A 43,831-nucleotide genomic window follows, 5' to 3' on the forward strand; every position below is an offset into this window, starting at 1 on the left:
GTATCCCGCCGCTTCTGCAATATGCTTAGCCGGAGTGGTATGGCGGAGAACTTCGATGCGCTGACTGGTGAAGGCCTACGTGACAGGGCATTCACATGGACATCGAGTGTGTTCCTGGTTCTGGGGCACGAGTACACAATCTAACTCCAATATTGCACGTCCCTGGCTGCTGTTTTAAACAGCTTTCCGGGGAGGTGCTTTTCCCGTTTCCTCGAAAAATTTTATTTGCAAACAACTAATTGAAAGCGTTACCATGAAATGATTAGATTCTTCTATAGGCTACCTGTCCATGCTAGAATGCAGGTAGATGTAGTTATAGCGAGAGGGGAAACCGTTTATGAACATCCAATGGATCAGGCAGCTAAATAAACGCATATTCTCTGGTTCCTACCGCAGTATACGGACCAAGCTGCTCTTCTGTTTTCTCATCGTGACTCTGATTCCACTGCTCTCGCTTGGTGCGTTGTCCTATTACCAATCCGCCAAAATTATCAATTCCCAGTTTGGCAAATATGGTGAAAATGCTGTAGCGCAGTTGGAACAACAAACGAGCTCATCTTTAGGCCGAATGAAACAAATGAGTGAAACGATCTATTCGTATTTGCTTGATCCCGCCCATACAGATCTAAGGAATCAAGCACCTATAAGCTATAGCGAAATCATTGAGAAGAATGACTTTGAAGCACTACTGAAATCGCTGTGGACGGACCAAACTGCAGGAATCTATATCATTACGCCCTCAGGCTATTATTATGGAGAGAACAATTTGGACGTTGCCAAGCTGAGAAATATGCCAGAATGGAAGACAAAACCGGCTTCTTATAAAGGACTATACTGGCTAGGCTTTTATATGCAAAATCACGCAATGAGCAGTTCAGGCGATTCGAATCTTCCCGTTCTTGGGCTCGCTGTTCCGATTCATAATTCCAACGGAACGCAAAACGGCAGCACCATACTCATAGAGGAGAATGCGCAGGAACTGATCCATATGTTCAAGCTGTTTGAGACAGATACGAAGTCGCATCTGACCATTAAAGCTTCGGACGGAAGAATTATATATGAAAGCGCACCCGATTTCACGAAGAAGGATAGTGATATTACATGGATTCGGACGCTTGCCGTGAACCAGTGGACCATAGAAGCGAGATTACCTGCCAAAGCCTTCTACCTGTCCTCGGGCATTATTCGGTCGAATACCATTGTCGTGGCCGTTATTTCATGTCTGCTTGCCTTTGGATTCGCCTATCTGTTCTCGTCGAGGTTTACAGCTCGTATTCGCACGCTAAAGGATTCGATGCAGAAAGTCAGCTTCGGTAAGTTGGATACACGAATGCCGATCGAAGGCAGAGATGAGCTAGGTAGCCTTGATATGAGTTTTAACCGGATGGTAAGTGGCGTTCAATCGCTTGTACAAGAAGTGGAACAGAGCGAAAGACTCAAGAAGGAAGCAGAACTGAAGGCTTTCCATTATCAGATTAACCCCCACCTGCTGTTCAATACGTTGAACTCCATTCAGTGGAAGGCCCGTCTGGAAGGGGCTGATGATATCCGTCAGATGTTATATCACTTAACGATGGTGCTGGAAGGAAATCTGGATATATCGCAGGAACTGATCACGGTGGGCAGAGAACTACGCATGATTGAGCATTTCCTGAAAATTCAGGAGATCAGGTACGGAAATGTGTTCAGCTATGAGCTGAATTGCGAGGACTCACTAAAGCAGTATCTGATCCCGCGTATGACTCTACAACCGCTGTTTGAAAATATATTTTTCCACGGCTTCACGGATGGAATAGGTGTAATCATGCTCGATGTCACCGTGGAAGAAAATGAACTTCTGCTGACTCTCCGGGATAATGGAGCAGGTATGACAGAAGAAAAACGGGAGCGTTTGCTTGTTCCAGATCAGAAACGTCGTGGTCGCGGAGGATTAGGCGTCCAGAACGCAGACCAGAAATTCAAACTGCATTTCGGCTCGCAGTACGGACTTACAGTATTTTCGACTAAGGGTGAAGGTACAGCGATTGTCATTCATTGGCCCAAAGAGGAGGAGCGTCCGGATGGATACAGCAAAGAGAATTAAGGTGCTGATTGCAGATGATGAGAGCATTGTACGGAAAGGCCTACGTTCGACCGTAGCTTGGGAGAAATTTGGAATGGAAGTTATAGCTGACGCGCCCAATGGACAAAAAGCCTGGGAAGCCTTTCTGGAGCATCGGCCTGAAATTGTAATAACAGATATTGTAATGCCAGAGATGGATGGCATCGAGCTGTCTCGCAAGATAAAGGAGATGGCGGTGAAGACCAAAATAATTCTGCTCAGTTGTCACCGCGACTTTGAATACGCACAGCAGGGAATTCAACTTGGGGCATCCGGATATCTTTTAAAGACCGCTTTTGAGGACGAAGAACTTGAAGACATGTTAAAGAAGTTCCAGCATGAACTATCTGTCTCCGCTCCCCCCTCTCTAAAAGATGAAGAACGTATGGAAACACTGCTCTTTGCATGGCTGAACGGACATAGCTGTAAATTTCCAGAGGAGCTGGAGAAGCTGCATGGCGGTCAATCTCATGTTAATGGTCAGCCATTGTTGATATATCTGATTCGAACGGCAGAATGCGGAGCATCTTGGACCGAGCTGCTACAGGAAGCTGAGAAAAATGACCGCAGCATGCGCGAGGGTACGATCATTCCTTATGGAGAAGAATACTACTATTGGATCGTTCCTGATACGCTGCGAGGGTCTGCAGACAGCCTGCTGGTAGAGAGTAAGAGCAAATGCAGTCAGTTGAAGTGGACTCGTAAAGAATCCTTGGTCCACAGCGATGATCTGAAGCAGGCTTTCCAAAACCTTCATAAAGAAGCTGAGCTAGAGAAGCTGTATGGGATATCCGTAAATCATTGGCCAGATCCGATCTGGAAAGCCGTGAATCTACTGTATGCTAATCCCGCAGCTGACTGGTCAGCCAGCGAACTGGCGGAAGAGGTTGGACTGAGCCGCAGTCATTTCTCTATTCTCTTTAAGAAGGCTGTCGGTGATAGCTTCATTGCCTTCCAATATAAACGGAAACTACGCCTTGCTTATGGTTTATTGCGGGATACACATCTAACTATGCAGGAAATTGCGGAGCGAACAGGACTAGGAGATAGCAAATATTTTAGCAAATGGTTCAAACGCTGTACGGGTCAGACACCGAGTCATTACCGTTCCCAACAAAAAGACGAAGGGTCCCGAACAGATTGACACCCGCTTCAATAATTCGAACAAAATCACAACAACATTCGAATAGATACACGTTTTGAACCGCTTTCATTCGCGTTACGATGAAAGCGGTTCAATTATTATAAACCTCACTGACAGGGAGCTGACAATATGAAAAAAAGAATTTCACACATTGTCCTTGCAACGACGCTGATGGTATCTATACTGTCTGCATGCAGCGGTAACGCTGGAACAGCCAATCCGGAGAACGGCGGTTCGGATCAGACGAAGACGCTTCGTTTTGCAACCTGGGATACGGGAGACGCGCTCAAAATTGAGCAGGATATCGCCAAGAAGTTTGAAGCAGAACATCCCGGTACAAAGGTGCAGGTTGAGGCCTATGCGGACGGATTTGACCAGAAGCTTGCCGCAGGCTTTGGAGCGGGCAACCCGCCAGACGTCATGTACATGTGGGACTTCCCTACTTACCATCAATCTCTTGAACCACTGGATAGCTTCGCAGAAAAAGATAAAGACCTGAAGATAGATGATTTTTACAAAGGATTGTTCAACTACGGAAAAATTGACGATAAGCTATACGGCATTCCGGCAGGCTTCACGACTCGTGTCGTCTATTATAACAAAAAGCTCTTTGATGCTGCGGGTGTCCCTTATCCTAAAGACGGATGGGAATGGAGCGATTTCCAGGATATCGCTAAAAAGCTGACGGATCCATCTAAGAAGCAGTACGGTTTCGGTGCCCGTGCCGAGAATGATACGTATGACTTGCAGGGCTTTGTCTGGAGCAACGGTGGCTCCTTTATTTCCCCGGATGGTAAAACCATCGAAGGCTACATGAACAGTAAAGAAACCGCTGAAGCTATCCAAATGTTTGGTGATATGGTGAAGGACGGCACCGCCGTGCTCACAGGTGGTAAAGGCCAGCAAAGCGGTGATGATATCTTTAAAGGCGGTAAGATCGCCATGTGGGAAAGCGGAATCTGGCCGCTCGAATCATTCAAACAAGCGGGAGTTGATGTAGGCACGGTCGAAATTCCTGCTTTTCCAGGCAAACCGGTTAAAGGTGTACTTGCAGAATCTGCCTTGTCTATTGCCAAAGACTCCAAGAACAAAGATCTGGCATGGGAATTCGTTAAATTTTATGTTTCTAATGAATCGATCAAAATGCGTGTTGCTGACCTGCCAGTACGACAAAGTGTTGTAAACGAACTCAAGAAGGATCAAGATCCGCTCTACAAACCTTATTACACCATGCTTGAGCGTTCGGACAATACACCTGCATTTCTACTCAATCCGAAGTGGAATGAAGTGAACCGACAGCTGTCGGCTGCAGTGGAAGCAGTTATGCACGGCAGCAATGCCCAAGAGGCGCTGAATCAGGCGGTTAAGGACAGCGAACGATATTTGAAATAACACTTGTAGAAAGAAGGTTAGGAGATGGCTCAGACCTACCTGCAGAATACATCAGAACCGACAGCTACCCTTAAGGCCTTGAAAAAACGTAGATGGGGTGGGCTTGCACCCTACCTCTTTATCTTCCCTTGGATATTTGGATTTGTTTTCTTCACTTTAGGCCCCCTGCTGTTCTCATTGGTCATTTCATTTTTTGATTGGCCAATCGTCGGTAAGGTAACTTTTATAGGGCTAGACAACTATGTAGAGATGTTTTCGAATGATCCACTTTTTTGGAAATCTTTATTTGTCACACTTAAATTTGCAGCCCTCTTCGTTCCGCTCAATATTGTAGTTGCACTCGGACTTGCCATGCTGCTCAACCAAAGGGTTAAAGGAAGCGCCATTTTCCGTACGGCATTTTATCTCCCCTCTGTAATTTCAGGTGTTGCGCTTGCTATGATCTGGTCCTGGGTATACAGCGGAGACTATGGAATTCTGAACTACTTCTTGTCTGTCCTGGGCATTCAGGGACCCGATTGGCTGAATGATACAAACTGGTCGCTTGTTGCAATGGTCGTTGCCAGCCTCTGGGGACAAGGATCGATGATGCTTATTTTCCTAGCTGGACTTAAAGGCATTCCTAAGGACTTGTACGAATCGGCATCAATCGACGGAGCAGGTAAAATCCGAAAGTTCTTGAGTGTAACCATTCCGATGATTACGCCAACAATTCTATTCAATCTCATCACATCAATTATTGCAGCATTTCAGCAGTTAACTCTCGCCCTGCTACTTACGGGAGGCGGGCCAATGAAATCAACCTATTTCTACGCGATGTACATGTATGAGAACGCTTTCAAATACTTTAAGATGGGTTACTCTGCCGCCAACGCCTGGTTTATGTTTCTGATCGTGCTTACCTTGACATTTCTGGTATTCAAATCTTCGGAAGCCTGGGTGTTCTATGAAGGTGAAATGAAAAAGCAGCCGCAGAAGAAACTTAAGGCCAGTACAAGGGGGCGGTCCTGATGAAAAAAATAGTTGCATACACGTTGCTGATTGGGTTCTCACTGCTGTTCATCGCCCCACTGTTCTGGGCGGTAACCACGGCACTGAAATCACCGCAGGAGCTCTATCTGTTTCCTCCCAAATGGATTCCATCCGTCTGGAAATTCAGTAACTTCGCAGAAGCATGGAATATCCAGCCCTTTAATTTATTTTTGAAAAACACGCTGATCGTTACGGTTTTATCCACCCTGGGTCAGCTGATATCCTGTACGCTCGTCGCTTACGGCTTCGCCAGATTCCAGTTCAAGGGTCGTGATTTCCTGTTTCTTGTCGTTCTGGCTACCATGATGATCCCTTGGGAAGTAACGATGATTCCGCAGTATATGGAGTTTAACTATTTGGGTTGGATTAACACACTCAAACCGCTGATTATTCCATCGTGGTTCGGCTCTGCCTATTATATCTTTTTGTTGCGGCAGTTCATTATGACCCTCCCTCGGGAGCTGGATGAAGCAGCGACAATTGACGGCGCTAGTAAAATGACGATTCTACTGCGAATCATCGTACCGCTAATGGGACCTTCGCTGATCCTGGTCTCCGTATTCCAGTTCATGAGTTGTTGGAATGACTATCTGGGGCCTCTCATTTTCCTAAATGATCAGACGAAATATACGTTAACGCTAGGCCTATCTCAATTTAAGGGCATGTACGGTGTTGATATGCAATCCATCATGGCCATCACCTGCTTAATTTCGATTCCGCCACTTGCGATTTTCTTCTTCGCCCAGCGTTACATTGTCGGCGGAATTGCCACGACAGGTATTAAAGGATAGGACACACAGATAGAGGAAAGGAATGACGATCATGACTGTTATGAACATTGAGCGCGACTGGGATAACCTTAGCGTGCTGGAGAGAAACCGTGCGAAGAGTCGCTCCTATTTTATTCCTCATTCCAATAAAGAAAGTGCTCTGAGCTATGACAGAGGAAGCTCTCCATGGTTCAAATCGCTGAACGGTATTTGGAAGTTCCAATTTGCTGAGGGGCCAGATCTGGCCACCCCGGATTTTTATCAAAATGAATATGACACCTCAGGTTGGGATGATATTCGTGTCCCTGGCCACTGGCAGTTGCAAGGCTACGGAAATCCGCATTACACGGATCTCGAGTACCCAATCCCTGTTGATCCTCCTCATGTACCTAATGATAATCCAACGGGCAGCTATATAAGGGAATTTACGCTGCCAGACCATTGGGACGGAAGAGTTGTTTCACTTAAGTTCGACGGTGTAGATAGCGCCTTTCATGTATGGCTGAATGGTTCATTTGTCGGCTACAGCCAAGGCAGCCGCCTGACATCAGAGTTCGATCTGACCCCTTTCCTACAGGCAGGAATTAACCGATTGGCGGTCCGGGTATACCAGTGGTCTGACGGTAGTTATTTGGAGGACCAGGATATGTGGTGGATGAGTGGCATTTTCCGGGATGTCTATCTGGTTTCCGAGCCTTCAGCATCCCGTATTACAGATTATCGAATTGTAACGGAGCTAGATACAGAGTTTACCAATGCGGTACTGTCGGTCCGCTTAGATCTGGATGGAGAAGAAGTTCAGGGCAAGGTACAGTTGCAACTGCTGAATAACGTTGGCGAGCAGATCCTGTCTGCTGAGAAGAATCTAAACCATCCTGCAAGTGTCGAGTTCAATCTGCCTGTGGCGAAGCCTTTTTTATGGAATGCTGAATCTCCTTATTTATATCATCTAATCATTTCAGTGGTTGATTCGAAGAATCAGGTTATAGAAACGATTGCCCAGCGAGTTGGGTTCCGCCGTGTGGAAGTCAAGGATGGACAGTTCTTGGTGAATGGAGTACCGATCCTTCTCAAAGGAGTAAACCGGCATGACCATCATCCAGATACGGGACGAACCGTCACGGTAACCACCATGTTCGAAGATATTCAAATGATGAAGCAGCACAATATCAATGCGGTGCGGACAGCACATTATCCGAACGACCCGCGGTTCTATGATCTGTGTGATGAGTATGGGTTATACGTTATGGAAGAGACGGACCTGGAGACGCACGGCTTTGAGCCGCTGGGTAATATTTCACGGCTTAGCGATGACCCCGCTTGGAAGGATGCTTATGTTGACCGCATCCGCCGTATGGTGGAGCGCGACAAGAATCACCCTTCCGTGATTTTCTGGTCACTTGGCAATGAATCGGGCTTCGGCTGCAATTTCCGTGCGATGTCTGAGTGGTGCAAAGCCAATGATTCCACACGTCTTATCCATTATGAAGAAGACCGTGAAGCGGAAGTATGTGATGTGGTGAGCACGATGTATTCTTCGGTGGAGAAAATGGAAGGATTCGGCCAGCTAACCGATCATCCGAAACCGCATATTCTATGCGAATTTGCCCATGCGATGGGTAATGGACCCGGAGGGTTACGGACGTATTTTGACACCTTTGATGCTTATCGACGTCTTCAAGGCGGCTTTGTCTGGGAATGGATCGATCATGGGCTCAGCAGGAAATCAATCGATGGCAAGGCTGACTACGCTTACGGTGGAGATTATGGAGATGTACCGAATAACAGTAATTTTGTTATTGACGGACTGGTTCGCCCAGACCGCACCCCCTCTCCGGGACTCATTGAATATAAGAAAATCATCGAACCTGTAAGGGTCGAAATGATAGACGCAGGAAAGATTCGCGTAACGAACCGGTATGACTTTGTGACTTTAGATCACCTGCAGGTTCATTACAGTATCACGGCTGATGGAAGAACCGTTAACAGCGGTGTACTTGTACTTCCGCAGATTGGTCCGGGTGATAGCGCAAACGTATTGATTCCACATTTGAATTTAACAGATCAACAGTCGATTCATCTTGAGCCGGGTACGGAGATGTGGCTGAATGTCGGATTTACGCTGGCAGCAGACTGTGCTTGGGCGGAACAGGGGCATGAGGTGGCTTGGGCGCAGTTTGCACTGCCGAATCATTCCACCTCAGCCGTATCTCCCTCATCCCTGCTGTCTGTAGAGCAGAAGTTGTCAGTTACCGAAGAAGGGCGAGAGCTAATCCTTACGAATGACAGTTTCCGTATTTCTTTTAATCGTCTACGTGCAGGGGTCACCTCACTTCACCTGAACGGAAAGGAACTCATTCAACATAGACCACGACTGAATTTCTGGCGTGCTCCCATTGATAACGATATGTATGTGCTCCCGGATTGGCGCAAGGCACACCTCGATCGACTGACCGAGCGGATAGATCACTTCCGCTGGGATCGATTGAATGAAACATCTGTGCGTATGACTTGGACTTCACGCATAGCACCTCCTGTCTACGATTGGGGCTTCCGCTGTGAAACGTCCTATACGGTTACTGCAAGCGGACTAATCATTATAGATGTGAAGGGAATGCCGGAAGGAACACCACCTGCTATGCTCCCGAAAATCGGTCTTCAGATGAAAGTTCCCGGTGATATAGATCGTGTGAAATGGTATGGCCGTGGGCCGGGAGAGAGCTATTCGGATAGCCGGGAGGCCGGACGCTTCGGCGTATATCAGAGCAGTGTAGATGGATTGTTCACGTCGTATATTTATCCCCAAGAGAATGGAAATCGGACAGATGTAAGATGGGTTTCGATTGTCGATGGAGCAGGAATCGGTCTGCTGGCGGCAGGAGCGCCAACGCTTGATTTCAGTGCTAGACGTTACACGGATGGTGATCTGGAGAAGGCGCAGCATATGAGCGATTTGGCACCTCGTGATTTCATTACTCTGAATCTGGATTACCGACAGAACGGACTGGGAAGTAATAGCTGCGGCCCAGCACAGTCGCCTGAGAATACAGTTAAACCGGAAGCGTTCCGGTTCCGCATCTTGCTTCAGGCGTATATGGCGGAGGATAGCTCTCCTGAAAGGCTGAGCCGCCGAATGAGTACAGAAGCGATGCAATATGAAATGGAGGAAGATAAAGATGCTTAATACACAGGACGTTTTGAATTTATCTGGCAAGGTAGCCGTCGTTACTGGTGGGGCATCAGGCATTGGGCTGGCCACCGCTGAGCTTCTGGCGAGCTTCGGGGCACATGCTGTCTTGATTGATATTAATGAGGCTGCGGGTAACGAGGCAGTCGCCAGTATCCGTGAACAGGGAGGTCAGGCCAGCTTTTACTGCTGCAACGTGACCTCTGCCGCAGATTGTGAACGCACAGCTTCAGAGATCAAATCGACTCTTGGAGGAATTCATGTCCTGTTCAATAACGCAGGGGTTATTCGCCGCAAAACGGTTACCGAGCTGGATGAAAGAGACTGGGATCTTGTACTAGATGTCTCACTCAAAGGTGTCTTTCTCCTTTCTAAATATGTAATTCCCATTATGGAGTCTAGCGGCGGAGGCAGCATCATTAACACAGGCTCAGGTTGGGGACTGAAAGGTGGAGACCGCGCAGCAGCTTATTGCGCAGCAAAGGCAGGCGTTGTCAATCTGACACGTGCCATGGCTATCGACCATGGAGCGGCGAACATTCGAGTCAACTGTGTATCACCAGGGGATACGGATACACCTCTCCTGCGTGACGAAGCGAAGCAGCTGCAGCAGGATGAGTCAGCATTTCTGGTTGCCTCTGCAGGAGGCAGACCGCTGGAGCGTCTAGGTACACCGCGTGATATCGCGAATGCAGTATTGTTCCTAGCGAGTGACTTATCCTCATGGGTAACAGGCAGTGTTCTCGTTGTTGACGGAGGCGGAATCGCTTAGGACGATAAGAATTACCTTTTTCCCAACATATGAACGGAGGCGTTAATTGTGGCTGACAACAAAACATATGCCCATCCCTATATCCCAAATACCGTTCCGGAGGTCCGGGACGCGATGCTGAAAGAGATTGGTTTAACGTCTATGGAGCAACTCCACGACGCAATCCCTGACAGCCTGAAGCTGAAGCGGGAGATGGACTTTCCGCCAGCCATGAACGAGTATGAACTGCGCCGACATATTGACGGACTACTAGCAAAGAACAAGCACAGTGGAGATTATCTTAATTTTCTGGGTGCAGGATGCTGGCAGCACTTCATTCCAGCTGTATGCGACGAGATTAATCAGCGTTCTGAATTCGTGACGGCCTATGCCGGTGAGCCTTACGAAGATCATGGTCGGTTCCAGGCCCTATTCGAGTATCAGAGCCTGCTTGCCGAGCTCGTGGACATGGATGTCGTGAATGTACCAACCTTTGACTGGGCTCAGGCAGCTTCAACCGCGATTCGGATGGCGGGGCGTATTACAGGGCGCAAAATCGTGCTGCTCCCGCGTTCCGTAGACCCGGATAAGGCGGCAATTATTCGTAATTACTGTACTCCAGTCATGGATATTCAGTATGTTGACATCGATCAGGTAACAGGACGAATGGATCTGAATGATCTGCGCAGCAAATTAAGTGACGATACGGCGGCAGTATACTTTGAAAATCCAGGTTATCTTGGAATCATTGAGGATCAGGGTGCCGAGATATCTGAACTGGCTCATAAGATTAATGCCATTTCTATTGTAGGTGTTGATCCCATATCACTTGGAGTTCTGGAGCCTCCGGGCCATTACGGGGCCGATATCATTTGCGGAGATTTACAGCCGCTGGGTATGCATATGAACTTTGGCGGTGGGCAGGCTGGCTTCATTGCAACACGTGATGAGGAAAAATACGTCATGGAATACCCTTCCCGGCTATTTGGCATCGTGCCAACCGAAGTGGAAGGCGAATACGGCTTCGGAGACGTTGCCTATGAACGTACATCATTCGCTCTTCGGGAAAAAGGTAAGGAATCGGTAGGGACCCAGACCGCATTATGGGGCATTACAGCAGGAGTATATCTGGCCCTCCTCGGTCCTGCTGGGATGCAGGAGGTTGGTAGCACTATTATCCAGAAATCGCATTACGCTGCGAAACAGATATCACGAATTCCAGGTGTGTCACTCCGCTTCGAAAATGGCACCTTTTTCAAAGAGTTTGTTGTTGATTTTAATGGTACAGGTCTAACCGTTGAGGGAATTAACCAGAGATTAATGGAGTCAGGAATTTTCGGTGGTAAGAATCTGTCATTATCCTACCCATCATGGGGTCAATGTGCACTGTACTGCGTCACGGAAACGCATACCCAGGCCGATTTGGACCGACTCGTCGATACTCTTCGTTCCATTGTCAGCACATCATAACGATCATATAGAGGAGGACTGAATGCCATGAAACGGATTCGCAGAGATCATAAGGTCCGTAATTTTCACCAAGCTAAATGGGATGAGCCCGTTATCTTTGAACTTCACCGGCCCGGAGAGCGGGGTGTCGTCCCACCGGGAACGGAAGCGGCTGTAGCTGCTGAAGTGGGCTCCGCAGAAGACAACATACCGGCATCCATGTGGCGGCGCACTGTTCCCGCTTTGCCTGAAATCGGGCAGGCTAAGGTACTGCGGCATTATCTGAGATTATCCCAGGAAACGTTGGGATCGGATATGAACGTGGAGATTGGTCAGGGAACCTGCACGATGAAATATATTCCACGGATCAACGAAATGCTTATCCGCAATCCACGTATGACCGAGCTACATCCGCTGCAGGATGTGGATTCTGTTCAGGGGATGCTGGAGATATTCCACAATCTTGATTTGGCAATGCGAGAGATTTCCGGTATGGATGCGTTCTCCTTTCAGCCAAGTAGCGGAACCCAAGCACTTCTGGCTATGGCCTCCATCGTTCGCGCCTATCATGATTCGCGCGGTGAAGGTGAACAACGTGATGAGATCATTACAACGATCTTCTCTCATCCTTCACAAGCTGCTACAGCTGCCGTGAAGGGATATAAGATTATTACGTTGCATCCAGACGAGGATGGATTCCCGGACCTTGAGAAGCTGAAGAACGTTGTCTCCGAGCGGACTGCCGGATTTGTTGTGGCTAACCCAGAGGACACAGGCATATACAACCATCGTATCCGCGAATTTACGGATGTGGTGCACGAAGCTGGTGGTGTCTGCTACTATGATCAGGCTAACGCCAATGGCCTGCTCGGGATTACACGAGCGAAGGAAGCGGGTTTTGATATGTGCTTTTTCAATCTTCACAAAACCTTTGCTGCGCCTCATATGTGCGGCGGTCCTGCTACGGGCGCTCTCGGTGTGACGGAAGAATTGAAGAATTTCATGCCTGGCCCTTTGGTGGATAAGGAAGATGACGGACGTTATATTTTGAGAGATCAAACGGAAGTCAGCATCGGTAAAGTACGGAGTTTTCACGGTGTAGCCCAAACTGTACTCCGCTCCTACGCCTGGATTATGAGCCTCGGACCGGACGGTCTGAAAGATGTCGCCCAGGTGGCGGTGCTGAATAACAACTATCTATATCATAAAATTGTTCAAATACGCGGAGCGAGTGCCCCGTATGTCCAAGGACGCCGTTTGGAACAGGTCCGCTACAGCTGGAAACAGCTCACGGATGAGACCGGTGTGACGACGGAGGATATTACGCGCAGAATGTGTGATTTTGGCTTGCATTACTGGACCTCTCATCACCCGTATATTGTTCCACAGCCGTTCACACTGGAGCCAACGGAATCCTATTCCAAGGAAGATCTCGACGAATATATCCATGCGCTGGAGCATATCTCGAATGAAGCCTATACTCAGCCAGATATCGTCAAATCAGCTCCGCATAACAGCACGGTGCATGGCAATGACGAATCCTCTTTGGACGACCCGAAACAATGGTGTATTACCTGGCGTGCATATTTAAAAAAAACACAGCCAGAGCTTCAGTAAATTAGCATGTATGTTGTAGCTACTGTTATTGTTCATATAGAGGAGTATTAATATTACTCGTTTTATAAATAGACAGAAAAAGTAAAGGCCCTCAACACGTGTTGAGGGCCTTTTTAATATGATTCTATAGCTTTCAGTGGAGTTAAAATAACGATTTTATCCCGTCCCCTCTTCCCCATTTACACCGATTTCCTATTCACTGAGCATGGACTGTGTGAATCCGATCCACTCCCGGGTTGCAAAGGATAAATATCGATCCTTCCGCCAGATCATGCCGAGCTGCCATGGAATCACAGGTTCTATCACGGGTATAATGCGCACACGCATATGATCCACCTCACGGCAGATCGTTTCTGGCAGCAATGCCACGCCCAGATTGGCCGCTACCATCGCACTGAGCAGGTCCCACTGGGAGCTTTCATACACCACCCGAGGCTGGAACCCCGCATGCTGACAGGCGGCGATAATCCGGTCATGCAGCGCAAAATCTTCCCGAAACAGCACAAATGCATCATGCTCCAGCTCGCGAAGCGCGACAGACTCTTTGCTCGCAAGCGGGTGTGAAGGATGTACGATCAGATTCAGTTTCTCTTCCACAAAAACAAAGTGGTCCACAAGTTCATCCACAGTAGGCAGAACGGCGACACCAATATCCAGTGCACCACTAATCACATCGGCCTCTACTTTTTTGGCACCGTCCTCGAAGAGCTGAATGGTTACCTGTGGGTAAGCTTTATGAAATTCACCGATAATCATCGGAAAAAAGCTTGAACCTATCATCGGTGGCAAACCAATCCGAAGGTGTCCTTTCTTCAGATTCATCAGGTCGTCCAGCTCGGACGATAAGCTGCGAAATGACTTTTCAATCTCCAGCGCCTGCCGAAAAAAGACATGCCCTGCATCCGTTAACGCTACCTTCTTGCCATAACGATCCAGCAGCGTTACGCCCAATTCGTCTTCCAAGCTTTTGACGGTTTTGCTAATCGTCGGTTGTGTAATGAACAGCACTTCGGCCGCTTTGGTGAAGCTTTGCTGCCGAGCAACTTCCAAAAAATATTGCAAATGGCGGATATCCATCGTCTGATCCCCATCTCTCATAGATAAATGGAATGGTAAACATTCTTAATATGCATTTTACTCATGAAAGAATGCGATGTAAAATTTGTGATATCAAGTGAATCATTTTCATAAACAACTCAAAATCATCACGTTCATTATACAAGGAGGGATTGAAGTGAAGAAATGGGGCCTTGGCATTTTGCAAGTTGCGCTCTTGATGGCCTTTTCACTGCTCATGGACCAGTTGGCCCGTGCTCTCCATCTACCTGTACCAGGTTCCATACTCGGTATGATCGTGCTGTTCATTTTGCTTCAGACCCGGGTCGTGAAGCTGCGCTGGATCGAAATTGGAGCTGCCTGGCTGCTCGGTGAGTTACTGCTATTTTTCATCCCGTCAGCCGTTGGCATTATGAACTACATGCCCATGCTGGAGCAAGACGGACTGCAAATTCTGTTTATTGTTCTGCTTAGCACGTTTCTGGTCATGGCCTGCACAGGCCTTGTTGCCACCCGAATCGCCAAACGAAAGGAGCGTCACACCGGATGATTGGATTCCTCTGTCTCTTGTTAACCGTCGGTATTTACTTGGTCGCCAAACGCATGTATCGCAACCTGCCCAAAGTTTATCTGTCTCCGCTGCTGATTACGCCGCTTCTTGTCGTTGGTGTGCTGCTCGCAACAGGCACGGATTACGCAGCTTACAGCAGTGGCGGTAAATGGCTAAGTCTGCTGCTTCAACCGGCAACGGTGGCCTTTGCCATACCGCTCTATACGTTCTTCCATGTACTCAAAAAACATATTTCCGAGATCGTCTTCAGCGTTATGACGGGCTCCGTCGTGGCGGTCCTCTCTTCTGCCCTGCTCGCCAAGTGGTTGCGCCTGGACTCCGGACTCATTCATAGTCTGATCCCGAGATCGATCACTACCCCTATCGCGATGAATGTATCGGCGACTATTGGAGGCATTCCGGCGGTTACGGCGGTTTTTGTCATCATGACCGGTCTGCTGGGGGCAATTATGGGACCATCCATTGTGAAAATGCTGCGTATTGATGGCGAGATTGCGCGTGGAACACTGCTTGGAACCGGTGCCCACGGAACAGGCACATCCAAGGCTTTTGAGCTCAGTTCACTGACAGGAACCATCTCCAGTATCTCCATGGTACTGGCCGCATTGTTCACATTAGCGGTTGCACCCGTGCTATCTAAACTTATTTTCCCATAATAGATGGAATTAACCCTATTTCTTGAAATATTATTGTTGTATTAAAGCCCTTTCTTCCTTACAATAAGGACAGGTTTTAATTGTGAATATTGCGGGGGAGATGCGATGAAAAGAACCGGAATGAAGAGATCTCTGGACCGCCTTGGACGAATTGTCCTTCCCAAAGAAATGCGGGATACGATGGAAATCCATATCGGCGATCCGCTCGAGTTTTTCATTGAAGGGAAAGAGTTGATTTTGAGAAAGTATAAATCAACATTGTGTGTGTTTTGCGGTGATGTGGATACGGAAATGTATTTCAAAGAGCAATTCATCTGCCGGACTTGTGCAATTCAATTAAAACACCCGGATGACACTCCCGATTGGTTCGTTCCTCAGAACAAACAGGCTCCTGCACCCGTGGAGCGTCCTGCTACCGAATCCGCCACAGTCTCGTCTCCCACTTGGGTAGAAGGGGCTACAGCTGCCAACCAAGAGTATCCGGACCTGCGGCCGAAGACGGCACGCATGCTGCAACAGATGAAGGAAATTGTTGAACAGAATCCCGGTTTGGCTCAACAGCAAATTGCGGAAAAGCTTGGCATTAGCCAAGGACGCGTCTCCCAACTTAAAAAACTACTATAATAGGAATTTATTCGATTATTTATAATCAGGAGACCTTCCGTTTCAAGAAGTCCCGTTGCAAGAGAACCCTTTGAACTCCGTGGGTTCTTCTTTTTTTTGAGATAAACCACAAAAAAGACGACTACCGCTTAATCACAGTGGTCATCTTTTTCAATATTCTTAACTCCAGCGTTTAACTCTTAGACCTGCACGAGATCCATATCCATTTCTTCTGCTTCCAATTTACGCATCCCCATAATAAGAACGATAATGTTGGCAACCAGCAACACCGCCGGGAAAGGAACAGCTGCGTATTGTCCGTAAATTAGATGACTCCCCACAGCCCCAATCAGAATGAACGTCAATACTCCTGAAGCCAGAATACGAGTACGAGGAATCAACAGACCTACCGCACTGAGCAGCTCTACTACCCCAATGAGATACATCGTCCATGTAGGATAGGAGAACCCTTCGAAAGTCTGTACCATCATCTCTGCTCCACTAACCTTGTTAAAACCTGCCATTACAAACATACCTGCAAGCACAACCAACACAATATATCCTAAAATTCTTATGCCTTTGTTCATATGTATAATCCTCCTGAAAATGAATGTCCATATTCATCTGTTGTATAAAAAGCAATCTATGTAAAAGTTACAACGTAACTCTATTTTTAAAATGGGCAGTTTGTACTGCAAAATTGGTATGTGCTGATATTATACATATTAATAATCATTAACTTACTTTTATGAAGTGAGTATATAATAATAACATTATTTATTCAAGTAATTTTTTGACGAATAGTGTATAATACATACAAAAGGTATGTTACAGTACATTTTGTAGTAACATGTTTGACTTCATTGTCCCTTACTTTGGTCAGAGCGGCAGAAAGCCACGCACTTTTATATATACGAATATACGAAGAAATCCATCAATACTTGAATCGAGGTGAACACGTTGAAGCTGAGAAAAGTAAAATCACCAAGTCCCTGTCTCATTACTCAGGCCATGGATATCATCGGTAAGAAATGGGTACTGCTCATCATGTACCAACTGTTATCCGGACCCAAACGATTCACAGAGCTGGAAGCAGAAATGGCGATTAGCGGTCGGTTATTGTCCGAACGTCTGAAGGAGATGGAAATGGAAGGTATCGTAACCCGGCATATGTATCCTGAAATTCCTCCCCGCGTTGAGTATGAATTGACGCCCAAAGGCAGAGCCATCGAACCCGTCATCAATCAGATTTACAACTGGTCCTCAGACTGGTTGAAACAGCAGCAGTCTACTAAGTAGCCAGATTCTGATTCATGTACAACACAAAGACGCCTGAATTGAACTGATCTTTGGATCAGTCCAGATTCAGGCGTCTTTTTAACGCGTTTATATTTCTTGTTTAAGTTATAAAAAGGATTAATGCGAGAGGTGTTTGGATGGCTGAAGCTGTACCGGTAATCCCGAATCTGCCGAAACCAACGCCGCCGTTGTAATTTCCTGTGTACGGCAGGCATCCGCATAATCGGACAATATCCGTGAACGATCTCCCGTACGAAGGGCGTGAATGAACGCTTCATTTTCCCGCTCATAAGGGTTATGCCCTGCGGGAATCTCCAGACCTGCCATCGCATGAGGGGCAGCACTTGGCAGAAGAAGACGTTCAGGTGTCCAGTCCCATAATCCGGCATCCGTGTAGAACTGGAGCCCTGCGCCGCCTTCACCATCTGGCAGCAGGCAAGTGTTGGCAATGCTCGCGATTGCCCCACTTTCTAGCTTAAGTGTTACATTCGCCACATCAGCTACCGTGACATGCTCATGCTTTTCATGCATACTGCGTTGGGCCGCTACAGCGTATACCTCTGTCACTTCACCAGCACAATACCGCAGCAAATCCACGATATGGGTCGTCTGTTCCACAAACTGTCCCCCGGAGCCTTCCTGGCGACGCCACCAAGCGACTCCCGGCATTCCGCCCATCCAGCGTCCAAGCGCCATGCCGACGGTCTGCTCTTTCATCGCTTCTTTCAGTACCTGTGCAGCCTCCTGATAACGGAAATGATAACCTACCGATGTCAACAATCCGGATTTCTGTACCTGATCCAACACCTGACGAGGAATATCCATGCCTGTACTCAGCGGTTTTTCCACCAGGAACGGGATACCCCGTCGAATCAATTCAGCTTCAATCGATCCATGAGACATCGGAGGAATACAGATATAGACTGCGTCCAGCTTTTCACCATCCAGCATATGTTCAAGTTCACCGTAGCCAACAGCATCATAGACGGAAGCCATAGCCTCTGCCTTCTCCAACGTTGTTCCGCAGACAGCTGCTACACGAACACCTTCCATTCGTGCCAGAATATCTGCATGTACCTTGCTGAACCAACCTGTTCCAATGATTCCGATCTGTAAAGTCATAGATGTAAACCCCTCTCCTTGTTACACGCTTACATGTTCCATTCGACCCCCAGATGCGAAATCCTGCATTACATTTTACCCGATGCTTCCAAGAGCAACTGATCCAGTTCATTCGCAAACCGTATCGCTTGTTCCTCCCGCCAATCCAGGTGTTCAGCCATATACTGAATAACCACTGCCTTATACTGGCGGACTTCATCAATGCGGAAAAACAGGTCTCCGGTGCGTCTCACAAAAAAGTCTGCCGGTGTCACAGCCATCTCTTCGTCAATGGAATAACGCAGCATTAGCAGCAGCTCCTGTGACATACCATGCAGGTCGGCCTTTGTCCGCGGATCAGGCATCCGCTCGTACAGTGCGTCCACATTGGAACCATACACTCTGGCTAATCGTTCCGCAGTAGATCTGTCGAGTCCAAGTGCTACTCCATCCTTAATCTTGCGTTCAGCATACGCACCAAATGCGGCGGAACCGCCAACATGGCCTCCAGAAATCGGCATCTTTTTCGTAATACATGGTCCAGCCGATCTCCCCGTCTCCTGCTCCAATTGGCGAGCAGTCAGATCAACAACCATCTCTGCCATCTTGCGGTACCCGGTTAATTTACCCCCGGCAATCGTGATCAACCCCGAAGGGGCTACCCACACTTCATCCTTGCGCGAAATTTCGGAAGGCCCTTTACCCTCCTCATGGATCAAGGGACGTACTCCAGCCCAACCGGACTCCACGTCCTCAGCTCGAATCCGAACGTCCGGGAACATGCCGTTGACGGCATCGATGACATAATCCCGGTCTGCCTCAGAGATTAACGGATGTGCGGGATCATCTTCGAAGACGGTATCCGTGGTTCCCACATAGGTTTTCCCATCCCGCGGGACAGCAAAGACCATTCGTCCATCCGGTGTATCAAAATATACAGCCTGCCTTAACGGGAAACGCGTACCGTCGAATACCAAATGAATACCTTTCGTCATCTGCAACGTTTTGCCTTGGCGGGACCCATCGATCTTGCGCAGCTCATCCACCCATGGACCGGAAGCATTAATCACCTTGGTTGCCCGCAAATCATAAGATTGACCGCTGATCTGGTCCACAGCCTGAATTCCGGTAATGACCCCATTCTCCTTCAGGAATGCTGCTGCCTTCACATAGTTCACTGCCTGTGCGCCGCGCCGCACCGCTTCCTTCATCACTTCAATGGTAAGCCGTGCATCGTCCGTTCGGTATTCCACATAACGTCCACCACCCAGCAGTCCTTCCTTCCGCAGCAAAGGCTCACTGTCTGAGACGGCACCGGCATTTAACATTTGGCGTCGTTCACTACGCTTCACTCCGGCAAGCCGGTCGTACACCATCAGACCAATGGATGTGCTGAAGCGGCCAAAGGTACCCGCCGTATAGATGGGGAGAAGCATCGGTTCGGGTGTCGTCACATGTGGCCCATTCTCGTACACCACCGCTCGCTCCCGTCCCACCTCAGCCACCATTTTCACTTCAAACTGCTTCAGATACCGTAGACCGCCATGCACCAGTTTGGTCGAACGACTGGATGTGCCTGCCGCAAAATCCTGCATTTCCACCAGTGCTGTCTTCAATCCGCGGGAAGCTGCATCCAGCGCAATCCCGGCTCCTGTGATTCCCCCACCAATAATCAATATGTCAAAATGTGCATTCGCCATCCGATCCAGATATTCGGTTCGTTTTTCCGCTGAGAACGATGTTGTCATCCCGATTCCTCCCATTGATTACCTTTGTTTTACCCACAAAAGCACAAAAAAAAGACCACGTCATTCGCTTCAGCAATTGCTGAGCGGTACGTGGTCTCTCCCGATCTCCAGACATCATTTTTTTAACTTGTGACTTAATCCTATCACACATTTAAGGCGGCGTGAAGGCCTGAAATGACACATTATTCAAAAAAATTTCAAAAAGTTGTTCTGCCTGCGGATGGAATTTCAAACTGATCCACTAATCATTTATTTTTCCTTATAGTGGGTATATGTTTTCTCTTCTCCAGGAAAATAAACCCTGTAAGTTATGCATCATTTTCCACCAATAAATATCATTTATTGTAGAACTTTATCGAGAAAGTACAAATGCCCATTTGAAATATAATCCACTCATTTGAACACCATCGCTGCCTTCACTGCACGTTGCCACCCTGCATACAGTTCTGTACGCTCTTCTTCAGCCATAACCGGCTGGAAGACACGTTCCGTATTCTCGTGATTCGCCAATTCATCCGCGCTATTCCAATAGCCTACTGCAAGTCCTGCCAGATAAGCCGCACCTAATGCCGTCGTTTCGTTCACGTTAGGGCGCTCCACAGGGATATTCAGAATATCACTCTGGAATTGCATCAGAAAATCATTGGCCGCTGCTCCCCCATCTACGCGCAAGGCATTCACCGGAATACCTGAATCGGATTCCATTGCCGCCAGTACATCCTTGGTCTGATACGCCAGTGCTTCCAGGGTTGCACGGATAAAGTGTTCTTTGGTCGTTCCTCTTGTCAAACCAAACACCGCTCCCTTAACCTCACTGTCCCAGTAAGGGCTTCCCAGACCTACAAATGCAGGAACCATATAAACGCCGTCTGTAGAGGGTACACGTGCCGCATAGTCCTCACTGTCTTTTGAGGAACGAAGCATCCGTAAGCCGTCACGCAGCCACTGTACGGCCGAACCTGCGACAAAAATACTGCCTTCCAGCGCATACTCGATTTTTCCATTAATGCCCCATGCAATAGTTGTAATCAGGCCATGGTTGGATTGTACGGGTTGATCACCGGTATTCATAAGCATGAAACAGCCGGTGCCGTACGTATTTTTCATGCTTCCCTTTGTATAACAGCCCTGACCGAATAATGCCGACTGCTGATCTCCTGCTGCTCCGGCAATTGGAATCCGATGACCAAAGAAATGGTAGTCAACCGTATGTGCGTACACCTCGGATGAACCGCGCACTTCTGGCAGCATCGCTTTGGGAATGTCCAGAATATGTAGCAATTCATCATCCCATTGCAGATCATAGATGTTGTACATTAATGTGCGGGAAGCATTAGATACATCAGTGACATGAGTACCACCGCTCAGCTTCCAGATCAGCCAACTGTCGATCGTACCAAACAGAAGCTCACCCTTCTCTGCACGCTTCCGGGCGCCAGGCACATGATCCAAAACCCATTTCACCTTGGTTCCCGAGAAGTAAGGGTCAATGAGTAAGCCCGTTTTTCGATGAAAAAGGTCACCCAATCCCTTCGCCTTCAACTCATCACAAATATCAGCCGTTTGTCTGGACTGCCAGACTACTGCATTATAGATGGGCCGGCCCGTTTCTTTGTCCCATACCACAACCGTTTCCCGCTGGTTCGTAATGCCTATGCCGGCAATCTGGACCGGCTTGATTCCACTTTCGGCCAGACATGAAGCCATCACTGCCAGAATGGAGCTCCAGATTTCATTGGCGTTCTGCTCCACCCAGCCCGGCTTGGGAAAGTACTGCGGAAATTCCTGCTGTGCAATATGCACAATCTCACCGCTCCGGTTAAACAGAATAGCCCTGGAGCTCGTCGTCCCCTGATCTAGGGCCAGTATATATTTTTCCATACAGACAACCTCCTGTTGTGGGATTACTGCTTATATTCTGTATGCGATTTCTTGTAGTGCCGAATCAGGTCCATGTTGGAAGTGGTTACTGCGGTAGCTCCGGCTTCCAGCGCCAGTTCAACCTCTTCCGTTGAGCGGATCAACCCACCTGCAATAATGGGTATACCTGTCCGTATGGATACTTCTGCAATAATATGCGGGATAACACCGGGCAGTACTTCAATATAGTCCGGTTGGGTCTTGGACAGCAAAAGATAACTTTTCTCCAGCGCATTTGTATCCAGCAGAAAAACACGCTGAATGGCTGTAATCCCTTTCTGTTTCGCCTTCTGAATTACACTGGCTCGCGTCGAAATCAGTCCTGCCGGACGAATATGCTGGCATAAATACTCTGCGGCATATTCATCGTTCTTCAGCCCCTGCACCAGATCGGCATGCAGAACTATTTTTTTGCCACGTCGCCGTGCTTCTTCCAGCAGACTATGAAGCTGCGCAATATGCGTATCCAGCATAACCCCATAGGTGTATGGGCCTTCAATCATTGCTTCAAACTGCTTCATGCTCTTGGCAGCCGGTAACACATACTGTCCCTCAAATGGCACCTTCGTTCCTCCCGCATAAATCAGATGCCTATATTGTATAGTTCGTATGGTATGAACGGCAAGCAAAGTCAGGACCGTCAGATTAATTCTTGGCGTGAGACGACGGGGCCATTCTATTTCCTAAACTCAAAAAAGCTGTTCATGTTTACCCCAGAAGGAGCATACACAAACAGCTTAAATTGTCCTGTCTATTGGACAGTATGGCAAACAGGCGTTATGCCAAAATCATATTGAACGATCGATCGGGATCGGGATCAACCTTTTAGGCTTGGGCGTGTGGAAGCAAGGTCTCTTCACCAGCCCATGCATCATTTTCTGCCAAGTGACCGGAACGGCTCACTTTGGTCTGCAAATATTTTTCGTTAAAGGACGAACGATCTCCCCACAGTGGCACACGTCCACCCACATTCAGTCCCGCTTCCTGCAAAGCAGCGAGCTTGCGTGGATTGTTGGTGATCAATGTTACGGGAGCTGTACGAAGTGCCCGCAATACGGCAATGGCATCATCATAATTACGAGCATCGTCTGTAAATCCAAGCTGCAGGTTAGCATCAACGGTATCCAGACCTTCCTCTTGCAACAGGTATGCCATCGCTTTGCTGAACAGACCGATGCCACGGCCCTCATGGTTTGCCAGATAGAAGAGTGCGCCTGCTCCATGGGCGGCAATCATTTTCATCGATTGCTCCAGTTGGAAGCCGCAGTCACAACGTTTGCTACCAAAGATATCGCCCGTATGACAGATGCTGTGCATCCGAATCAACGCTTCCTGTGCTTCGGCAAACTCACCGTACACCAATACGCTGGATTGCTGACGTTCAGCCAGTTCGGCGGTAGCGAGAGATTCAATCAGCTCGCGGCTTTCCATAGCTTTCTCCGATTTCATCCAGCTGTACCACTGGAAGGTATGTGTCTCTCCATCAAGATTCACCGGAAGTTTAATCGGTCCAACGAGGTGAATGAATTCTTTTCCACTCGGAAAAGTCTGAATTTTGGGGGCAAGCAGTTGAATAATATGTGAATTAATCATTAGTAATTTCCTCCTGTTAAACCATCTTGGTTATGAATTGATTCGCATCCAGACGTAAAATGGATCACTGGATTGCATATCATACGTATCTATATTATTGTCATCATCATTAGTTACTTTATGTAAGCAAGTTTAAAATAAAAATTATATTGTGTCAAGTAACTTTTGTTTTTAAAGTAACTAATAAATTTATGATACGTAACCGACACAAATTTGTGTTTCATTTCAGGAATATTGGGTATGAGTTTATAAACTGCTCATACACTTATGTTGTAGTCCATCGCACTTCATGCCTCGAACTTAACGATGAGGGGGTTATCACATGATCCGCCGGAAAAGAACATGCTGGACAGCCATTCTGCTAGTCTGTGTCATGCTGGTGAGCGGATGCTCCATATGGCCGGGACAGAACGATTCATCGAGCAACAAAAAGGTAGCGCTTACATTGTGGTACTGGAACCGTTCCATCGATGATAAGCTGATTGCCAAGGCCAAGGAAAAGTTCCCCAATATTGAACTGACCGCCCAGAAAATCGGTGGTGATTTCAAGGCAAAACTCAAAACGACACTCGCTGCGCGCTCAGGTGAGCCCGACATTGTCGCATTGAACGATTGGATCATGGAGCTCTTTCCCAGCGAGGACCGTTTCTATAATCTGTATGATCTCGGCGCAGGTGACGTCGAAGACCAATATCTGGATTGGAAATGGAAGCAAGGCGTTACACCGGGTGGACAAATGATCGGCTTCCCTATGGATACGGGACCGACAGCCCTCTTCTACCGTGCAGATCTATTTAAAGAGGCCGGATTGCCTTCCGAGCCTGAAGAAGTGGCTCGCCAGATCAACAACTGGGATGCCTATTCTGCTGCAGGAGAAAAGATCAAGGAAAAGTTCGGAGGCAAGGTATTTCTAACCGACAATATTGGAACCGTTTACAATCAAGTGTTATCGCAAGGAACCGAACGGTATTTCCGTCCTGACGGCTCGTTTATCGGCATGGATTCTCCACTCGTCAAGCAGAGCTGGGATACCGCCGTATCCTTCAAGCAAAAAGGGCTGCTCGCTAATGCAGACGGCTGGACCCCTGGCTGGAACGCAGCGATGAATAATGGTGAGATCGCTTCCTTTGTGGGAGCCGTCTGGATGAAGCAGGTACTGCAGGAAGCCGCGCCGGATACCTCTGGCAAGTGGCGAGTCACCCGCGCTCCTGGTGGAGACGGCAATAACGGTGGATCATTCCTGTCCATTTTGAAGTCAAGCAAACATCCAAAAGAAGCGTTCGAAGTCATCCAGTGGCTGCAAAGCCCGGATAACCAACTTGAACAATATAAGACGTTGAACCTGTTTCCTTCGGCACCTGGTGTGTTCGATACACCGGCGATGAAAGAAGAAGAACCCTTCTTCGGCGGACAGGCAACAGGGCCTGTATTTGCCGAATCGGCACAGCATGTGCCCGAGGCTTTCTTTGGTGAACGATACCCTTCGGTGCACAACATCATTACTCGGCGGCTGAATGATATTGCGAAGCAAAATGCCAACCCGGAGCAGGTCTGGCCTGATACGGTTCACCGTGTTGAGCGGGAGTTACAGCGTTAATTCAGACACTCTAATGAGATGGCAATCCGTAAAGGAGGAATTCATATGGCTGTAACCGAACCTCGCCTCACTCCGGATCCGGGGAAGGTAAGTCCGGATTTGGATCGGCAGAAATCACTCTTGTCCCGGATGTGGGAACATCGTGCACTCTATGTGGCGATCTCCCCGTTTTACATTCTGTTTGCCGTGTTTGGACTGTTTCCAATCGGTTTTTCCTTATATCTGGCCTTTCACAAATGGGATGGCATTGGTGTGATGACCTATAACGGACTAAACAACTTTAAATATATGCTGACCGATGCTGAATTCTGGCAAGCGGTGGGTAACACGTTCATGATCTGGATTTATTCCACCATCCCGATGTTGTTCTTTGCCCTAATCATTGCGTTTCTGCTGCATGCACCTTTTGTGAAGTTCCGTACGCTGTTTCGGGTAGGGTATTTCTTGCCGAACGTGACGTCCATCGTGGCCGTCGCCATTATCTTCGGTGCCCTATTTGCCAACAACTACGGGTTTCTCAACTATTTGCTCCAGTCCGTCGGGCTTCCAGTGGTGGAGTGGCTGAACGCGCCATGGGGCATCAAAGTGGCAATCTCCTCCATGGTGGTCTGGCGCTGGACAGGATACAACGCAGTCATCTATCTGGCCGGACTTCAGAGCATCCCGCAGACATTGTACGAGGCTGCCAAGATTGACGGGGCATCCGGGATACAGTCTTTTTTCCGAATTACGATTCCAATGCTGCGTCCCGTCATTCTGTTCACTGTGATCACATCAACAATCGGCGGCATGCAGCTATTCACCGAGCCACAAATTCTCGTGGGTAACGATGGCGGCGCAGGTGCAGCCGGGATGACCATTGTATTGTACCTTTACCGCGAATCTTTCATTAATAACTACTTCGGCTACGGTGCTGCGGTTGGTTGGGGCATGTTCCTCATTATCGCCCTGTTCTCGATTGTGAACTGGAAGCTCGTTCAAGGCAAGTCATCCTGATGTGACAAGGGGGGAGCGCTCATGACGTCCAAATCTCTCAAATCGCTGGTGTTGTATATCGGTCTTATCGGGGGCATGCTCATTTCCATGTTCCCGTTCTATTGGCTGATTGTAATGTCTACCCGGACGACGTCCGACATTTATAAGTTCCCACCTCAGCTCTGGTTCGGGGGCGAACTGTGGAACAATATCAGTCGGGTGCTTCAGCAGATTGATTTCTGGGGCGCATTCATGAATACGTTGTTTGTGTCGGGCTTGGTGACGGTACTGGTACTGTTTTTTGATTCACTGGCAGGGTTTGCGTTTGCGAAGTTTGAATTCCCGGGTAAAAAATGGCTCTTCGTCCTGCTGCTCGCCACCATGATGGTGCCTTCCCAGCTGTCGCTGGTCCCTTCCTTCGTGCTCATGGCCACGTTCGGATGGGTCGGTTCCTTCAAAGCCCTCATTATTCCGGGCATGGTGAACGCCTTCGGCATCTTCTGGATTCGCCAATATGCCACGGAGTCCATACCGAATGACCTGCTGGACGCCGGGCGAATCGATGGCTGTAATTTTTTCCGGCTCTATTGGAATGTAGCGTTGCCCATTCTGCGGCCTGCGTTTGCTTTCCTCGGTGCGTTCACATTTATTGGCGTATGGAATGATTATCTCTGGCCCCTGATCGTCCTGACAGATGCACGAAAGTATACACTGCAGATTGCGTTGTCTCAATTAAACGGACTGTACAATACGGATTACGCGATGGTTATTGCGGGTACATTGCTGGCTGTTATTCCGCTGATCGTGATGTTCCTGTTCATCAGCCGCCAGTTTATCTCCGATATTGCCGCAGGAGCTGTAAAGGATTAGGGATAGCGCATTTTGATCCATCCCTCAAGTCTGATATTCTTATCTATAGATAAATACCAGATGCCATATAAGTTGGATGAATAAACAGCATTCATTTAACTTATATATTCAAGAAAGAGGGATGACAAAATGGCTTCTTCACCCTATATGATCGGCGTAGATATCGGCACCACCTCCACCAAGGCCGTCCTGTTCGAAGAGAACGGAACCATTGTGGCTCAAGGCGGTGCCGATTACCCGCTGTATACCCCTACTCCTGCGATTGCAGAGCAGGATGCAGAAGATATTTTCAAAGCGGTAGTAGACTCGGTTAAACAAGCGACCTCCAAGGCCGGCATCAAACCGGATGAAATCCTGTTTGTATCGTTCAGTTCAGCCATGCACAGCATTCTGCCTGTTGATGAACACGGCAAACCACTGATGCGGGCGATGACTTGGGCAGACAATCGCAGTGCCGAGTGGACAGAAGCACTCAAAACCGAAATGAACGGTCACGAAATCTATTTGAGAACCGGTACACCGATTCATCCGATGTCACCTCTGACCAAAATCATGTGGCTAACCAGAGATCAACCGGAACTGTTCAAACAGACTCACAAATTTATTTCAATGAAAGAATACGTATTTTATAAATTGTTCTCCGAGTATGTAATTGACCACTCCATGGCCTCTGCCACAGGGATGATGAATCTCGAAAAGCTCGACTGGGACGAGGAAGCTCTCCATGTCGCAGGCATCACTCCGGATCACCTGTCCCGCCTCGTGCCGACGACACATGTACTTAAGAAAGGCTTGAATCCTGAGTATGCCAAGGAGATGGGTATTGCGGATTCGACACCATTTGTCATCGGGGCAAGTGACGGCGTGCTCTCCAATCTTGGCGTTAACGCCATTGATCCAGGCGTCGTAGCGGTTACCATCGGGACCAGCGGAGCGATTCGTACCGTCGTGGACAAGCCGGTCACCGATCCGAAAGGGCGTTTCTTCTGTTATGCGCTCACTGAGGATGCGTGGGTGATTGGCGGTCCGGTCAACAATGGCGGGGTTATATTCCGTTGGATTCGGGATGAGTTTGCGGCATCCGAGGTAGAGACAGCGAAACGACTCGGAATTGATCCGTATGAAGTATTAACCCGCGTCGCCGAAAATGTACCTCCAGGCTCGGAAGGCCTGCTGTTCCATCCGTACATGACGGGTGAGCGGGCCCCACTCTGGAATCCGAATGCACGTGGTTCATTCTTCGGCCTGACGCTGCATCATAAGAAGGAGCATATGATTCGCGCTGCTCTTGAAGGTGTCTTGTTTAACCTGTACACCGTCATGCTGGCGATTGAAGAGAAAATCGGGCGTCCCAAAAAGATTCAGGCGACTGGCGGCTTCGCCCGCTCTGAGCTGTGGCGACAGATGATGGCTGATATTTTTGACCAGGATGTCATCATTCCTGAAAGTATCGAAAGCTCCTGCCTTGGGGCAGCAGTGTTAGGGCTTTATGCTCTTGGGCGCATCGATTCCCTCAGCGCCGTCTCCGGCATGATTGGATCGACCCATCGTCATCAGCCAGACCCGGATAGCGTTCGCATCTATCGTGAACTGCTGCCGATCTTCATCCGCATCTCCCGCAAATTCGAAGAAGAGTATGCGGATATTGCGGCTTTTCAGAATAAGACGATGCAGAAGTGACTTGCTACGGCAACGAATCGCTGCACGTTAAAGAGGGCCATCCCACTATGTCTATGACATATGGGTGGCCCTTCTTCATGTACTTTTTTTGTACAAATACCCCAAGTACCATAGTTGCATTGCCCACCACACCATCAGCAATGGTGACATGATATACAAGATAGATAATGAAGTATCTCATTAAAAAGAACTAGAAAAGAATGTATGCATCCATATGCTAACTATTGCAATCATCCATTATATTTGCTGAATGCATCCTTATCTGCCTGCACATTTTCCAAATATACAATCTTCCCCGCCTCATTCACACGAGCGATATCGATGCCTGTTTTGGCATACACCGTTCCGTCCGCAGCTTGTCCGCATACCGCCCAGTTTGTTTGATAGCTACCGTCCGGCTGAAGCTTCCATTGGTCCCACATGTGTTTCACATCGCTATTGTATTCATAGAAAGCTTTCATAAAACCATCGAATCCTGTTCTGCTGGTTCCATTAAGCACAATCTCAGCATCCGGTGTAAACAGGGACAATAGATCCTGCATCGCGCGTTCGTCAGTACGGGAAGCGTCAAATAGACGGAAATAGTTGTTTAACAAGGTAGTCATGGGTATTCCTCCTGAGGTATATAAGCCGATTTCGATTTAAGTTCGAAAAATTTCAAACTAACTGAGATGAAATGTAACATACTTTCTGCATCAATAACAACCATCAGTTCGAAAAAATTCAAACATTGAAAGAGCTTGTCGAATATGCTACCGTCATAGATATGAAAACTCCAACGATACCTATGGCTTCGGAATTGAATCTGACCACGGTCTGCAACGCACTCGGTGATCCGGTACGGATGAAAATTGCACACTGTCTGGCCAGCTCTGGGGAGAAAAACTGTTCCGCCTTCGAAGTAGACCATATTTCCAAATCAACGTTGTCTCATCACATCAAAATCTTACGTGAAGCAGGCCTTATCCGGCCTCGCATTGAAGGCAAACAGCACTTTTATTCTCTGCGAAAAGAAGATTTGAACTCCCGTTTTCCAGGTCTTGTTGAACTGATTCTGAATACAACCAAGGAATATGTACATTAAGGAAAATGAAGCTTAATCATGCGATCCATCATCTTATCGATTGTATAAAGGAGGTTTATTTCTTGGATAAAAAAGCAGCAAAAATCCTGCTAGGCACCTTTTGGGGAAGCGGCGGCTGGAAAACAATATCTGCTCCCTTCTCAGGGGATGACTTTGAATATGCCAAAAGCAGAGGTGTCATGTTCGATCCACTGACCATTACCCATGATGAGATCGTCGCGCGTTTGCATGAGATTCATCAGGACAACTCCATCAAGCGACGGGTAGTATCAGCATTTTTACACAGTTTATCTACCAAAAAAGGTTATCTGCGCAGTGCCCTTTCCAGCTGGGCTTTAACATCGCAGCTGCCTTTGCATACCTATGAGGAACGCCGAGCACTGCATGCCAACACCAGCTCCTGTGGGGATTGTAACTTCCTGCGCCTGCAATCGGACAAGACGTACACGGACGTCGATCTGAACGTATTGAACTTTGAACGGGTGAAATGGGGCGGAGTCCGCCACAACAACCTGTTATACTGCCTGATGGATCTGGATCTACTGCTGGCTAGCAAGGAAGCCATCTATGAAGTGACTGACGCAGACATCGCTATACTTGTGAGCATGCTTGAAGCAGCGCAAACCTGCGAGCCTCACGACAGCGCACGCGGGTTAGAGAAACGCTGGAAAGGCTTATTTCCTTCGAGCAAACAGGAACGAGACGCCATCCTCGAAATCTGGGGTGCATCCGGTCTGCTTGTGCCGCAGGATACGCCACGAAAAAGCCGAGGCGGGTACAGCGACTTCCACTTTGCCACAACCTGGCAAGGCGATGATGGTTATAGCGCAGATGCGGCGATTTCCCTCTTTGGCTCCTATCTGCCCCAGACTCTAAGCTAAATTTGGTTCTCATACAAGTTTGAATGAAGCTTAGGTTACAATAATGACATCGACAGATTTCCTGTTTAGCTCGTATAATAGGGGGAAATTGGTAGATAGGAGTGAATCAAGCGAATTTATGGTATACATACTGGCTTTTATGCTGTCTTTTGCTGTCGTGGTTCTGCTTATTCCGCCGCTTGGTCGACTGGCACATCGGCTCGATTTTGTGGACAAGCCCCGAGAAGATGTAGAGCGTAAGCTGCACAGGCAGCCCATTCCACTGACGGCGAGTTACGCGATATTTACTGGATTCTTCCTGACATACATTGTTCTTACGAAAGAAATTTCTTGGGAAACGGCGGCCCTGGTCGCCGGCGGAATGCTTCTATTAACGATTGGTACAGTCGATGACTGGTACAAAACGAAAGGCAAAGACTTCCCTGCCCTGCCTAAAATGATCATTCAAGTCTCGGCGGCAGTACTCGTTTTTGCTTCCGGCATTGCGTTCACAGGATTTGTGAATCCCTTCAACTCCGAATACATTATGCTTCCGATCTGGCTGCAATTCATTTTGACGATCCTGTGGATCTTCGGTGTGACGACAGTCATTAACTTCACGGATGGCATGGACGGACTGGCAGGTGGTTTGTCCGCCATCTCAGCCATTACACTGTTTATCGTTGCAATAACCAAAGGCCAAACCGATTCTGCCCTCATGGCCATTACGCTGGTGGGTGTAACCCTTGGTTATCTGAAATATAACAAAGCTCCAGCCAAAGTGTTTATGGGAGATGCAGGGGCTACGTTTCTCGGCTTTATCCTGGCGGTAATCGCCCTGGACGGTGCATTCAAACAAGCGACCATGTTGTCCATCTTCATCCCGATTTTGGCACTCGGCGTACCGATCTTCGACAACATTTTTGTGGTCATCAAACGTTTCATTCAAGGCAAAGCCATCTATCAGGCAGATGCAAGTCAAGCTCACTATCGCTTGCTGCGTGCAGGTCTGAATCACAATCAGGTGGTTGGCGTCCTGTATCTTATCAGTACCTGCCTTTGCCTCTCGTCCATTATTTTGATGCTGGTGGAGATGTAATATTAGTAACAAACGTTTCAACAAAAGGTGTAAAAAAAGAGACGAGCCCACTCATCCTGTGGCTCGTCTCTTTGCTATGTCGCTGATGAATTGAACTAACATTTAAGAGGGTAACAGCTACAATGTCGTGCACAAGCCTCTGCAAACGCCCCCTACCCTTCCGATACCCGCCCCTGCCTGCACCTTATATTCGCTCTTATCTTGAGGCTACAGGTGGTAGCGGGACCGCAGGTTGCTGCCCATCTGCCCAACCCGGTCGATCAAGTTCAACGAGACGGCGATAACGCTCTTCCCGGGCTAGCAATTGTTCGTGAGAACCCTGCATGGTGATCTGTCCATTTTCCATAAAAATAAGTTCATCCATCCGTTCCACTCCCATCAGGTGATGGGTGACCCAGATCATTGTTTTGCCCTGCATGCTGTCCATAATCGTCCGCATGAGGGCTCGTTCCGTCACAGGATCAAGTCCTACCGTTGGTTCATCGAAAATAACAACAGGTGTTTCGCGAAGAAGCACCCGGGCCAGTGCAATTCGCTGTCTTTCTCCACCAGAGAAACGAAGTCCTGTCTCCAGCATCGGGGTATGATAACCCTGCGGCAAGGATTCAATGAGATCGGATAAACCTACTTGCGCAGCCACTCGCTGGATTTCTTCGTCTGTTGCATGCGGACGGCCGATTCGCAGATTGTTGGCTACCGTTGTATCAAATAGATGTGGACTTTGGTTCAGCACCGCAATGACATCCGTTATATTTTCGCCCACCGTTTGTACTGGAAGATCATTGATGAATACGTTCCCGACGGATGGGAGCAATGCTCCCTGAATGAGCTTCAGAAGGGTTGATTTCCCACCGCCACTGCGACCGAGAATAGCCAAGCGTTTACCCTGAGGTAGATGAAGGGATACCTCCTGCACCGCACAAGGAGCATCTGGCGTATAACGATAACTCACCTGATCGATCTGAATGTCAGCTCGTAGCCTGGGCGGAATGCGTAAGCGGATGCGTCGATCCGAAGCTCTTTCCGTGCGATTCAGGGAATCCAGCTGCTCTCCAGCTACCAGATTACTACCTGATACACCTAAAGTCATATCCGCTTTGGCTCCGGCTGCTGCATTCGCCCCTTCGGTTCCAGACTGTTCTGGTTTATGCTCTTCACCTTCCAAATGCTGCAAGCGTTCCAGCGATTCACGATACTGCGGAATATGCTCCACCGCATCTCCTACGGGCAGCAGTGCTTCTGTGAGTGGAAACAGTACCAGCACAAATGCAGCAATCATAACCGCAGGCAGCTGTCCCGCAGAAGACGCACTTCCCGCCCATAAGGTCACGGATACCACCATAAGTCCGATCACGCACTGCGCAACCAGATCACGCCAGCGCGTCCATTGCCGCAAGCGGAGGCGAATCATATCTGCCTGGCCTTCAGTCTCTTCCTGCCGACGCACAAATTCTTCAGCTCGTCCACTTGCTATCCAATCTCCGAGGCCAAGCACACCATCGGTCAGACGAGTGTACAACTTGGCGTTTTCCCGCTTCATCCGCACTCGCAACTTCCAAGTCACTCGGAGGGAAATGGCTGGCAGCACGGCAACCAGAAACAGCATATACAACCCCATCCACATTGCAAAACCCAGATCAACGCTGCCAAAGGCCACAACAGCTCCACCGTACATCATGAGCGCCGTAACCGCCGGAAATACTGTACGCAGGTAAATATCCTGCAGTCGTTCTACATCCTCTGCAAGAGCAACAAGTACGTCTCCCGTCTGCATACGAGAGCGCAGGAACAGTGCCTGCGGCTCCAAAATCCGGTACAGCTTCACGCGCTGATCCGCGAGTATACGCAAAACCGCATCATGACCGGCCAGACGTTCGACATACCGGAATACGGCACGGAAAATCCCAAATGCACGAACACCCACGATAGGTACATATACCATCAAAATATTTTCAGGACGGAGCGCTGACTTGGAGATCAGAAACCCGGAGGTGAAGAGCAGCAGCACAGCACACAATGTAGCGCATATCCCCAGCGCAATGACTGCAAAGAGTCTCCAGCGGTACTGTGCCACGTACGGAGTGATCCAGCTATTCTTTTTGCCCCCGCTCCGAGCTGTTTCTGTCTGCTCATAACCGGCTTTCATCTTACACCGCCTCCATCTGGGCCTGAATCATCTGGTAATATACGCCTTGTCGGACCAATAATTCCTCATGTGTTCCTGTCTCTGCAACCGTGCCGCCATCCATCACGATAATGCGATCCATATGCGGCATCCAATGCAGTCGATGTGTTGCCAGAAACACCAGCTTACCCTCAAACAGCGGTAACATGGTCTGTTTCAGTTCATACTCGGTCTCCACATCCAGATGCGCAGTCGGCTCATCCAGCAGTAGGATCGGGCGCGCACTAAGCAGAGCTCTCGCCAAGGCCACCCGCTGTTCCTGCCCGCCGCTGAGCTGCCTTCCCCCAGCCCCAATCGGTTCCTGCAACCCATTCGGCAAGGAGGAGGCAAGCTTATGCAGACCTGCTGCGTGAATGGCGTCAGCCACCTCCACATCCGAAGCTTCAGGCATATAGAACCGAACATTATCTGCCAAGCTGCCACTGAAAATAGTTGGATGCTGCGGAATCGCCGCCGTTTGTTTTCTCCAATCTTCCATCATCTCTGGAGATAAGGGCTGGCCGTTATATAAGATCTGACCTGAAGTAAGCTGCTGGAAACCTGCCAGCACATCAATCAGGGTTGATTTCCCTGCTCCGCTCGCTCCGATAATCCCTACTTTACCAAGACCAGAAACCTGAAACGTCACATCATTCAGCGAACATGGCCCGTCTTCCTGATGCCGTACCTGTACGTTAGTGAGCGCCAGTCTGCTCGTTGCCTCCCAAGAGGGTTTGGATGAGAAAGCAGCCACGCCACTTCGGGCATCCACCTCACGTAAAACCACCCGTATGGTGGATGGAGCCACACCGCTTAGGCCAGAAGAAAGCTCACAAGAAGAGGATTCTCCGTTTTTTTCTGACACACCATGCAGAACAGCACTTGTGTATGCTTCCTTTTGCTTACGTTCGGCCATTTTCCCTCGTTCAATCATCTGGCTGATCGCTCCCCCGGCCTCTTTGCCGTCCAGTGTAGCGTGGTAATCTGCGCCTACCATTCGTACAGGCAGGAAGTATTCCGGTGCGAGAATGAGTACGGTCAGCGCTGGTCCAAGCAGCATATGTCCTTCCGTCAGGCGCAGCCCCATTCCAACCGCTACCGAAGCCACCGACAGCATGGTGAAGAAATCAAGTGCGAAGGAGGACAGAAAAGCCATACGCAGCGTAGACATCGTAGCCTTGCGATAACGTTGACTGACCCGAATGATCGTTTCCCCATGCTTACCGCTTTGTCCCAGTGTTTTGAGTGTTTCCAGCCCACGGAGCGTATCTACGAAATGGTTGGCCAGCGCTTTGTACGACTTGAACTGTCCATCGATCTTGCGTTGTGCAGCCAACCCCACCAAAATCATAAACACAATCAGGATCGGCAGCGTCAGCGTCAAAATAACCCCGGACATCATATCCAGCTTGAAGACATAGAACAGAATAACGATTGGCGTGAACCCCATCCCCAGCATTCGGGGAATAAACAGTTCAAGATATGTCTTATACTGGGCTGTTCCTTCGCGTGCCAAGGTTACTAGGTGCCCTGTTCCTTCCGTTTTGGCAAAACGCGGCCCCAGCCGGAACCACTGCTCCACCATCTGTCTACGCAGATCGTTTCCTGTCTTCTCCGCGTACCGCGAAGTGATGAGCTGCAACCAGAATGACAGGGCATAGCGGGCGGCAAAAGCGGCCAGGAACAACAGCAGTACCGGGTACTGCTCCGTTACGGGTGAACCTTGAAACAATGCCGTAATCGCCTGTGCCAGCCATTTCGCCTGCATGATAATCGTCATCGCCTGTAACAGTACTAGCGCTGAGGCCAGCGCCAGTACTGGCCGGATGCCCGGCAGCTTCAGCAGCCCCCGTCCCATATCAGTACTCCAGGTGATGCTGATCGTTCAGACGTTTGCGGAAAATGTAATAACTCCAGATCTGATAGCCGAGTACAAACGGAAGCAGCGTACAAGCCACAATCGTCATCACTTTAAGCGAATATGCACCGGATGAAGCATTATAGACTGTCAGGTCAAACGCCGAACCCATTGAACTCACCATGACCCTTGGGAACAGACCGATAAATACGGAGGCAAACGCAATTGCAATCACGGCTCCCGTCATACCGAAGGCCCAGGCTTCACGTTTCTGACGCACGAAGTAAGCGGCCAGCCCCAATGAAGCAGCGCCAAGGACAACCATAATCCAGAGAGCCCAGCCGCGTACGGCAAACACATCGGTCATGAAGTATGTCATCACAGCGTAGATCGCGAGGATCGCGGCCAGCGGCAACATCAGTTTTTTGGCCATATTCAGGGCACGTTCTCTAAGATCTCCGACGGTCCGCAAGGAAGCAAACAGCAGACCATGCACCAGACACAACAACGTCACGCTCAACCCACCTACCACCGTATACGGATTGACGATGTCCAGGAAGCCGGGACGGAGCTGCATCTGAGCATCAATAGGCAGGCCTTTCATCAAGGTAGCGAAAACAACGCCGAACAAGAATGGCAGTAACGCACTGGAGACTACAATGATGATGTCCCATGTTTTGCGCCAGCGTTCATGTCTCATTTTGCTGCGGAATTCAAAGGCAACTCCACGTCCGATCAAGGCCAGCAGCACGACGACCAGCGGCAGATAAAACCCGCTAAACAGCGTGGCATACCAGTGCGGGAAGGCTGCAAACATTGCACCCCCTGCCGTAATCAGCCATACTTCATTGCCATCCCAGAACGGACCGATCGAGTTGATCAGGGTACGACGTTCACGATCCGTTTTGCCAATCATTGCAGTAGACATGCCCACACCAAAATCAAAACCTTCTAGAAAGAAAAAACCAACAAACAAGACGGCAATCAGCAAAAACCACAACTCACTTAGTGACAACAGAATAACCCCCATCCACGCCGAACGGATCGGCCGATTCATCATGCTCCTCCGGCTTTTCGACTGCATATGGCCCTGCCTTGATTTCACGAACGAACAGGTAGACCATCACAATGCCGAGAACCGTATACGCTGCTGTAAAAGCAATGGTGGAGAACAAAATCTGGCCTGCGCTTACGTTCGGGGATACCCCGGCTGCGGTTGTCATATAACCAAATACCGTCCACGGCTGCCTTCCCACCTCTGTCATAATCCAGCCCGACGTATTAGCGATAAACGGAAGGGAAATGGCAAACACCATCAGACGCATAAACCACTTGCCTGCTCCCTCCAATTTGCGGCGCATCGCCAGGAATGTACCGTATATCGCTAGCAAAATCATCAATCCGCCCGCAGCAATCATGATGCGGAAGCTCCAGAACGTCGTCCGTACCGGAGGAATGTAGTCTCCTGGACCATACGTCTGCTCATACTCCGCCTGCAATTCTTTCATGCCTTTGACACTGCCAGAGAACTTGCTATAGGACAGATAACTGAGCAATCCAGGGATTTTGATTTCTCTGGAATTCTCCTGTTTGTTCGGGTCGATAAAGGCTACCACGGTCCATGGTGCAGGGTCTTCCGTCGTCGTCCATGTTCCTTCACTGGCTGCCATTTTCATTGGCTGCGTCTCCACTAGATATTGCGCCTGGAAGTGACCCGAGAAGGCAACCCCTAGCGAGGAAACCAGGCCAATAATGATGGCAATGTTGAACGAATTGCGGAATATTTCCACATCCTGCTTCTTCATCAACTTGTAGGCACTAATCCCGGTTACGACGAATGCACCTGTCATCAGGGCACCAAAGATCGTATGCGGGAACTCTACCAGCAGTTGACCATTCGTAATCAGTGCAAAGAAATCATTCATCTCGGCGCGGCCATTATTAATCTCGAAGCCAACCGGATGCTGCATGAATGAATTGGCTGCCAGAATCCAGAGCGCAGACAGGAATGTGCCGACAAATACCAGCCAGATACAAGCTAGGTGCACTTTTTTGGACAAACGATCCCATCCGAAAATCCAGAGTCCAATAAAGGTAGACTCCATAAAAAACGCCAATAAGGCTTCTACAGCCAGTGGCGCACCAAATACATCCCCGACAAAACGGGAGTACTCCGACCAGTTCATGCCGAACTGGAATTCTTGCAGAATGCCTGTGACTACACCAACGGCGAAGTTAATCAGGAACAGTTTGCCCCAGAATTTGGCCATCGTTTTGTAAACTTCCTTACCCTTCACTACGTACAACGTCTCCATAATGGCTACCAGCAGCACAAGACCGATGGACAGCGGTACAAAAAAGAAATGGAAAATCGTTGTGAGCGCATATTGGATACGCGATAACATGATCGGATCCATACCGTTACCCCTTCTTTCTGTTCATATCGCAGTTTTCGTATTTGGCATTGAAGCCCCTTCTTCCGTTTCTGTCAGCCAAACACGTATTGATGAACGTATTGTGCCAGATAGACTATTTTATACATGTGACAATTATCACAAACCCTGCCATGACAGCAAAAAAAAGTGATGATGGTCACACAATAGAAAAAAATAAACCTAATCTTTGGGCTTGCCAGCTTCGTCTATTCACGGAAGATGCTCATGTTTGGGACGGAACGCCCATATGTTAGTGTCAGGCATAAAATACGCTGGGCAAAATGGGCATTACATATTGAATTATTGGATTCATTGATATCATTCAAAGCAGCGCCAATCTGATGTTTATCAGGTGGTGATGCTTCAATCCGTGAACGGACAAAAATGCAAATCAAGTGAGGTGATTCATCGATGGAAGAGCTGTCTCCGATCCCGGACCCGGAGCCTAATCAAGGGGTAGATGCAGAAGAGCCAAGTACGGACCTGTCTGCCTTTCGTTATATTCTTTTCCCCCGGAAGGGAGGATGGTCTGCTTTTCCCTATCCAGACATCGCTGCTCTGATGGTTGCGGAAGGGCCTGTCTACTATGTCAGCAGTCTGGAGCGCTCCGAGGAAATGCCTGCGAATATCACCGTCATCACGCTTCCCGAAGCAGAACAATTGCTGCAGGAGCCCCGTACGGTTGCTGTGGTTGCTCATCCCTACTGGCTTACCGCCACAGCCTCGCTCCATCCGGAGCTCTGTATTGTACTTCTTCCCGAGCCGGTTGGTGAAGAAGCCGAGTCCCCCTTATGGGAGAGCTGTATTTCAAGACTGGTCGGTATCGCCGATCTGGTGGGCACCACTTCAGAAACACGCTACATGAAGCTGGTATTCCAGGGTGTACGCGCCATCTGGCTGAATGGAGAGGATACCTCTCCTGCTGGTGTCATGCAAAAGGATGACCTCGAGGTCCCTCTCCGGGACTATGAACTGCTATTCCTGCATGCGCTGCGACAGACCCTCTCGGGTGTTCAGGATACGGTCACCCAGCTGCAATGTAGTGTGCGGGCCGACTTCTATCGTCAGCTTCGGTCCAAAGCTGGAGCGCATGAGACGATTTCCTTTTTGCTGGCAGCCTATGAATATGTGCTAGAGGATTCCAGAGCGGCTGCTTCACTCAAGGAGGCCTTCTCCCACGCGGTATTAAACGGGCGCAATGATTGTGTAAGCTCCCACTATCGATTCCTCTCCGCCATTCATGCAAGGGCCGGGGAAATCGAGAATGCGTTGCAGGTGTATGGAATCAGCGCAGGCAACGAGCAGGAACGGCACCATTATGAACAACTCTGTCGCTGGCTGGAGGCCGGAGAGGAACAGCTTGTCCGGGCAGAACTGCTGCGTCTGAATGATGATTATGGAAACGCATTGCACATTTTGGATGAACTCGGAGGCGAAACGGCACGGCATTGGAAATTTCGTATCTATCAGGAGACTGGACGTGTGGAAGATGCATTAGATTTGGTGCATGCAGTGGATATTCAGGATAGCCCCAGCCGACAGGATTATCGGCAATTATCAGGTCTAGCTCTGGCTCTGCGCGGAGAACGTCACGGGGCGGTGAGACAATTTCTGGAGACAGCACTGGAGGATGAAGATGCTCTTGCGCGAATCGTCGAGATGGAGCTGTTGGATCAAGCCGTCCAGCAATTGCTGGGGGAGGTGCCATGATGCTGGACCCGAAGAAGCGCAGACTACATGTGAATGGACCGATGGTGCATAAGGATACACGATCCGAAACAACTCATACTCCAACGGAAACGCTGGAATCGCTGCATGCTGACCCAGAGGGGCAAGGGGATCAGCAGCATGCTGCAAAACACCAGGATACAGACCTATTCAGAGAGCCGTTTTCCGTTCGTCGGGTTCGTAAAAGTCAGGGCAATAAACTGACCGCCATGCTTCAGGTACGTAACGAGCGAGGGCGATATTTGGAGGAAGTGCTGGACGATTTAAGTGAATTTGTGGATGAGATCGTCATTGTGGACGATGCCAGCACCGATGGAACACCCGATCTATGCAGAGCCTATCCAAAGGTCGTTCGTCTGGAAGTGTTGGAAAAGCCGTTATTTGCGGAGGAATGGCGACTACGCAATGCACTATGGCAAGCAGCAGCAGGTACCTCGCCGGATTGGTTGCTCTCGGTTGATGCCGATGAGCTATACAGCACGGAAGCGAAGAAAGCGATACGCGCTCTGATTAACCAGGATCACGCGGACTGGATCGCTTTCCGCTTCTACGATATGTGGGGCGGACGAACTCACTATCGGGAAGATGAGCTTTGGGGGCTTCACCGACGTCATACCGCTTCTCTGGTTCGATATATGCCGGGTTATCCTTACTTTTATCCGCAGCAAAATCATCATGTGCCTCGCCTCCCTTTACCCTGCACTGTACTGCCCGGAATCAGCACAGAATTGAAAGTCCAGCATCTTGGCTGGGCAGGAAGTCTGGAGGATCGGGTTCGAAAATATTTGCGTTATAAACGAATTGATCCACACGGCGAGTGGGGCAGCCTGGAACACTATGAATCAATTCTTGATCCGGAGCCCCGACTGATTCCGTGGAAGGAGGAGCAGTGAGATGGGCGTGGTCAGCATATTGACACACAGCTTCACCGATGGATATAACCGGGAATTCAGCCGGGTGTTCGGGGGCGGTCTGGAGCGTTACGTTCTTGATTTGTGCAGTGTGATTCGCGGATTGGGACATATCCCCGAGGTTCATCAGTTGTCCTATTTTGAAGCTTTTCATACCCGCACGGAACAGATCGATGTATATGGGTATGCCTACGATATGAATGATGTGCCCGAAGCTTTTGCCCGAATGGCTGCGGCAGCGCGAGGGCCTGTGATCTATGCAAGCTGCCTGTGGCAGCCCATTGCCTACAAGCCGGGCAGCCTCGGTATCTGCCATGGCATTAACTGGGATCGTCCCGCGCTGCCGCTCGAAACCAAGCAGCAAGTTGCTGAGCATATTCAGCTGGCACTGGATGGACTTGTACGCATCGTGTCGGTCGATTCCCATTTTCAGACCTTTTGCCGTGCTGCTTGTACGTTTGCGGATGCCAGTCAGGTCGTGCTCATTCCCAATGCGGTGGATACCTCCTACTTCACACCTGCTCCGCCAAGGCGTACGTTTGAGCCTGAACAGGAAGAAGAATGGCTGGCGGCATGGAAGAAAGATCTTGCAGGCCATGAAGAGCATGCTGAAGCTGCCATCTCGGGGTTGAATGCTGCGTCATCCGTGGGGGAAAGAAACGTTGGAAACGGCATGGTGCGGGCGGACAAATCCGAGGTGACAGTAATCGCTGAAGAACTGGACTCGAGGGATATCCAACAGGGCCGCACTGGTCGGCAGCCAAATGAGCTGATGGATGAACATTTGAAGGATCAGGGCGACGACACACCGGCTGCAACTAATGTGAACCCCTCACGTCCACTGCGCATTTTATATCCACGCCGCATCAGCATGGAACGGGGCATTATTCCGATGATGCTGGCAGCAGACCGACTGCTCGGTGCCTTTCCCGATCTGGAGGTCGAATTTGCGGGAGAGCTGGTTGAAGGCAGTACGGTGGGTCGATCCTTCCGATATTGGCATCGCACGCACCCCCATGCGGATCGAATTATACAGCGCACGTATGATTTTAGGGATATTCGCGAGGCCTACCATCAGGCAGATATCGCGGTGATCCCGACAGTCTTCTCGGAAGGAACATCCTACGCTTGTCTGGAGGCGATGAGCTGTGGGCTTCCGGTTGTTGCTTCCAATGTTGGCGGATTGAATGATCTGATTCAGGATGGCTTCAACGGACTGCTGGTACCTCCAGGGGAAGAAGCGCTGACCGCCGCGCTGGTGCGTCTCGTTCAGGATAAGGCCGAGCGGGAGCGGCTGGGTATCTATGCCCGCGAGACGACGCTATCCTACGACATCTCCCACTGGCGGCGCAGATGGAGTACGGTATTGGAATCTTTTCTGGCAGAAGCAGGATTAAAGGAGGGAATTCGGGGATGATGGATACGCCAAATGCAACGGATTTCACGGAATCAAGATACATTCGGGAGGGCGACCCCAAAACGGATACATTGGTTTTTCCACTGCATCCTGCGTGGTGGAGCCGTCCGTACGAGTACGAATGGGCACGCCAGTTTGCACGTCAAGAAGACGTCGTACTCGACGCCGCCTGTGGTATATCCCATCCATTCAAATTTTGGCTGGCAGAGCACTGCCGGGAAGTTCATGCCTGTGATTGGGATGAGCGTATTTTGTCCAGAGAAGCGATCCGGCTGGATATCGCTTCTGATTTTGGTGAACAGGCCGCACGCGACCTGCCGGAATTGAGCCTGGACCGACTGCATCTTGCGCAGGCCAATCTGGCTCAGCTTCCGTATGCACCGGAGATGTTTGACAGCGTATTCTGCATCTCTGTGTTGGAGCATCTGGATACAGGCACGATGCTGCGCGCCTTTCGCGAGTTCGCCAGGGTGCTGAAGCCGGACGGACGGTTGATAGCCACGTTTGATGTACCCGAGATGCGCCCTGATCTGCTGGAGACCATTATGGCTGTCACTGGACTGACGATCGAAGGTAAGCTGAGCGTGAAAGAACCGGAGGATGCCATCTGGTCTGACATGTATGGCCCGGCAATCCGTTGTTTTCGTGCTGTTATTCGTAAGGAGTAATTGGGATGGATAAATGGGATCACTGATGAGGGCATAGATTGAGATTAACTCCAAATCCTTAAACCTTTTGGATACCGAAGTCGTTAGAGATGAACCAGCAGCATACTGCACTGGTTAGCGTATGCTTCGGTGGATGCTGCGCCGGGTGATGTCAGGCGCAGCAGGGTGTGCAGGCCCGGCGGGACGGTGGTCGCCGGGCTGCCGGAGGTGGCGGGTTGCCGTGCAGTGACTTGGGCCCATTCGGCCCAATCACGCGCAGTGCGCTGCCGCCCAGCGAGCAAAGCGAGCGTGCCCGCCAGTACCATGGCGGGCACTTCGTGCGTGAAGGGCTGCTGCGCGCCATGCGGCGTGCCGAACAGCGCAAGCAGCCCTTCACGCACGCTCGCGGGCGCGCGCAGCAGCCCGCAACGGGCCGCAGGCGGAAGCGCCGCGAGCAGCGCCGGCGCCTGGCCGGGCGGCAGGGCCTGCAGCAGGCGCAGCCATGCGGCCCAGGCG

38 protein-coding genes (1 of these 38 only partly in view) are annotated in these 43,831 nt (G+C 49.4%); 25 read left to right on the top strand and 13 right to left on the bottom strand.

What is annotated here, in order from left to right:
* The 10 genes from HP548_RS09520 to gcvPB form a co-directional block, all read left to right on the top strand.
* On the top strand, nt 1–144 hold the 3' portion of the coding sequence (locus HP548_RS09520) for an amylo-alpha-1,6-glucosidase (protein WP_175381505.1). It extends 1,563 nt beyond the left edge of the window; only the last 144 of its 1,707 coding nucleotides appear in the window; the start codon falls outside the window, past its left edge; it ends in the stop codon at nt 142–144.
* A 193-nt stretch (nt 145–337) separates the two neighbouring features.
* Entirely contained in the window at nt 338–2,083 is a 1,746-nt protein-coding gene (locus HP548_RS09525) for a sensor histidine kinase (protein WP_175381506.1), read from the top strand.
* On the top strand, nt 2,061–3,245 hold the full coding sequence (locus tag HP548_RS09530) for a response regulator transcription factor (protein WP_175381507.1): 1,185 nt from the start codon (nt 2,061–2,063) through the stop codon (nt 3,243–3,245). Before HP548_RS09525 ends, HP548_RS09530 begins: the two co-directional genes overlap by 23 nt.
* Nucleotides 3,246–3,374: 129 nt before the next feature.
* On the top strand, nt 3,375–4,637 hold the full coding sequence (locus HP548_RS09535) for an ABC transporter substrate-binding protein (protein ID WP_072733725.1): 1,263 nt from the start codon (nt 3,375–3,377) through the stop codon (nt 4,635–4,637).
* Nucleotides 4,638–4,661: 24 nt separating this feature from the next.
* Nucleotides 4,662–5,648, top strand: a complete 987-nt coding sequence (locus HP548_RS09540) for a carbohydrate ABC transporter permease (RefSeq protein ID WP_175381508.1) — start codon at nt 4,662–4,664, stop codon at nt 5,646–5,648.
* Nucleotides 5,648–6,460, top strand: coding sequence for a carbohydrate ABC transporter permease (locus tag HP548_RS09545; protein WP_076287438.1), 813 nt, complete (start codon nt 5,648–5,650; stop codon nt 6,458–6,460). Before HP548_RS09540 ends, HP548_RS09545 begins: the two co-directional genes overlap by 1 nt.
* A 31-nt stretch (nt 6,461–6,491) precedes the next feature.
* The gene (locus HP548_RS09550; protein WP_175381509.1) at nt 6,492–9,623 is read left to right on the top strand and encodes a glycoside hydrolase family 2 TIM barrel-domain containing protein; all 3,132 of its coding nucleotides are present in this window, start codon (nt 6,492–6,494) and stop codon (nt 9,621–9,623) included.
* A complete protein-coding gene (locus tag HP548_RS09555) occupies nt 9,616–10,398 on the top strand; it encodes an SDR family NAD(P)-dependent oxidoreductase (RefSeq protein ID WP_099857285.1) in 783 nt (260 codons plus the stop codon). The genes HP548_RS09550 and HP548_RS09555 overlap by 8 nt, the downstream gene beginning before the upstream one ends.
* A 48-nt stretch (nt 10,399–10,446) precedes the next feature.
* Nucleotides 10,447–11,847: an aminomethyl-transferring glycine dehydrogenase subunit GcvPA gene (gene gcvPA, locus HP548_RS09560; RefSeq protein ID WP_175381510.1), complete on the top strand. Its 1,401-nt coding sequence runs from the start codon at nt 10,447–10,449 to the stop codon at nt 11,845–11,847.
* A gap of 27 nt (nt 11,848–11,874) precedes the next feature.
* On the top strand, nt 11,875–13,443 hold the full coding sequence (gcvPB, locus tag HP548_RS09565; protein ID WP_175381511.1) for an aminomethyl-transferring glycine dehydrogenase subunit GcvPB: 1,569 nt from the start codon (nt 11,875–11,877) through the stop codon (nt 13,441–13,443).
* Nucleotides 13,444–13,635: 192 nt separating this feature from the next.
* Here gcvPB and cidR read toward each other — a convergent pair whose 3' ends face one another.
* Complete coding sequence (gene cidR / locus HP548_RS09570) at nt 13,636–14,520, bottom strand: cidABC operon transcriptional activator CidR (RefSeq protein ID WP_175381512.1); 885 nt, start codon at nt 14,518–14,520, stop codon at nt 13,636–13,638.
* A gap of 157 nt (nt 14,521–14,677) precedes the next feature.
* Here cidR and HP548_RS09575 point away from each other — a divergent pair, with 157 nt between their 5' ends.
* The 3 genes from HP548_RS09575 to HP548_RS09585 all read left to right on the top strand — a co-directional run bounded on the left by HP548_RS09575 (nt 14,678) and on the right by HP548_RS09585 (nt 16,350).
* Nucleotides 14,678–15,049, top strand: coding sequence for a CidA/LrgA family protein (locus HP548_RS09575; RefSeq protein ID WP_063567332.1), 372 nt, complete (start codon nt 14,678–14,680; stop codon nt 15,047–15,049).
* Nucleotides 15,046–15,726 (top strand): CidB/LrgB family autolysis modulator, encoded by a 681-nt coding sequence (locus HP548_RS09580; RefSeq protein WP_063567333.1) that lies wholly within the window; start codon nt 15,046–15,048, stop codon nt 15,724–15,726. Before HP548_RS09575 ends, HP548_RS09580 begins: the two co-directional genes overlap by 4 nt.
* A 105-nt stretch (nt 15,727–15,831) precedes the next feature.
* Complete coding sequence (locus HP548_RS09585; protein WP_099857280.1) at nt 15,832–16,350, top strand: AbrB/MazE/SpoVT family DNA-binding domain-containing protein; 519 nt, start codon at nt 15,832–15,834, stop codon at nt 16,348–16,350.
* 179 nt (nt 16,351–16,529) lie between these two features.
* Here HP548_RS09585 and HP548_RS09590 read toward each other — a convergent pair whose 3' ends face one another.
* Nucleotides 16,530–16,916, bottom strand: coding sequence for a DoxX family protein (locus HP548_RS09590; protein ID WP_175381513.1), 387 nt, complete (start codon nt 16,914–16,916; stop codon nt 16,530–16,532).
* Between the two features lie 424 nt (nt 16,917–17,340).
* On the opposite strand from HP548_RS09590, the gene HP548_RS09595 reads away from it, so the two are divergent.
* Nucleotides 17,341–17,628 (top strand): winged helix-turn-helix transcriptional regulator, encoded by a 288-nt coding sequence (locus HP548_RS09595; RefSeq protein ID WP_062321783.1) that lies wholly within the window; start codon nt 17,341–17,343, stop codon nt 17,626–17,628.
* Nucleotides 17,629–17,745: 117 nt separating this feature from the next.
* Here HP548_RS09595 and HP548_RS09600 read toward each other — a convergent pair whose 3' ends face one another.
* From HP548_RS09600 to HP548_RS09620, 5 genes are all read right to left on the bottom strand, one after another.
* Nucleotides 17,746–18,750: a Gfo/Idh/MocA family protein gene (locus HP548_RS09600; protein WP_175381514.1), complete on the bottom strand. Its 1,005-nt coding sequence runs from the start codon at nt 18,748–18,750 to the stop codon at nt 17,746–17,748.
* 68 nt (nt 18,751–18,818) lie between these two features.
* Nucleotides 18,819–20,477: a glycerol-3-phosphate dehydrogenase/oxidase gene (locus tag HP548_RS09605; RefSeq protein WP_175381515.1), complete on the bottom strand. Its 1,659-nt coding sequence runs from the start codon at nt 20,475–20,477 to the stop codon at nt 18,819–18,821.
* Between the two features lie 393 nt (nt 20,478–20,870).
* Nucleotides 20,871–22,358, bottom strand: a complete 1,488-nt coding sequence (gene glpK / locus HP548_RS09610; protein WP_175381516.1) for a glycerol kinase GlpK — start codon at nt 22,356–22,358, stop codon at nt 20,871–20,873.
* A 23-nt stretch (nt 22,359–22,381) separates the two neighbouring features.
* Entirely contained in the window at nt 22,382–22,960 is a 579-nt protein-coding gene (locus HP548_RS09615) for a glycerol-3-phosphate responsive antiterminator (RefSeq protein ID WP_076287428.1), read from the bottom strand.
* 262 nt (nt 22,961–23,222) lie between these two features.
* Nucleotides 23,223–23,990, bottom strand: coding sequence for a GTP cyclohydrolase II (locus HP548_RS09620; RefSeq protein WP_175381517.1), 768 nt, complete (start codon nt 23,988–23,990; stop codon nt 23,223–23,225).
* A gap of 322 nt (nt 23,991–24,312) precedes the next feature.
* Between HP548_RS09620 and HP548_RS09625 the strand changes: the two genes are divergently transcribed.
* The 4 genes from HP548_RS09625 to gntK all read left to right on the top strand — a co-directional run bounded on the left by HP548_RS09625 (nt 24,313) and on the right by gntK (nt 29,112).
* Entirely contained in the window at nt 24,313–25,587 is a 1,275-nt protein-coding gene (locus HP548_RS09625; RefSeq protein WP_063567341.1) for an ABC transporter substrate-binding protein, read from the top strand.
* A 129-nt stretch (nt 25,588–25,716) separates the two neighbouring features.
* Nucleotides 25,717–26,583 carry a carbohydrate ABC transporter permease gene (locus HP548_RS09630; RefSeq protein WP_076287712.1) on the top strand — a complete coding sequence of 289 codons (867 nt, stop codon included), beginning with the start codon at nt 25,717–25,719 and terminating at the stop codon, nt 26,581–26,583.
* Nucleotides 26,584–26,604: 21 nt separating this feature from the next.
* Complete coding sequence (locus HP548_RS09635; protein ID WP_072733733.1) at nt 26,605–27,432, top strand: carbohydrate ABC transporter permease; 828 nt, start codon at nt 26,605–26,607, stop codon at nt 27,430–27,432.
* A 129-nt stretch (nt 27,433–27,561) separates the two neighbouring features.
* Nucleotides 27,562–29,112 carry a gluconokinase gene (gntK, locus tag HP548_RS09640; protein ID WP_099857270.1) on the top strand — a complete coding sequence of 517 codons (1,551 nt, stop codon included), beginning with the start codon at nt 27,562–27,564 and terminating at the stop codon, nt 29,110–29,112.
* A 230-nt stretch (nt 29,113–29,342) separates the two neighbouring features.
* Here the strand turns inward: gntK and HP548_RS09645 are convergent, their stop codons facing one another.
* Nucleotides 29,343–29,717 (bottom strand): nuclear transport factor 2 family protein, encoded by a 375-nt coding sequence (locus tag HP548_RS09645; protein ID WP_076287425.1) that lies wholly within the window; start codon nt 29,715–29,717, stop codon nt 29,343–29,345.
* Nucleotides 29,718–29,878: 161 nt separating this feature from the next.
* Here HP548_RS09645 and HP548_RS09650 point away from each other — a divergent pair, with 161 nt between their 5' ends.
* The 3 genes from HP548_RS09650 to HP548_RS09660 all read left to right on the top strand — a co-directional run bounded on the left by HP548_RS09650 (nt 29,879) and on the right by HP548_RS09660 (nt 32,155).
* The gene (locus HP548_RS09650; RefSeq protein WP_076287711.1) at nt 29,879–30,196 is read left to right on the top strand and encodes an ArsR/SmtB family transcription factor; all 318 of its coding nucleotides are present in this window, start codon (nt 29,879–29,881) and stop codon (nt 30,194–30,196) included.
* Nucleotides 30,197–30,258: 62 nt separating this feature from the next.
* On the top strand, nt 30,259–31,077 hold the full coding sequence (locus tag HP548_RS09655) for a hypothetical protein (protein WP_175381518.1): 819 nt from the start codon (nt 30,259–30,261) through the stop codon (nt 31,075–31,077).
* A gap of 118 nt (nt 31,078–31,195) precedes the next feature.
* Entirely contained in the window at nt 31,196–32,155 is a 960-nt protein-coding gene (locus tag HP548_RS09660) for an MraY family glycosyltransferase (RefSeq protein ID WP_076287418.1), read from the top strand.
* A 196-nt stretch (nt 32,156–32,351) separates the two neighbouring features.
* Here the strand turns inward: HP548_RS09660 and cydC are convergent, their stop codons facing one another.
* Genes cydC through HP548_RS09680 form a run of 4 tightly spaced genes read right to left on the bottom strand, consistent with a single transcriptional unit; the run spans nt 32,352 to nt 38,594 of the window.
* The gene (cydC, locus tag HP548_RS09665; RefSeq protein ID WP_175381519.1) at nt 32,352–34,301 is read right to left on the bottom strand and encodes a thiol reductant ABC exporter subunit CydC; all 1,950 of its coding nucleotides are present in this window, start codon (nt 34,299–34,301) and stop codon (nt 32,352–32,354) included.
* A 1-nt stretch (nt 34,302) separates the two neighbouring features.
* Nucleotides 34,303–36,177: a thiol reductant ABC exporter subunit CydD gene (cydD, locus tag HP548_RS09670; protein ID WP_175381520.1), complete on the bottom strand. Its 1,875-nt coding sequence runs from the start codon at nt 36,175–36,177 to the stop codon at nt 34,303–34,305.
* A gap of 1 nt (nt 36,178) precedes the next feature.
* Nucleotides 36,179–37,195 carry a cytochrome d ubiquinol oxidase subunit II gene (cydB, locus tag HP548_RS09675; RefSeq protein ID WP_063567358.1) on the bottom strand — a complete coding sequence of 339 codons (1,017 nt, stop codon included), beginning with the start codon at nt 37,193–37,195 and terminating at the stop codon, nt 36,179–36,181.
* On the bottom strand, nt 37,179–38,594 hold the full coding sequence (locus tag HP548_RS09680) for a cytochrome ubiquinol oxidase subunit I (RefSeq protein ID WP_175381521.1): 1,416 nt from the start codon (nt 38,592–38,594) through the stop codon (nt 37,179–37,181). Before HP548_RS09680 ends, cydB begins: the two co-directional genes overlap by 17 nt.
* A gap of 429 nt (nt 38,595–39,023) precedes the next feature.
* On the opposite strand from HP548_RS09680, the gene HP548_RS09685 reads away from it, so the two are divergent.
* Genes HP548_RS09685 through HP548_RS09700 form a run of 4 tightly spaced genes read left to right on the top strand, consistent with a single transcriptional unit; the run spans nt 39,024 to nt 43,336 of the window.
* Nucleotides 39,024–40,322, top strand: a complete 1,299-nt coding sequence (locus tag HP548_RS09685) for a hypothetical protein (protein WP_175381522.1) — start codon at nt 39,024–39,026, stop codon at nt 40,320–40,322.
* Nucleotides 40,322–41,233: a glycosyltransferase gene (locus HP548_RS09690; protein WP_246317999.1), complete on the top strand. Its 912-nt coding sequence runs from the start codon at nt 40,322–40,324 to the stop codon at nt 41,231–41,233. The genes HP548_RS09685 and HP548_RS09690 overlap by 1 nt, the downstream gene beginning before the upstream one ends.
* A 1-nt stretch (nt 41,234) precedes the next feature.
* On the top strand, nt 41,235–42,668 hold the full coding sequence (locus HP548_RS09695) for a glycosyltransferase family 4 protein (RefSeq protein ID WP_175381523.1): 1,434 nt from the start codon (nt 41,235–41,237) through the stop codon (nt 42,666–42,668).
* Nucleotides 42,665–43,336, top strand: a complete 672-nt coding sequence (locus HP548_RS09700; RefSeq protein WP_076287412.1) for a class I SAM-dependent methyltransferase — start codon at nt 42,665–42,667, stop codon at nt 43,334–43,336. The genes HP548_RS09695 and HP548_RS09700 overlap by 4 nt, the downstream gene beginning before the upstream one ends.
* 83 nt (nt 43,337–43,419) lie before the next feature.
* Here the strand turns inward: HP548_RS09700 and HP548_RS09705 are convergent.
* A partial coding sequence (locus HP548_RS09705; protein WP_175381524.1) for a hypothetical protein occupies nt 43,420–43,831 on the bottom strand: 412 nt, incomplete at its 5' end.

This window comes from Paenibacillus taichungensis (genome assembly GCF_013359905.1).
GTDB classification, from domain to species: domain Bacteria; phylum Bacillota; class Bacilli; order Paenibacillales; family Paenibacillaceae; genus Paenibacillus; species Paenibacillus taichungensis.

Coding starts and splice junctions, on each gene's coding strand:
- HP548_RS09595 (WP_062321783.1), top strand. CDS start 17,341: ATGGATATCATCGGTAAGAAATGGGTACTGCTCATCATGTACCAACTG.
- gntK (WP_099857270.1), top strand. CDS start 27,562: ATGGCTTCTTCACCCTATATGATCGGCGTAGATATCGGCACCACCTCC.
- cidR (WP_175381512.1), bottom strand. CDS start 14,520: ATGGATATCCGCCATTTGCAATATTTTTTGGAAGTTGCTCGGCAGCAA.
- HP548_RS09555 (WP_099857285.1), top strand. CDS start 9,616: ATGCTTAATACACAGGACGTTTTGAATTTATCTGGCAAGGTAGCCGTC.
- HP548_RS09525 (WP_175381506.1), top strand. CDS start 338: ATGAACATCCAATGGATCAGGCAGCTAAATAAACGCATATTCTCTGGT.
- HP548_RS09645 (WP_076287425.1), bottom strand. CDS start 29,717: ATGACTACCTTGTTAAACAACTATTTCCGTCTATTTGACGCTTCCCGT.
- HP548_RS09650 (WP_076287711.1), top strand. CDS start 29,879: ATGAAAACTCCAACGATACCTATGGCTTCGGAATTGAATCTGACCACG.
- HP548_RS09580 (WP_063567333.1), top strand. CDS start 15,046: ATGATTGGATTCCTCTGTCTCTTGTTAACCGTCGGTATTTACTTGGTC.
- HP548_RS09680 (WP_175381521.1), bottom strand. CDS start 38,594: ATGGATCCGATCATGTTATCGCGTATCCAATATGCGCTCACAACGATT.
- HP548_RS09550 (WP_175381509.1), top strand. CDS start 6,492: ATGACTGTTATGAACATTGAGCGCGACTGGGATAACCTTAGCGTGCTG.
- HP548_RS09690 (WP_246317999.1), top strand. CDS start 40,322: ATGCTGGACCCGAAGAAGCGCAGACTACATGTGAATGGACCGATGGTG.
- HP548_RS09605 (WP_175381515.1), bottom strand. CDS start 20,477: ATGACAACATCGTTCTCAGCGGAAAAACGAACCGAATATCTGGATCGG.
- HP548_RS09660 (WP_076287418.1), top strand. CDS start 31,196: ATGGTATACATACTGGCTTTTATGCTGTCTTTTGCTGTCGTGGTTCTG.
- HP548_RS09540 (WP_175381508.1), top strand. CDS start 4,662: ATGGCTCAGACCTACCTGCAGAATACATCAGAACCGACAGCTACCCTT.
- HP548_RS09700 (WP_076287412.1), top strand. CDS start 42,665: ATGATGGATACGCCAAATGCAACGGATTTCACGGAATCAAGATACATT.
- HP548_RS09630 (WP_076287712.1), top strand. CDS start 25,717: ATGTGGGAACATCGTGCACTCTATGTGGCGATCTCCCCGTTTTACATT.
- HP548_RS09685 (WP_175381522.1), top strand. CDS start 39,024: ATGGAAGAGCTGTCTCCGATCCCGGACCCGGAGCCTAATCAAGGGGTA.
- HP548_RS09585 (WP_099857280.1), top strand. CDS start 15,832: ATGAAAAGAACCGGAATGAAGAGATCTCTGGACCGCCTTGGACGAATT.
- cydD (WP_175381520.1), bottom strand. CDS start 36,177: ATGGGACGGGGGCTGCTGAAGCTGCCGGGCATCCGGCCAGTACTGGCG.
- HP548_RS09590 (WP_175381513.1), bottom strand. CDS start 16,916: ATGAACAAAGGCATAAGAATTTTAGGATATATTGTGTTGGTTGTGCTT.
- HP548_RS09600 (WP_175381514.1), bottom strand. CDS start 18,750: ATGACTTTACAGATCGGAATCATTGGAACAGGTTGGTTCAGCAAGGTA.
- HP548_RS09545 (WP_076287438.1), top strand. CDS start 5,648: ATGAAAAAAATAGTTGCATACACGTTGCTGATTGGGTTCTCACTGCTG.
- HP548_RS09635 (WP_072733733.1), top strand. CDS start 26,605: ATGACGTCCAAATCTCTCAAATCGCTGGTGTTGTATATCGGTCTTATC.
- HP548_RS09535 (WP_072733725.1), top strand. CDS start 3,375: ATGAAAAAAAGAATTTCACACATTGTCCTTGCAACGACGCTGATGGTA.
- HP548_RS09530 (WP_175381507.1), top strand. CDS start 2,061: ATGGATACAGCAAAGAGAATTAAGGTGCTGATTGCAGATGATGAGAGC.
- gcvPB (WP_175381511.1), top strand. CDS start 11,875: ATGAAACGGATTCGCAGAGATCATAAGGTCCGTAATTTTCACCAAGCT.
- HP548_RS09625 (WP_063567341.1), top strand. CDS start 24,313: ATGATCCGCCGGAAAAGAACATGCTGGACAGCCATTCTGCTAGTCTGT.
- cydC (WP_175381519.1), bottom strand. CDS start 34,301: ATGAAAGCCGGTTATGAGCAGACAGAAACAGCTCGGAGCGGGGGCAAA.
- HP548_RS09695 (WP_175381523.1), top strand. CDS start 41,235: ATGGGCGTGGTCAGCATATTGACACACAGCTTCACCGATGGATATAAC.
- HP548_RS09620 (WP_175381517.1), bottom strand. CDS start 23,990: ATGATTAATTCACATATTATTCAACTGCTTGCCCCCAAAATTCAGACT.
- glpK (WP_175381516.1), bottom strand. CDS start 22,358: ATGGAAAAATATATACTGGCCCTAGATCAGGGGACGACGAGCTCCAGG.